The sequence below is a fragment of the Qipengyuania sp. JB2-7 genome (assembly GCF_055693485.1).
In genome coordinates, this window is record NZ_CM146335.1 from 1,401,595 (window position 1) to 1,459,265 (window position 57,671).

Here is a 57,671-nt window from a genome sequence, read left to right on the forward strand (position 1 = left end):
GCGTTATTCTTATGCAGCGCTATCGCAAACGCGGAGGCTAATGGCGCCACGCGAACACCTGAAAGTGTGCATGAGTGGGAGCTGACGGGCATTCAGACCCCGCTCGACGCAATCATTCGTGAAATGCCGTATGAGATTGTCCGTCGTCCCGGTGGCCAGATCGCGCATGTCGCGGTCGAGTGGGATGACACCATGCCTGACCGGATAGCCGCCTACTTCACCGATGAGGGGTGCTCCGGTATCCCAATTGGCGCGCTTGAAAATTGGAGCAGGCCAGAAAGGGAAGTAGAGCGCGCGTCAAACTCTGAAGAGCCAACGGACGAAGCCTTCCCAGGCGGTGGGCGGGTCCCTTATCGATTTAGCGAAGTCCTCGCGATTGCATTTTCCGGCGAGACCTACGGTACCGGCACGCGCTCCACAGCTGTGGTCGTAGTCAAGGATGGCAAGTTAATCGGGGAAAGGTACGCTCGCGGCTTCGATGCGACTACACCGCAACGGACCTGGTCGGTCGCCAAGAGCATCGCCGCGACATTGGTGGGGGCCGCCGTTTATCAGGAAGATGCTGCCGTCACTGACCGTATAGGCCTGGGTTACTGGCGCAGCGGCGGCACCGCCGACGCGCGTAATGCGCTGACGATTGATCACATGCTTAGAATGGCATCGGGGCGATACTCAGATACTCCGGGTAATCGCACAGATCCGCTCTATTGGGGTGGGGCGACCGTGGATGAGACAGCAACCAATTGGCCGATGGTCCATCCGCGCAGGCACCGTCTATCGTTATGCCAACAACGACACGTTGATGGCGATAAAGGCGATTGAGCCATGGCTGCAATATTACAAACCTTCGGTATTTTTTGAGAAGGTCGGCATGCTGCACACAGTTGCCGAGACTGATTGGCGGGGCGGCTATGTGTTGTCGAGCCAAGTTTGGTCTACTGCGCGGGACTTGGCAAAGCTTGGGCAGCTTTATCTCAATGATGGCGTTACCAAGAGCGGGGAGCGTGTCCTCCCGGAAGACTGGCGAGAATATGTGTCATCCGCCAGCGGCCCTCAACCAGAGGGGCGGACATTTGGCTATGGCGCGGGATTCTGGCTGTTGAACAACAGTGACGGCGTGCCTGCCGATACATTCGCAGCACTTGGTAATCGCGGGCAACACATCGTTATTGTGCCGAGCCGCAGCCTCGTGATCGTGCGACGCGGCGAAGATCCGGTGGGCAGCCGGTTCGATATTGCTGCATTTACCCGCGATGTGCTGGCGACGCTCGAAAAGTAGGCGAAAGCGACGCGATTTCGGAAACCAATTGGCGTCGCTCGGCATTCCATTTACAGAAACACAGAACAAAAGGTCGCTCTTCCGATGCTCCGCAAATCCCTCCTGACAGGTGCTGCTATCGCAATCATCGCTACTGCCGTGCAGGCCGAAACCGCCGCGCTTCCAGATTATCCAGAAACATACACTCAAGATTTGGTCGAAACGAAATTCGGCGAAGAGATCGCTGATCCGTATCGATGGCTGGAGGATGATGTCCGCAACAACCCAGAGGTTGCCAATTGGGTCGAGCAGCAAAATGCAGTCAGCGGCGCGTATCTGCAGCAGATGCCCGGCAATGACTGGTTTAAGGCCAAGATGGGTGAGCTGCTGAATTTCGAACGGTTTGGCATTCCGCGCCGCGCAGGTGAGCGTTATTTCTATTCGTACAATTCTGGGCTGATGAACCAGTCGCAATATTTCGTGCGCGACGGGCTTGATGCGGAAGGTCGACTGCTGCTTGATCCGAATGAATGGTCAGAAGACGACGCGACGGCGCTTGCTGGCACTGCGCCATCGATGAGTGGCAGCTATCTTGCCTATTCAATTCAGGACGGCGGCAGTGATTGGCGGATCATCCGGTTCCTCGACGTGAACACGGGTGATGAAGTGTCGGATGAGCTGCGCTGGGCGAAGTTTACGGGACTACAGTGGGTTGGCGACGAAGGGCTTCTTTATTCGCGTTTTCCTGAGCCGGAAGAAGGCCAGGACTTTCAGGCCCGCAATTACAATCAGGCGGTGTATTTTCACCGGATCGGTACGGATCAGAGCAAGGATGAGCTGGTCTATTCGACCCCTGATCGACCTGAACTGGGCCACACGGCCTGGACCACGGATGATGGCCGCTTTGCGGTATTGCTGAGCCGCACCGGCACGGAAGCAAAACAGGAAGTGCATATTATCGATCTGGCCAAGCGCAGCGAGCTTGGCTGGACACCGCGTGTTATGGTGGGCGGCCTTGAGCATGAATGGACCCCGATCGAGTCCGTCGATGGTACGCTCTATTTCATGACCAATGAGAGTGCGCCGAAATATCGAGATCATCAAAATCGATATGGATGCCGCGTCGCCGGTATGGGAAACGGTCATTGCAGAGACCGATCAGCCTATTTCAGGCGCGTCAATCATCGGCGGCAATCTGGTCGTCGAGTACCTTAAGGATGCCTCATCACGCGCGCTGATTTTCGATCTGGATGGCAATCCGAAAAGCGAAATCGCTCTGAATGGATTGGGCAGCGCTGGCGGCTTTGGCGGATCGCCCGACGCATCGGAAACGTTTTATAGCTTTACTACCTTCAACCGGCCTTCGACGATTTATCGGCTTGATCTCGACACTAACGAGACCAGCATCTTTGCGCAGCCGGAATTAACCTTTGATCCTGACGACTACGATGTTGATCAGGTTTTCTATCCTTCCAAGGATGGCACGCAGGTCCCCATGTTCATCGTGAAGCGCAAAGACGTGACCGGACCGGCACCGACGCTGCTTTATGGCTATGGCGGGTTCGACATCTCGCTCACGCCCGGTTTTTCCTCAAGCCGTATGGCGTGGATGGAGGCCGGCGGCGTCTTTGCTCTCGCCAATATTCGCGGTGGTGGTGAATATGGGAAAGAGTGGCATGATGGTGGTCGCCGCGCGAACAAGCAGAACACTTTCGATGATTTCATCGCTGCGGGTGAATATCTCAAAGCGAACGGTATCACGACAGAAAATGGCCTAGCGATACAGGGTGGTTCCAACGGAGGATTGCTGGTTGGTGCGGTGGTGAACCAGCGACCAGATCTTGTCGATGCCGCCAATGCTGCGGTTGGCGTGATGGACATGCTGCGCTTCGACCAGTGGACCGCCGGGCGATATTGGGTGGATGACTATGGCCATCCTGATCGTGAGGAGGATTTCAAAATCCTGCGCGCATACTCGCCGTATCATAACATCCGTTCGGGTGAGGAGTATCCGGCGATGCTGGTGACGACTGCCGATACTGACGATCGCGTGGTGCCCGGGCACAGTTTCAAATATGCGGCTGCTTTGCAGGCCGCCGACGTGGGTGAAGAGCCACAGATTATTCGCGTAGAAACGCGCGCAGGGCATGGTTCGGGTAAGCCTATCGACAAGGTGATCGAAGAGTATGGCGATATTCTGAGTTTTCTCGCCTTTCACACGGGTCTGGAAACACCCGCAAAATAGTTGTTCAGAAAAACATGCACTTTTCTGAACATTCGCTGCAAGGGCAATTCAGCGTGATCACACAACGGTTCAGCTAATCCACTTGTGAAGCCGGAGCAAACCTGCGCCGGTCGAGCAAGAGGATGAACCAATGAAGACCATTACCAAAGCACTGGTTGGTACCGCCACCGCTGGAGCGCTGGCGATGACTTCCGCAGCACCTGCGATGGCAGGTGAGTATCGCGACAAGCGCGGTATTGATGCTGGGGACATCGTCGCGGGCGCTGTAATCCTGGGTGGGATCGCTGCCGTAGCATCGTACCGTTGGGAAGAAGGATCGCTACCGAGATAATTATCGCGATGGGCGCTACAACAACCATCGCGGCGATTACTACCGAGGGGCCCGTTACAAAGACCGCCGCGGGTATCGCGCAGGAAATCCACGCCGTGCGGTTGAACGTTGCGTCCGCGCCGCAGAGCGTCAAGCACAACGCTTTGGTGGGTTCCGCTACGCCGATGTCACTGACATTCGTGACGTTGACCGGACTGGCTATGGTTTCCGTGTGAAAGGACGTATCTTGGTTGAGGGTGGTCGCGGCTATGGCCGAGGCTATTCGGATCGCGGCAGGTTCACCTGCTTCGTGCAGCCAGGCACGCGGCCACAAGTCAACTTCCGTAAAATCCGCGGCTTACGCTGAGTGATTGATCACAAACGCTAACCACCATGGGCGGTTCAGGCTGATGACAGCCTGGGCCGCCTAAACGTGCACACATTACCAATCCAGTTCGCAATGGTGGGGCGAGCTAACGGGGCTAAATTATGACAAACTTTACGAAATGGGCCAGCTTGCCCGCGCTTTTGGCAGCTGCGGCAATGACGGCGACACCTGCGGTGGCAGCAGAATTGCCAGTCCAAGCGGCGCCAGCGACTTACGCACCATCGCAAGCATGGGATTCTGTCTACCGAGACCGTGCAACACCACCGCTGGCGCGGGTATCGCGGCTATAGAGGCTATCGCGGATACCGTCACCGCAACCGGATTGGTGTGGGCGATGTGATCGCCGGGGCTGTTATTATCGGCGGGATCGCTGCAATCGCCAATGCGGCGAACAAGAATAACCGCCGTTATCGCGACCGCGACACTCGCTATCGGGATCGCGATTACCGCTATGACAATCGTCGTGGTGATAGGCGTTCCAACGCTGGGGGTGGTCTCGAAAACGCTGCGTCGATTTGTGTGAGCGAGATTGAGCGCGATGTGCGGGTCGAGAACGTCGATTCTGTCAATCGCACGGGTGCAGGCTGGCAGGTCGCAGGCACGCTTTACAATGGCGAGCCGTTTACCTGTCAGATTGGCAATGACGGACGCATTGACGGCGTCGACTACGGCGTTCGCGGCGCGAGTTACGCGCCCGCTCAAGATCGTCAACACAGCGACGCGCGCTATCAGTCTGCATGGGCGAACGTCGATACGCAGGGCGCAGACGCTACCCCCACTGGGCCGCAGCCTGCCTATCCGGGCGGGCCAATTGACGGCGATCTGGATCAGTGAAGCGATCTAGTTAGTCGGATGCAGTTTCAGCTTCCCTGTCTTTGTAAGAGGGCAGCGATAGCTTCCATCTGATTGCCGCGCTTCGCAAAGCAAACCCGGCACTTGTCGCGCCGATCCATACAAGGGGGAGCGGCAGTTGAGCCAGTTCGCCCGCAACGGCGAGTGATGCGGACAACGCCGCAGCGGTCACGTAAAGCTCTGGCCGCATAATGATCGACGGACGACCAGCGATAACGTCGCGGATGATGCCGCCAACAGTGCCGGTTACTATCCCCATGAGAATGGCCGGAATGGGCGGCACGCCATAGCTGAGCGCTTTCGCCGCGCCGAGCACCGCATATGCCGTAAGGCCCAAGCCATCGGCGAAGTCGAGCAAGCGCCCCTCCCACCAGCGGGTTGGCGTGAACCACGCGATCAACGCCGTGGCCAGACACGCCCCCGCTACCCATGGGTCCGTCATCCAGAATACCGGAGCGTCGATCAAGAGATCGCGGACTGTGCCGCCGCCTACACCTGTGACCAGCGCAAAAAACGCCATCGTGACAAATGTCTGCTTCTCGCGCGCCGCCACGAGCGCGCCAGTCAGTGCAAAGATTGCGATTCCGATGAAATCGAGCGCATCCAGCAAAGGGGTTAAAATGACTTCGTTCATAGTTTGGCCTTAGCCGTGCAAGATTGCACCGATGGCCGTCGCGGTTTCAATACAATCGAGGTCCGACCATTTCGGGCCCATGACCTGCATCCCGCAGGGTAGGCTATCCCTTCCATCACGTGGCACTTCGCCTATCGGCAGAACCGTTGCGGGCAGGTTCGGGAACGCTGCAAGGCCCGCCCAAGCGAGACCATCGGCCGTGCGATGACTTGCTCCGTTGATTGTGACATCGCCTTCAAAAACCGCTTCGTTACGATGTTCAAACGCAGTGATCGGCGCAGGTGGAGCGAGCACGAAATCGTATTCCTCAAAAAGAACAGCCCAGGCTGCTTCATTACGGGCCTGTTGGTCTAGGAGGTCAAACCAATCGGTTGCGGTGGCGCGTTGGCCATCAGGACCGGGTGCACCGCGTGCCATCGCAATGCCGAGCATGCGCATATAATCGCGGTGTTGACCCGCAAGATCGGGAAGGGTGGCGGCCTTCGTGTCGACCTGAACACCGGCTTTTTCCAGCTTGGCTCTCGCATCTTCCGTCAAAGTTCGGATGCCGTTGTCAATTTCGCTAATTGGGTGATCAAGCAGCAGCAGGACACGGCACTCTTTCAAAACTTTCCCGGAGCGTCGCAAAGGATGTGTCGCAGTCAGTTCAGTGAGAATAGCCAGATCCTCACCATTGCGTGCGAGCGGTCCGGCAATCGACAGCGCGCCATCATGCGCCCCTTTGCTCGCCATCAGCGGGTGGACGTGGCCTTCTTTGCTAACCAATCCCCACGTAGTTTTGTGACCCCAAACGCCGTTGAAATGCGCAGGCACGCGCACTGATCCGCCAATGTCGGTGCCGAATTCACAAGGGACCATACCGCTCGCCACAGCAGCCGCCGAGCCACCGGAAGAGCCACCCGCGCTCCTATTATGGTCGTGTGGATTGTTAGTTCGCCCGTAAACGGGGTTGAAGCTTTGCCAGTCGGTCAGATCGACCGGCACATTGCTTTTGCCGATGAACACCACCCCGGCGGCTTTAAGGGCCCGAACTACGGCGGCGTCATTCTGTGCGATGTTTTTCGCATGCGCCTGATGACCCCAGCACGTGGGCAGACCCGCAATGTCGAAGCTTTCTTTGATGGTCATCGGCACGCCAAACAGTGGCTGATCGGGGCGCGGTGTCGTGCCATCCATAGCCTTGGCAGTTTCGATCGCACGCTCGAAATCGCAAACGGCAATTGCGTTGACATGCGCGTCAAGTTTCTCCACCCGTGCGATCGCGTCTTCCACTGCCTCGTGTGGCGAAATGTCGCCCGCGCGAATGGCTGCTGCTGTCTCTAGCGCGCCGGGCTTATCTGTCAGCTTTGGATAGCTCATCGCGGTCTGCCGTGTCCTCTCTCATTCCAAGGGCAAGTGCATAACCGATAATCGGCGCAGCGCCATATCCGATGAAGATACTTGGGTAATTGCTCAACACTGCGGTGATCGAAAAGCCAGCCATGGAACCCGCCAGAGCATAGCGGATGGCAGGTGGCCGATTGAGCGAAAAGAGCATCAGGAAAAAGCTCGCCAGCAACGCACACAGAAGAGCGAGTGCGACGAAGCTGTTCTGCTCGAAAGCGGTCGCGATGACCCGCTCGACGAAGGGCTGTGGAGGCAGTTCACCGCGTATTGATGCGTAGATTCCTGCAAGAAACGCTGAGCCCGCGACGACACCTGGTTTCCAATCATGCCACGCGAAGTAAAGGCCCACCGCTGCTCCGAAGATCGCGAAGCACACTGCGGCATCGGGTTGAAGAACAGCGATAAGAACCGCCAGCATAAGAAGGATTGGTGAGTTTTCGCGCTGCGTGGCCGCGAAGCTAACCAATGCGGGGATGACGACCATTCCTGCGTGCAGTTGAAACGGACCGAGCGGCAACCATCGGCTCACTCCGTTGATGTGAGGACCGGTGAGTAAAGGTAGCGCTAGCACGCCAAGCAGCATGATCGGAGCGACCCACACAGTGCTGTGTGAAACAGACGAAGTCGACCATCGCCCAAACCAAATCCACGCCGCTGCCACTGCAAGCGTGACTGCGTTGATCAGAAGATAGCTTCGCGGAGCGCCGAAGGCGGCCATAAACGCAAGCCCAGCGAAGGTTGGGATGGCTATGCTTAGCAGAGCAAATCCGCGACCTTGGTCGATCATGCTCGCTCCGCCACGCAATCACATATGGATCGGTTTACCGGTCACCGCCATCGCGGCCTCTTTCATCGCTTCGGCATGGGTTGGGTGTGCGTGGCAGGTGTAGGCAATGTCTTCGCTCGTCGCGCCAAATTCCATCGCGATACCTGCCTCTGCGATCATCGTGCCCGCAACGCTGGCGATACACCACACTCCCAGCACGCGGTCAGTTTCTGCATCGGAGATAACTTTCACAAAACCATCGGGTTCGTGATTGGTTTTCGCGCGGCTGTTGGCCATCATCGGGAACTTGCCGACATTGATGGCCTTCTTGTCACCGCCTGCCTGCTCAATCGCTTGCTCTGTCGTAAGGCCTACGCCCGCGATCTCAGGCAGGGTGTAGACCACGCTCGGGATTACCGCATGGTTCACGATGCCGGTTTCGCCAGCGATGTTTTCAGCAACGGCGATGCCCTCATCCTCGGCCTTGTGGGCCAGCATCGGGCCGGGAATGCAGTCACCAATCGCCCACACATTGCTGACTTTGGTGCGGAAGTCGTGATCGGTCTCAATTTGCCCGCGCTGATTGGTTTCGAGGCCAATGGCATCGAGGCCCAGGCCATCGGTATTCGGACGTCGCCCGATCGAGACAAGCACGCAGTCTGCTTCCATCGTCTCGCTATCGCCGCCTGCGGCCGGCTCCAGAGTCAAAATAGCCTTCTTGCCTTTGACGGTCACGCCGGTAACCTTCGTCGACAGCTTGAACTCGATCCCCTGCTTCTTGAAGATCTTGCGCGATTCCTTGCGGATGTCGCCGTCCATGCCGGGCAGAATTTCATCAAGAAATTCGACGCAGAGTACTTCCGCGCCAAGCCTGTTCCAGACAGAGCCCAGTTCCAATCCGATCACACCGCCGCCAATGACGACCATTTTCTTTGGAACCTTGGGCAGTTCGAGCGCGCCTGTGGAATCGACCACCACGCCCTTGGCATTGTCGACTTCGACGCCGGGCAGTGGGGTGACAGAAGAGCCGGTCGCGATCACGATGTCTTTTGCGGTGACGGTATCCTTGCCGACCTTGACTGTGTTTGCGTCCTGAAAAGTGCCAATGCCTTTGAGCCAGGTAACCTTGTTCTTTTTAAACAGGAATTCGACGCCCTTGGTCAGCCCATCGACCGCGTCAACCCGTTGGCCATGCATCTTGCCGAGGTTTAGCTTGGGCTTTACCTCAATGCCCATGCTTTCCATCGCGCCATTGGCCGCTGCATCGAAATATTCGCTGGCATGCAGCATCGCCTTCGACGGAATGCAGCCAACATTGAGGCACGTACCGCCCAGCGTATCGCGGGATTCAACACAAGCGGTTTTCAGGCCAAGCTGCGCAGCACGAATGGCCGCGACATAGCCGCCGGGGCCAGCACCAATTACCAGAACATCGTAGTCGTAAGAGTGGTCACTCATTGATCAGCTCGCTTCATTGGGCTCAATTGCAATTTCGCCGTCACCGATAGTCTCATCGAGACAGGCGTCCATGATGGCATCGACCTTGCTCGTGTCGCTGCCCATTTTCTCGCTCATCGATAATTCCTCTTTGGTACGTTCCGCCGCGCAGGCGCACATGGCTGTGCTCACTTCGGCCGGAACGCCCAATTTGGTGCTTTCAGATTCGCAAGTTGCCGCGAATTCTTCTGCAAAACCGTTGTCAAAGCCGTCCGATATGGAATCGCATCCAAGTAGAGCGAGCGCTATTGGCGCGACCATGAGTTCACGTGTCATCACTCGTTTCCTCACAAATCAATCAGCATCCGGGTCGGGTCTTCGATCGCTTCCTTAATGATTTTCAGAGCCGTAACCGCCTCGCGACCATCGATCAGTCGGTGGTCATAGCTAAGCGCGATATACATCATCGGTTTGATCACGACTTCGCCATTTACCGCAACCGGGCGGTCTTCAATCCGGTGGAGGCCCAGGACGGCGCTTTGCGGCGGGTTGATGATCGGGGTCGACATGAGCGATCCGAACACCCCGCCATTGGAGATGGTGAAGGTGCCGCCCTTCATGTCTTCCATGGTCAGTGTGCCGTCGCGGGCGCGGCTGCCAAAGTCTGCGATGTCTTTCTCGATCTGCGCGAAGCCTTTCGCCTGACAATCGCGGATGACCGGGACGACCAGGCCGTTGGGCGCGCTGACCGCTACCGAAATATCGACATAGTCGTGATAGACGATCTCTTCGCCTTCAATATAGGCATTGACCGACGGTACATCTTTCAGCGCGAGGCAGGCAGCCTTCGCGAAGAAGCCCATAAAGCCGAGCTTGATGTCGTGTTTCTTAGCGAACAGGTCTTTATACTTTGTCCGCGCCTCGATCACCGCAGACATGTCGACATCGTTGAAGGTTGTCAGCAGCGCCGCTTCTTCCTGAGCACCTTTCAAACGCTTCGCAATTGTCTGCCGCATGCGGGTCATTTTGACGCGTTCTTCGCGGCGTTCTCCGGTCGCGGTTGGCGCTGACGCAGTTGCCTGTTCTGCAGGTGCAGGGGCGCCATCATCGCGTTTGTTCCGCGCTGCGGCCAGCACATCTTCCTTGGTCAGGCGGCCATCCTTTCCCGTGCCTTTGATTGTCGTGGGATCGACACCATGTTCGAGCACGGCGCGACGTACGGCAGGCGACATGGTCACCGAGGCGTCAGCCGGAGCGTCACTTGCAGCAGGAGCAGGAGAGGGAGTGGGTGAGGGCGCCGGTGCTGCATCAGCGGGCTTCGCTGATGCCGAAGCGCCTTCTTCAACCACCGCGATCAACGCGCCGACTTCGACCGTGTCGCCGACCTCGACCGAATGCGATTGCAAGACGCCAGCGACGGGTGAGGGCACCTCAACCGCAACCTTGTCTGTCTCCAGACTGGCGATGGGCTCATCGACCGCGACGGCGTCGCCGGGCTGTTTCAACCATTCGCCTACGGTCGCTTCGGTTACGGATTCACCCAGAGTGGGAACGGTAATTTCAGTAGCCATGCCTATTGTTCCTCAGGCTTTCGATTTCGTTTTGCGCGCAACGCGCTTTGCATTGGTTTTGCCACGCTCTGAAAGACCCAGCGCCACGGAGACGAGAGCCTCTTGCTGAGCCTGGTGACGAGATGCGAGACCGGTCGCGGGTGAAGCTGCATCTTCACGACCGGCATAGAGCGGACGCATGCCTTCATGCCCTGCATTGGTAAGCGATGTTTCGATCCGCTCATTCACGAAGAACCAAGAACCATTGTTCTTCGGCTCCTCCTGACACCAGACAACCTCTTCGAGATTGGTCATGCGTTTGAGGCGGATCGACAAAGGATCACCGGGGAAGGGGTACAGCTGCTCAATGCGTACAATTGATACATCATCAAGCCCTTCCTCCTCGCGCTTCTCGTAAAGGTCGTAGAAAACCTTGCCTGAGCACAGGACCAGACGTTTGATCTTAGCGTCTGCCTTAGTTTTGGTTTCCATGTCGGGATCGGACTTGATCCGCTTGAATTGAGACTCGCCCATGAACTCGTCCGCCGCGCTTTTGCACAGCGGGTGACGCAGCAGGCTCTTGGGTGTCATGATCACCAGCGGTTTGCGGAACGGGCGCAGCATCTGGCGGCGCAATACGTGGAAGTAATTGGCCGGGGTCGAGATGTTGCAGACCTGAATATTATCATTCGCGCATAGTTGAAGGAAGCGTTCAAGCCGTGCAGAACTATGCTCTGGGCCTTGCCCCTCATAACCGTGCGGCAACAGCATTACGAGGCCATTCGCGCGTAGCCATTTTGCCTCACCGCTCGCGATGAACTGATCAATCATGATCTGCGCGCCATTGGCAAAATCGCCAAACTGCGCCTCCCACATGACCAGTGTTTTCGGGTCGGCCATGGCAAAGCCATATTCAAACCCCAGCACGCCATACTCTGACAGGATGCTGTCATAGACCTCAAACTTGCCATGCGGCAGGTTGGCAAGCGGGATGTACTTGCTCTCGTCTTTCTGGTCGACCCAGATGGCATGCCGCTGGCTGAATGTGCCGCGTCCGGAATCTTGCCCTGACAGGCGCACACCATAGCCTTCGGTTACCAGGCTGCCGAAAGCGAGCGCCTCCGCAGTGGCCCAATCAAAGCCTTCCCCGCTATCAAACATCTTTTGTTTGGCGTTGATGACGCGGCCCAGGGTTTTGTGGATCGTTAGATCATCGGGCACGGTGGTGAGCGTGCGCCCAAGGCTTTCAAACAGTTTTTGCGGGATTGCAGTTTCGACATTGCGTCGCGCGGTTTCCGGGTCGGTACCGGCTTGTTCAGGCCTGCCCAGCGGCCACCGAACCAGTCAGCTTCGTTGGGTTTATAGCTTTTCGCCGCCTCGAACTCTTCATCGAGCAACGCGCTAAACTCATTACGCAAACCATCGACATACCCATCGTCAATCACGCCTTCACGAGTGAGGCGATCCGAATAAATGACGCTGACCTTGGGATGCTTGCCAATCCGCTCATACATCAGCGGTTGCGTGAACTTGGGCTCATCGCCCTCATTGTGACCAAACCGGCGATAGCACCACATGTCGATCACGATGTCGCGGCCAAAAGTCTGGCGATATTCGACCGCAAGCTTGCAAGCGAACGTCACCGCCTCTGGATCATCGCCATTCACGTGCAGGATAGGCGCCTGCACACCCTTCGATACATCGGTCGGGTAAGGCGAATTGCGCGCGAATTTTGGACTGGTGGTGAAGCCAATCTGGTTGTTGATGATGAAATGGATGCAGCCACCGGTGTTATAACCGGGCACGCCGGAAAGGCTGAGGCTTTCCCAGACGACTCCCTGACCAGCGAAAGCCGCATCGCCGTGAATCAGAACAGGCAATACTTGTTCGTGCTTGACCAGATCGTCGCGGATCGCCTGTTGCGCGCGGACTTTACCCAGCACAACCGGGTCAACCGCCTCAAGGTGTGAGGGGTTAGGGACCAGCGACATATGCACTTCGATATCGTCGAACGCGCGGTCCGTACTGGTGCCGAGGTGATATTTCACATCGCCAGAGCCGCCCACATCCTCTGGGTTGGCGCTACCACCGGAAAATTCGTGAAAGATCACCTTGTATGGCTTGCCCATCACATTGGCGAGGACGTTCAGTCGGCCACGGTGAGCCATGCCGTAAATGATCTCGCGCACGCCCATCTGGCCGCCATGTTTGATCACCGCTTCCAGCGCAGGGATCATGCTCTCGCCGCCATCTAGGCCAAAGCGCTTGGTGCCGACATATTTCTTGCCGAGATAGTTCTCATATTGCTCGCCGCGAACAACCGCTGCCAGAATCGCTTTCTTGCCCTCCGGAGTGAAGTGGATCGTATCACCGGGGCTTTCGAACTTGTCCTGCAGAAAGCGCCGTTCCTCGGTATCGGCGATATGCATGTATTCCAGGCCAACATTGCCGCAATAGACCTCTTGCAGCCGTTTGTGCAGCGCGCCAATCGTGGTCCATTCGAGGCCAAGGATGTCGCTGACATAAACCTCTTCAGCCTCAAGGCCTGCCAACCCGTGAAACTCCAACGTTAAGTCGGCTGGCATTTCCCGTTTTGAAGATAGGCCCAACGGGTCGAGATCAGCCGCGAGATGCCCTCGCACCCGGTACAGCCGGACCAGCGTCATCGCCTTGTTAGAGATGTCAGCTGCGTGCTGCAGCGCATCCTGATCAAGTGGCTTGCCCGCTTTCTTCGCGGCCTTTTCAATCGCGACCCGCATTTGCGTGGGGTCAAGCGCCTGCGTCAGGTCGGCCTGTTCCTCAGCAACCTGATCGAGCCAGCGCGGATTGCCCCAACTCGGGCCGGGCTGTGCGCCTTCCTGATCGGTCAATTCCGGGATGAATCTGTGGTCGTCTTTACCCATTGGGCGTCTCCGGGGAGGGGAGGTAAGGAAGAGCTCGCGGGTCAGGCGAGCTCTTTCAACATCGCATCAAGTGTGGTGCCAAGCTCGCTTGGGCTGGGGGAGACGCGGATGCCCGCGTCTTCCATCGCCGCGATCTTGTCGTCCGCGCCGCCTTTGCCGCCGGATACGATTGCGCCTGCGTGGCCCATCCGGCGACCGGGAGGTGCCGTGCGGCCCGCGATAAAGCCGACGGTCGGCTTCTTGCGGCCTTTCGCGGCTTCTTGCTTGAGGAATTCAGCTGCTTCTTCCTCCGCGCTGCCGCCAATCTCGCCAATCATGATGATTGACTTGGTTTCATCATCGTCAAGGAAGAGGTCGAGCACGTCGATAAAGTTGGTGCCGTTGACCGGGTCACCGCCAATGCCGACTGCTGTTGTTTGGCCGAGGCCAACCATGGTGGTTTGATGCACCGCTTCGTATGTGAGCGTGCCGGAGCGGCTAACAACGCCTACGCTGCCCTTCTTGAAGATCGAGCCCGGCATGATGCCGATCTTGCACTCTTCAGGCGTGAGAACGCCGGGGCAGTTTGGGCCGATGAGGCGCGATTTCGAGCCGGTGAGAGCAGCCTTGGCGCGCACCATGTCGAGCACGGGAATGCCCTCGGTGATGCAGATGATCAGCTCGATCTCGGCATCAATCGCCTCGCAAATTGCGTCGGCGGCGAAGGGCGGGGGCACGTAAATGCACGATGCGGTCGCGCCGGTGGCTTCCTTCGCCTCACGCACAGTGTTGAATTGAGGCAGGCCGATATGCTCGCTGCCGCCTTTGCCCGGCGTTACACCCGCCACCATCTGCGTCCCGTAGTCGAGCGCCTGCTGCGTGTGGAAAGTGCCGGTATTGCCGGTCATCCCTTGGGTGATGACCTTGGTGTCTTTGTTTACAAGGATGGACATGGATTGGTCTCCAAAAGAGAGGCTATGATTCGGTTTTTTGAGTGTCGATAACGAGTATCAGGCCTCGGCGTGGATTTTGTACGGAGATCAGAGCTTCTCGACCATCTTCTAGAACGAATACGACGCGTCCATTGTCAGAAAACATTTTGAGCTGATCACCAAACTTCTCGGAAGCCCAAGCGCTAATAGCAGAGATAAGATCGCGCGCGGACTGGATACTTTCCACTTTTCCAGAGCCTGTGCATTGCATGCCGAGCGTTCGGAGCGTGATCGAAACTTCAGGGTGGCCAAAAGGCTGGGATCCAATCGATCGATCGAATGAGCTTGCTTCAACTTCGCTCCAACCATGTTCGTGGAGTGCAGCAGCTCTGGGTAAACCGTTCTCGAGCGCTGACCAACACGAGCCAAGCAACGATGTAAAGTCACTTGAACTCGGCGCTTCGTCTTTCGCCGAAGCACCGGTGGCCAATCCCAAAACCGAGAAAAGCAAGAGTGATTGAGAAACAGCCTTAAGCAAGACTGCTATCCAGACCCTTACACGCTTCGAGCAGTTCCTCTACCGCGTCCGTGCTGACCTTGAGGTTGGCTTTCTCTTCGTCGCTGAGTTCAATCTCAACCACTTCCTCGGTGCCGCCTGCGCCGATCACGGTTGGGACGCCGACATAAAGGCCGTCGAGGCCGTATTTGCCTTCAACAAAGCTCGCACATGGCAGGATGCGCTTCTGGTCGCCGAGATACGCTTCGGCCATGCTGATCGCGCTGGTGGCGGGGGCATAATAGGCCGAGCCGTTGCCGAGCAGGCCAACAATCTCGCCGCCGCCCTTACGAGTGCGGTCTACGATTTCATCGAGACGCTCTGCAGGCACGCCCTTGATCTTGGCATAATCGTCAACAGGAATGCCGTTGATCGTGGTGTAGCTCTTGACCGGAACCATCGTGTCGCCATGGCCGCCGAGTACAAACGCGTTCACGTCCTTGACTGAGCAGTCGAATTCCCACGCGAGGAATGTTGCGAAGCGCGCGCTGTCGAGCACGCCCGCCATGCCCACCACCTTGTTGTGCGGCAGGCCGGAGAATTCGCGCAGCGCCCAGACCATCGCATCGAGCGGGTTGGTTATGCAGATTACGAACGCGTTGGGGCAGTTATTCTTGATGCCTTCGCCGACTGCCTTCATCACTTTCAGGTTGATGCCAAGCAAATCGTCGCGGCTCATGCCCGGCTTGCGCGGCACGCCAGCGGTCACGATTACGACGTCGGATCCGGCAATGTCCGCATAGTCGTTTGACCCGGTGATCTTTGCGTCAAATCCCTCAATCGGGCCGCATTGGCTGAGGTCCAGCGCCTTGCCCTGAGGCATGCCCTCGGCAATGTCGAACAGGACGATGTCGCCCATTTCTTTCTTCGCTGCGAGGTGAGCAAGTGTGCCGCCGATCATGCCGGAGCCAATAAGAGCGATTTTGTTGCGTCCTGCGTTGGCCATAAGTCTGGGACCATCCTTTAAACTGCAAGCGGGACCAGTCGGTTAGTCGCGAAAGCGCCCCTCGGTCCCACATAGGTAGGAAGCGCTCCGAAATGCGGGATTGGCCTAGGCGCGTGAAAAGGTGATTGCAACCGCAATTACCCCTAATACGGCCACTATCTTTGCAACTAGTTCGCAATAGCAGTAGGGGTGTCGATTACCTTGGATTGAGCGCTCTCATACCACGTATGGCCGTCTGATTGCGCTATCCGGCTGCGCGATGCCGAGCGGTGTCATCACCCTCACGCTCCTGCGCGAGCAGCATTGCGGCCAAGTGATCGGGCACCGCGCGACTGAAGTAATAGCCTTGCCCCAGCGCACACCCTGCCTTGCGAACCGCCTGAACCTGTTCGACGGTTTCCAGACCCTCTGCAACAATTGTCATGTCGAGCGTCTGCGCCATTTGCGACACCGCGCGGATGATCGCTTCGCTCTTCTTGCCTGCATTCGCGCCTGATACGAAACTGCGGTCGACCTTGATCTTAGAAAATGGCCATTTGTCGATATAGCTGAGTGACGAGTACCCAGTACCAAAATCATCAAGCGCAAAGCGTACGCCAGCCTTGTTCAACTCCGCGACAAAGGCCTCGGCTTGATCGGTCTTGTCCAGAAAAATGCTCTCTGTCACTTCCAACTCGAGCCGCGAGGGTTCGAGCCGAGCTTCTTTCAGCGCGCTCAGTATTCCCATTGCCGCGCCCGGTGCTTTGATTTGCAGTGGGGACAAGTTGACTGCCAGTGAGACTTCTCGTGGCCATTGTGCAGCTGCCTTCGCAGCCTGCGCAGTGATCCAATTGCCCAGCGTTACAATCGCTCCGGAATCCTCTGCGATCGGGATAAACTCGTCGGGTTTCAGCTCGCCGCGCTCAGGATGGAACCAGCGTACCAAAGCCTCAAAGGTGCGGATTTTGCCAGTCTGAAGATCAACAATAGGTTGGAAGAATATCGACAGTTCGTCGTGCTTGATCGCATGGCGTAGCTCTTCCTCGATTTGTCGGCGACGGGCCAGGCTTCGCGTCATGGACGGGGTGAAGAAACACGATTGGCCGCGCCCGTTCGCTTTCGCTTGATACAAAGCCAGATCAGACGCCTGCAGCAGTTCCGCCGCATCATTGCCATCTTCCGGCATGCTCGCAATCCCGATTGAAACCTGCATTTCAATGAGGTCGCCATTTGCGCGGAACGGGCGGCTGATCTCCGCTTGCACGCCTGCGGCCAGCTTTTCGCAGTCCGCCTTGCCATTAGCCCGGCAGAACATCACAAATTCGTCGCCGCCAAAGCGCGCGATTGTCGCATCGTCGGGCATGATGGCTGTCAGCCGATGCGCAATTTCGGCGAGCACCTGGTCGCCGACCTGGTGGCCCAGCATATCGTTGATCTGCTTGAAGCGGTCGAGATCGAGCCAGAATATGCCAAGCCCAGTATCCTTCGACGCATCTTTTAACTCGCGATCAAGCGCGAAGTTAAGACCCGCCCGATTGGCTAAGCCCGTCAGGGCGTCGCTACGTGCCAGTTCCTGCATTTGGTCGGCCAACATGCGGCTTTCCTCTGCGGTCGAGATCGCTTCCCTGAGCGTCTTCGCCAGATTTGTGACGATGCTGGCCATGGCGGGGAAGAGCAGCATTATCGTGATGGCGAGCACGTTCATGGCGGGGCCGCCAATGATGAGCGCAGCGGCAAAAATTGGTGCAGCGACAAGGAATAGCTGCCCCAAGGCAATCTGCGGTCGGCCCGCGTTTCTGGCACAGGTGCCTACACCGTAGCACAACGCGTTGGCAATCATCAGCACCTCCAATGGTGCAGGCAGCAGCATCAAAAGGACAAGGGCTGTGAAGGTGCCGAGTGTCAGAGAGTAACTGAAAGCACCAAGTTGATATGACAGCTCCAGTCTTCGTGTGCTCGCCTGGCTGCCATCTCTCGGCATGCTGGACGCAAGCATAATGCGCACAACGGCGATAATGCTGAGAAGCGAACACAAAACATACAGGAGTGTATTGTCAGCGAGATAAGCGGTTGTACCGCACGCGGCAACGCCAGTGATAGCACCAATCGCCAAGCTAAGTGGTTGCGTGTAAAGCGTTTTGGTGAGGCTGCGGTGCGCGCGATCACTCAGGGCATCGCCGCCGTCGATGCGGCGCAAAGCACTCATAAGCGGGAAATGTGAAGTCAGGCGCGCCATAACCGTACGAAGATCGCAGAATTCGGTCATTTTTTGGTTAATTCGGGTATCTGTCGTGCTGGCCTTGTCGCCGGGCCGGAAGTCATCCCGGTCGCGGTGTCTAGCCCGCGCGTTTCGTGCTTTCGAGTTGAGGCAGCTTTTGGACCATCTGCCGGTCGAGCTTTCCGCACACGCCGCGCCAGAAAACGTAGCTTTCTCGGTTGCCGGTCGATGCCGCTTTCCGAGCGTGAACAAACGCTTCATGCGCTGCACCAAGCCCATACTCAGCAAACAATTCCAGCGCCGTCCGCATCAATTTTTGCTCATCATCGCTTGGGGTGCGAAGGCTACTGACGTCAAAGATCGAGCAGTCATCATTGGCCGCCTTGAGAAGTACATCACCACGTGTGAGAGTCGCAATTGTATCCGTGCCGCAGATTGCGGCTGAATTGCGTAGCGTGATCATGTTTGCGAGCTCCAGCTAAGTGGGGTTTTCCCCGTTCCTGCTCAGCGTATGGTCACACCGTTCCTAAAGCCGGGTTCGGCAACAGAGTTACGACCGCATTAATGTTTGTGTACGTGTTAGGGCTAAGATGCTTCAGAACCTAGCAACTACTTGCCAGGTTCACGGATCCAGCGGCCGCTATTGCGGAATTCTTTTTTCACGTCACCGCTTTGCGGCAGCGGATCGGTTGTTACTGTGGACGACGGTTGCTGTGGGTCGGCCTGAGAGGCTGAATCACCGATTGCGGTTGTGCCATTCATCCCGGTTGTGTCGATAGAGGCAGTGCCAGCGTCGCCAATCGCAATATTTGCCTCAGCGGCCCTGCGATTGGGCGCAGCGAGTGGTTCATCGCCGCTATAAGCTATTGAAAAGGCGTCTGGCTTACCTGCCTTGCCTTTCCACCGATAAAATCGATGAAGCCCGATGGTGCGAATGTAATCGAGGCTGGGCGCCCAATATGGATCGACATAGGTGGCGTGATAATGTGTGGCGGTGCCGACCTGATCGAACACATCGCCAGCGAGCGCAGCCAAAGCGACAGATTGCGACTTGGCCCAGGTGCGCCGCGCGGGTTTGCGAGTAAGCGCACCATCGCAGGTGAATGAGAATTGGCAGCCCGTTCTGCGCTCAGAGCCCTGGAATACCACGCCGCAGACACTTGCTGGATAAGCGGGGTGGGCAACGCGGTTCAGAACCACCTGAGCAACCGCTTGCTGGCCTGCATGGCTTTCGTTCGCCGCCTCATAATAGATCGCCATCGATAGGCATTGCAGGGCGCGGGCTTTGTCCAAATTTGTCCCAGCGCTGGTGAAGGACGGCGCGGCAAGAACCGGGCTGATTGCCGGAATGAGCGCCGCGTCCTCTGATGTATCGACCCCATCGAGCGAGGCACCTGGCGTAAAATCGGTCTTACGCAACTCTTCTAAGTCGAACGCGAGCCGGGGAGCCTCTTCGAGGTAGTAGAACGCTGATCCGGGGAAATTTGTGTCTGCTTGCTCAAACGGCATAGCCGTCAGTTCAGCGGGTTCGCTATCATCACCGCCCAAGCCAATCATATCAAACACGCGCCACTCGCTGCCTTCGGCAAAGGCTGGCGCGGTCAGCGCAACAGCTATTGATCCGGTCAGCGCTACTAGGGCAAGTGAATGCGATCGGCGCGGGTTGCTGCGCGCTTTCGCCGTGGCGGTGCTTGCCTCTAGGTCGTGAGTTCGGCGTGGTTGCAAAAATGTCCTCTGGTCTCGGGTGGCTGTGCGCCCGTTTGCTCCATTTCGGAAGTAAAGTCGTGTTACCAGCTTTCGGTTAAGTTTCCGAGTAAAACCGCATTGCTATTCCCTCATAGGGACAGACCGACTTGCCACTCTTAAACGAGCGCACTATGGCGCGCGGCACGTCATGGGTTGGCTTGCGAAAGCAAGTCCTAAGAGGGAAGGGGGTTCAAATCCTCCGCTGCCCCCGCAACTGTGACCGGGGAGCAATCCTGCCAAATGCCACTGAGCGGTGCACTTGTGCGGCTTGGGAAGGCGGCAAGAGAGCAACGATCCGGGAGCCAGGAGACCTGCCTGTGCGTGTCGTTCGGCTGTGGGCGGGGTGTACCATCGGCAAACGGGTGAGAGCGCGTATCAAAGCGCTCGCCTCCGTCATGAGCGATATTCGCACATGATAGGAGGTTTAATGTATAAATATCTGTTTTTAATTGGTTCTGCTTTGGCATGCTCGCCTGCGTTGGCGCAGGATGATCCACTGACACCTGAGGTTGAGGGCGAGAATACAGGCGGTTTCCCCGAAGGTTGGGGCGGCGGTTGCTGCCAACTAGTTGGAACGCCAAAAGACGGATCCATCACCGTCACCGCCAACGGTATTTCGACCAACATCGCCAATACCGGGCAACCCATAACCATTATCGATGAAGACGAAATCGACAGCATTCAGGGCGCAGATATTGCGCGCATTTTGCGGCGTATCCCGAGCGTTTCGATAACCCGCAATGGTTCCATTGGTGCCGTTTCCAGCGTCAACGTGCGCGGAGCGAATGCTGAGCAACTGCTCGTGCTGATCGACGGCGTTCGCGTTGCTGATCCATCTTCGCCATCCAATGCCTATGACTTTGGCAATCTTCTCGCAGCTAACGCATCGAAAATCGACCTTTTACGCGGCTCGAACAGCACGATCTGGGGCGCAGACGCGGTTGGCGGGGTGATCGATATCTCCACACGCGGCGTCACAGGCCTTTCGAGCAGTCTGGAATATGGCGCGCGCGACACGATCACAAGCAGCATTGCAGGCGGGATCGACGGCGACGGCTTCTACGCTGGCCTCAATGCATCGGCCTTCCGCACTGACGGTTTTTCGTCGACCGCATCGGGCACGGAAAAGGATGGTTTCGAGCAATTCACCCTAGGCGGCAGCGCTTTCGTCGATGTTACCAATGAAATCGAGCTGTTCGTCAATGGCCGCTATGCTGAGGGTGATCTTGAGATTGACGGCTTTCCTGCGCCACTATTCGCGCTGGCTGACACGCTCGATACGCAGGAAACAGAGCAGTTTTCCGGCGCGGCGGGCTTCTCGTACTTCGGGCAGGATTTGACCCTGCGTGGGACATTCTCCGCCTCAGACACTGAACGCGTGAACCTCAATGAAACCGGCGCGGAGACCTTTACCAGCGATGGTTCTCAGGAGCGGGTAGAATTGCGCGGGGAGTATCGCCTGCTCGGCGGGCTCAGCGTTGCATTTGGCGGCGAGCATGAATGGAGCAGATACGAAACTCTGTTTGACACCGGTGCAGATACCGAGATTACCGGTGTTTACGGACAGCTTGGCTGGGTGCTTGGTAATCTGGCCATTCATGCAGGTGTGCGGCACGACGATCACCAACGCTTTGGTGGTGCGACCAGCTTTGGCGGTGACATCAGTTATGGCTTTGGCGACAATTGGCGGGTTCGCGCGAGCGTGGGCGAGGGCTTTAAGGCCCCGAGCCTGTTCCAGCTGTTCAGCGACTTTGGCAATGAAGCGCTACGCCCGGAGAACAGCACAAGCTACGACATCGGAATTGAGAAGGGCACGCGTGGCCGTGGCCTGCACCTCGCCGCGACACTGTTTCGCCGTGATAGCGAGGACTTGATCACCTTTGTCTCGTGCTTTGGCAGTACCGACCCGATTTGTAATAACCGCCCATTCGGCACCTATAACAACACCGACCGCGCGCGGGCGGAGGGTCTGGAGCTTGAGACGGGCTTTGACATTACCGATGGTTTGCGCCTGTCGGGGGTCTATTCGCTGATCGATGCAGAGGATCGCACCACGGGCAATGATCTCGCGCGTCGACCCGGTGATCTTGCGACAATATTCGTCGATTACGAAGCGTCTTTTGGGCTGAAGCTGGGCGCTGATCTGCGTATCGTGGGCAGCGCATTTGATAACGCCGCAAACACCGTCGAACTTGATGCATATCAGGTCGTCGACCTGCGTGCGGCCATGCCGATCTTGAACGGTGTCGAGGTCTTTGGCCGCATAGAGAATCTGTTTGACGAGGATTATCAAACGGCAGCCGGCTTTGCCTCACCGGGGCAGGGCGCGTTTGTGGGTGTGCGGGCGAGCATGTGAGAGGGCACAGAACTCCGTTAACCCCGCGAAGACGAGGGTCCAGTCTGGCCAAGACATCTCTTGCCCTCTGGATTCCCGCCCTCGTCGGAATGACGGTCGGGTGCACTAAACATCCTACAGTTCACAACCCTGTGAATGATCGCCCAACTATCGTCAGCCTCAATCCCTGTACCGACGCGATATTGGCAGAGGTGGTCGCGCCCGAACAACTTCTCGCCATATCGCATTACAGCCATGATGCGCGCGCAACATCGATGGACTTAACGCGCGCAAGGCAGTTCCGCACGACCGGCGGGACAGTGGAGGAAGTGCTGGCGCTAAATCCCGACATCGTGGTTGCGAGCACTTTTATTGCGCCCGCGACCCGCGCGGCGCTGGTGGATTTGGGCATCGAAGTCGCAACTTTCGGCGCCGCATCAACGGTTGAAGAAAGCATCGCGCAGGTGCGGGAATTGGCGGCACTTATTGGCGATCCAGGTGCCGGGGAAGGGTTGGTGCGTGAAATTGAGGTCGCGACGCAGCAATTTAGCGGCCAAGAGCTGTCTGCCGTCCTGTGGCAGCCCGGCGGGATCGTGCCGGGTGATGCGCAGTTGATCAGCGAGTTGATGCGACGCGCGGGCTTTTCCAATCATGCCGCTGCTCAAGGGCTGGGGCAGGCGGACTATTTGCCGTTGGAACAGGTCATCGCGAACCCGCCGGATGTATTGCTGGTCGCTGGCCGAGAGCGCGGGCATATCCATCCGGCGCTCGATCATCTATATTGGATGCATCATGCTGATTTACCTGCAAATATGCTGTTTTGCGGCGGGCCAACGATTGTCCGGGCGATGGAGCAACTCCGGGCGATCCACGAGGCGGCGATATGAACCGGGCGGCTGTCATATTCGCCATCCTATTGGTGGTTGCCTTTCCATTGTCACTGCTTGCCGGGCGCGTATGGATCGATCCCTCCAGCACGCCCAATGCGGTGGTCATCCTGGCCGAGCTGCGCTTGCCGCGCGGGCTGCTGGCGATGATCGTAGGAGCAGCGCTTGGCGCGGCAGGCGCAGCGATGCAGGGCTATCTGCGCAATCCACTGGCCGATCCGGGGCTGTTCGGCATCGCACCCGGCGCTGCGCTAGGGGCGGTCATCGCGCTGTGGTTTGGCTACACGGCAAGTCCTTACCTCTTGCCTCTCTTCGCGCTGATTGGCGCTGGCGGAGCGATGGGTTTGCTGGCGCTGATTGCTGGCCGCACCGGTGGGATTGCGTTGTTCACGCTCGCAGGCCTGATGGTCGCGAGCCTCGCGGGCGCATTGACTGCGCTGGCAATCAGCCTGGCCCCCAATGCCTTCGCCATGAGCGAGATTGTTCTGTGGCTCAATGGCGCGCTGACCGATCGCAGCTGGCGCGAGGTGTGGGTTGCCGCGCCGCTAGTCGGTCTCGGCATTGCAGTGCTTTTCGCGGCAGGCAAATCGCTTGACGCTCTTACTTTGGGCGAAGACGTTGCGCGCTCGCTTGGCGTGAACCCTTCCGGCCTGCTCTGGCTAATAATTATCGGGGTAGGACTGACCGTAGGCGCAAGCGTTGCAGTTGCCGGCATCATCGGCTTTGTCGGTCTGATCGTGCCGCATCTGGTGCGCCCTTTGACGGATCGCCGACCATCGCAACTGATGCTGCCCAGCGCACTTGCCGGGGCCTTGCTGGTGCTTGTTGCCGATAGCGTGGTGCGCATATTGCCATTGGTGACAGAGTTGCGATTGGGCATCGCCTTAAGTCTCTTGGGTGCCCCCTTCTTCCTTTGGCTGCTCTTGAGAATGCGGAGAGGGCTGTTGTGAACCTTGCCGCGAAAAACCTTTCTATCACCAATCGACTGAGCGATATTTCGGTCGAGCTGGCCCCAGGTCAGATCACCGCAATTTGCGGCCCCAACGGTGCCGGAAAATCAAGCATTTTGCAGGCTCTGACGGGATTGTTGGAACCAAACGCTGGTTCGGTGTTTCTGGACACAAGCCCGCTGGAAACCATTCCACCGAGTAAGCGGGCCAGATACTTAGGGTATTTACCACAACATGCTGAAATAGCATGGGATGTTCCTGTGCGGAGTTTGGTTCAGTTAGGCCGAATGCCGCACAGGGATAGCCGTATTGAGCCAGTGGATGCAGCGCTGAAATCGCTCGATCTTGAGCATCTGGCTCATCGCCGCGCACAATCACTATCGGGTGGTGAAACGGCGCGAGTCCTGCTCGCTCGCGTTCTCGCTGGGGAACCTAAATGGATACTCGCTGATGAGCCTTTGGCCGCACTCGATCTCTCACATCAGATCACTCTGCTGCGCCATCTGCGCGAAGCGAGCGAGGCAGGGGTGGGCGTCGTGCTAGTGGTTCATGATCTGGCGGTAGCGATGAACCATGCTGACCGAGTGATCGTCCTTGATCAGGGCAAGATGGCTACAGATGCTGAGCCAGATCGCGCGCTAGAGCGAGAGATAATCGAGCGCGTCTGGAAAGTAGAGGCGCGCTGGATAGGCGGACCCGGTCAACGCGCGCTACTGACCTCTTAGCTCTAGCCTTCGACCTTCGGTCAAGGGCTTGAAAACCGTACATTAACCACGCCTCAAACTCTTGGGTCTATGTGTCTGAGATGGGCAGATAAACAGGGGGCTAGAGGTGCTTTTCGAGCGTATTTCTCGTATAGGTCTGATCGTAAATTGGAAGACACTGGCAATTGCTATTTTGGCTGTCTTTGCGACGTGGTTTTCGTTGCAGGTCAATCTGGTAGCAGACTATCCGTTGACGATAATTTCGACTGCGGTGATTTTCCCAATCGTTTTCTCCATCGGACATGCCTACAAACGGCGTGAAGCATCGCTCGACGATTACGGTATTATCAAGGCCCATGGACGTGCTATTTACTTTGCCGCGCGCGACTGGTTGCCTGATGAAAACGAAGACAGGTTGCGTCATGTTGAGGCGGTACTTGTCCACCTGCTCAAGAGCTGTCGCGATTTGTTCAAGGCTGACCGGTCGGAAATGGCCGCGCACGAGCAGCAGGTCTATGCATCCTTTTCTGAGCTTTCCGAATTTGTGAAGCGTATGCGGGCAGAAGGGCTCGCATCAGGTGAGTGCTCGCGTTGCAACCAATATATCTCCAAGATGATCGTTGCGTTTGAAAGCGTGAAGCATGTCTATCAATATCGCACGCCGCGCACGTTGAAGGCTTTCAGCGATTTTTTCATCATCGTCCTGCCGATTATCTATGGCCCGTATTTCGCAAATCTCGCGCTGGAGTACGAGGCGTCAATCTTGACATATGTGATGCCGGTGCTGTTCGCGGTGATCCTGACCGGGCTTGATAACATTCAAAGCCACCTTGAGGATCCGTTTGATCAAATCGGGCCAGATGATGTTGCGATCAACGCCGAGAAGTTCGTCGAATTTCTGGCTTGCGGAGAGCCATGCGGACCATGCGGCGAGAGTGAGGTCTCTATAAAGCATCGTACCGGAGCTCAAGGCCCCAGCCGATGCATAAGTTATCGGCTTTGTTGCGGTGTTACTGGCCGCCCATTGTGGCAGGCGCGTCTGACGGCTCTGTGCCACTCGCCAGACCGCGGCTTTCGATCATATAGCGGACATCCGGCTTACGCCCTGCAAAAGTCTCATACATTTCGAAATAGTCCATGGTTCCGCCGCGGCTGAGCACCGTAGCGCGATAATGGTCGCCGTTTTTGCGGGTCAGACCGCCATTGTCGAGGAACCACTGGCGGCTGTCCTTATCGAGCATCTCGGTCCACAAATAGCTGTAATAGCCCGCAGAATAGCCTGCCGGTGAACTGAAGATGTGGTTGAAATAGGTTGTCCGGTAACGCGGCGGCACCAGCTCAATCTCAAGGCCCAGTTCTTTGAGCGATTTGCGTTCAAATTCAGAGACCTTCTCTGGCGTATCAAGCGCGGCAGCTTCTGCAGGTGACAGCGCACTCCACTTCATATCGAGCAATGCGGCCTCGACCACTTCGCCGAAATCATAGCCCTGGTTGAACTTGGATGCGGCATCGATCTTCTCGATCATCTCGGTCGGGATCGTCTCACCGGTCTTATAGTGCTTCGCATAGTTCGCGAGCACTTCCGGGTAGGTCGCCCACATCTCATGCACTTGGCTCGGATACTCGACAAAGTCGCGCGCCGTTGCGGTGCCAGACAGGCTCTCATACTTCTGATCCGCGAAGAAACCGTGCAGGGCATGGCCAAATTCGTGGAACGTGGTGTTGACCCAGTCATAGCTGACCAGCTGTACCTCGCCCTCCGGTGCCTTCGGGATGTTCAGCACGTTATAGATCACCGGCTTGGTGCCCCACAGATAGCTCTGATCAACGAAGTTGCTCATCCAGGCGCCGCCGCGCTTTGATGGCCGCTGGAACGGGTCAAAGTAGAACAGGCCAAGCTCGCTGCCATCGGCGTCAAACACGGTATAGACCCACACATCGGGGTGATAGGTCGGGATGTCGTTGCGCCGCTCAAATGTCAGGCCATAGAGTTTCTCGGCCATGTAAAACACGCCATCTTCCAGCACCTTATCAAGCTGGAAATACTCCATCATTGCATCTTCATCGAGCTCGTACTGCTCAGCCTTGATCTTGTTGGCGTAGCGATACCAATCCCATGGCTTGACGGTGTAGTCGCCGCCATCGGCCTTAATCGCGGCGTTCAGCATTTCCGCTTCGCGGCGTTGAGTCTCGGCGAGGGTAGGGACCATCTGTTCCATGAATGCAAGCGCGGTGGCGGGCTTCTGCGCCATCCGGTCATACATGGTGTAGCTTGCCCAATCTTCTTCACCGAACAGAGCGGCTTTTTGTGCGCGCAATGTCGCAATCTTGGCCGCCAGCATGCGTGTGTCATGCTCTGGATTGGTGCCATCGGCCCGATTGTGGCTAAGTTTGAACAGACGCTCTCGAACATCGCGATTGTCCAGCGTCGGGATCAGCGGCTGTTGCGTGGTGTTCTGCAGAGCGATCGCGAATTTGCCCGGCATGCCCTTGTCCGCCGCCATTTTTGCAGCTGCCTCTATGTCGGCGTCGGACAGTCCGGCGAGTTCTTCCCGAGTTTCAACGATCAGCGGCTGATCATTGGTTGCAGCGCGCACTGCCTGACTGAATTCTGTGGTCAGGGTTGAAAGCTCGGTATTGATCGCTTTCACCTGCTCACGCTGCTCTTCTGTCAGCAAAGCGCCCGCATGGACCATGCCCTTGTACGTTTCTTCGAGGAGCTTGGCGTCTTCGCGCGTCATCGTCATCGCCGCACGATTGTCATAGACGGCCTTCACGCGTTCGAACAAAGCAGGGTTCAAGGTGATACTGTCTGAGTGTGCAGATAGCTTTGGGCTGATTTCGGTGTTGATTTCGTCCAGACGATCGGTCGTGTTTGAACCGGTCAGCGCGAAGAAAACGCGTGCGACGCGGCCCAGCATCCGGCCTGACTTCTCCAATTCTACGATCGTGTTGTCGAAAGTGGCAGGGTCAAGGTTCTCGACAATCGCCTGCACTTCAGCCTTATGGATTTCGATGCTCTGCTCAAACGCTGGCATATAATCATCTTCCGAAATCTTGGTGAAATCGGGCGCGAGGAAAGGCAGTGTGCTGTCCGACGCAAAATAGCCGGAGCCGTTAGGTATGTTGATGATTTGCGCTATCTCCGATTCATTGACCCGCTTGCCCTCAGGCATTGTCGCGCAGCCAGCCACCAGCGCAGCGGCAGATGTGGTTGCAAGAATTTGGGCCAGTTTGGGGGCCGTCATATGTATCTCTCCGGTTGGTTGGGGCTTAGCAAGCGGAGTATGCCGCTCAGCCTTGGTGCGCCCCAAACGTAATGGCCGCGTTTGAACCGGAGATTGCCGCGATATGCAAGTTTATTTGATGAAGCGCGCCGCCGACAACCGACCCTTGGGAGGGGATCACGCCGCCATCGTCACCTGATTGCGGCCTTCCTCTTTCGAGCTGTACATTGCCAAGTCGGTCCTGCGCATGACTGCGGACAGGCTTTCACCAGGCATTTGCTGCGCACACCCGATCGAGGCGGACACAGACATGCGGCGATCAAGGTTAAAGCGATCGGGAATGCTCTTGATCCGCTTTCTCATGGCCTCTGCAATGCTTTCGGCTGTGCGGCGATCAATCTGATCAAGGACGATTGCGAACTCGTCTCCGCCCAGGCGTACGGCGCTATGTCGTCTGACGGGAAGGCCAGCCAGAATATCGCGCATTTCAAGCGCCACTGCACGCAGCACCTGATCACCATTTTCATGACCAAACTGGTCATTGACCGCCTTAAATTCATCCAGGTCGATCAATAAAAAGCAGCGTATATCGTCGGCTCGTAGCTCTACATCGTATTCGGCGAAAAAAGCGCGGCGATTGGCGAGACCGGTCAACGGGTCATGTTGTGCAAGGAACTGAGCCTTTTCCAACGCGATCATCAATTTCGCACTGAGCTGGCGATTGTTTATCGCCAGCTTTGCTTCTGTTTTGGCAGTGCGTGCCACGCCAAGGCTGTAAACCACCGGCCCAGCGACAAGTGGTAAGATTGCGACGAACATCAGCCACGGCATGGGTGAATTGGCGAGCCAGTTACCCAAGGCGGCAAAGCTGAAAAACGAGACCACAAAGGTGGCTAACGCTTCCGGAATGGATCCGAATGTGATGATGACCAAAGTCACGCCGATCAAGACCACCCCAGCAACAGCAATACGAGCGGCGGCTGGGTCTGCGTAGACATCAAGCGTCAGCAAGATCGCAGCCCAACTGGCGCCAGAGACCACCATCGCTCCGCATAGATAGCCGACGAACTTTCGCACCTGATCAGACCGCTTAAGTGCATCATGTAAATGAGACACGCACCAACTGGTTAGCATCAATGAGAGGATGCGGGCTTTGAGCGCCAATAACAGTAAGACCGGTTCAGAGACAAAGAAGACCGCAAGCAGGACCGTTCCGAGGGCCACAAAATGAGCCGGAAAAACCCTCTCTTCCCGGTCAATTAACGATTGGAGCACCTCACAGCGCCAATGGTTTAAGTCTTGGTCACAAACTCCAGAACTGATCCATCGATCCAACGAAGCAGCGTCGTTACCATTAAGCATGTGCGATCCCGTAAATTCCCATGTCCAATGAGAAATCGTTTAGGGACGCGATGCTCGATAGGGGTTTCCGAGCCTACCCGTATGATTACGTGCGTAAAAACACGCAGCGTGGGGTTGTTATGCAAAGTCGTGGTTTAGGCGGCTCAGCCCTTTTGTGCGATTTGCTCCACAAATTCGCTGGTCTCCTCCACCAATCCAGACAGGTTGTCGGCGGACGCATTTGTTGCGTGAGACAGGTCTCTCACCACATTTGAGACGGCGTCTGTATCGCGTTTGATGTTGGCGACAAGCTCACCAATGCTGGCCGCACCTTGCGCTGTTTCATCAACTGCATCGGTAATCTTCGAAAACTCATCGATCCGCTTTTGAAGTGACGCGTGGAGTGCATCACTTGTTTTGTGAAGTTGCGCGTTGGTTTCCACCATAGTCTGGCAGGATACGTTGCTTTGGCGAGCCGATTCCTGAATGGCCGCGACCTGTTTTGCGACCGTTTCGGTTGCTTTTGCAGTTTCGCCGGCGAGGTGTTTCACCTCTTGGGCGACGACTGCAAAGCCAGCGCCTGCATCTCCGGCCATTGCAGCTTCGATGGTGGCGTTGAGAGCCAGGATGTTGGTCTGATCGGCGATTTTGGTGATTGCTTTGAGTATTTGCCCGATAGAGTCGACTTCCGTGATCACTTGCGCATTATCGTTTGACGATTGTTGCGCCTGCGTAACTGCCGCTGACAACAGATTGCGCCCATCGCTGATACCCTGCGTCACAGACAAAAGGGTCTGCAAAAGTTCGCCGGTGGCTCGGGCTGCATCCTGCATGGATTGCGCGGACTGTTCGGATATCGCCGCTGCTTGTGTTGTGTCATGGCGAAGGTCGGAGATCTTGCCGTGTGCTTCTTCCGCGTACCGCATTTACAGAACGAGATTCTTCAAGCGAGCCGTCGATTTTTTCGCTCAGTGAAGTGATAAAGGCTTGGCCTTTCTGACCAATCTCTTCCTTTTTAAAACGAACTTCCAATTCAGTCCTGAATGCCGAAATGACCTCGAACTGCATCATCGATATGCGATGTATGAACAGGCTATCAGTGAAGGCATCTTCAATGTTATCAGCGCGCTCCGTCACGCGGCGCATTAAGCCCTCGCTGTAGCCTGTCATGTTGCCCAGCATCTGCTTCTTATCGTCAACCATCCAACTGGCCAGCGCGACCGTGGAAAGCGCCTTCATCCAACGAATTTCCGTGCTGTCCTTGAAGATCATCATGAACATATCAGCCGTAACTTTGGCTATTTCTTCAGTTGTGGTTTGCATGCCCTGCGATTTGGCAGCGGCCTCAGCATGGCCATCATGAACACGGGTTGGCCAGTATTCGTAAGCCCATTCTGCCGTGAGTTCACCGTGACGCGCCCAGAAACCGTCGATCTCAGCGCGCAGTGAATTGTTATGAAAAAAGACTTCGGCCAGCTCTTCAAACTGGTTTGAGCGAATTGACAGCCCTCGCACAAAATCGACTTTGGATTGTTCCATATGCCTCGTCCCTACCTAGATATGCGAATTAACGTGTTATGATTAACGACTGGTAAGTGACGTTACGCCTGGCTTTGCTTACGTGATTTTCTGCGGGGAGCAGAGGAGGGCGGAAAGTCGGGGAAAAGGCCAGATTGATCGCGCTTGACACAACGCTTGCGGGTGTGGAACATTTGCGGAACATAATAAGCGTCCCCGGCTCGTTTTCGAAAGGGCTGGATTCATCTCTCTTTAGTCCCCAATTGGACCGGCATGGCTCTCACAAAAATTAGCGTCAAAGGCGCCCGCGAACATAATCTTAAGGGCGTTGATATTGATCTGCCGCGCGATGCGCTGATCGTGATCACCGGCCTCTCGGGCTCGGGCAAATCGTCGCTCGCTTTCGATACTATCTATGCCGAGGGGCAGCGACGCTATGTCGAAAGCCTGAGCGCTTATGCGCGGCAATTTCTTGAGATGATGCAAAAGCCCGATGTCGAGCACATTGATGGGCTGTCACCTGCGATCAGCATCGAGCAGAAAACGACTTCGCGCAATCCGCGATCAACCGTGGCAACGGTTACCGAGATTTACGATTATATGCGCCTGTTATGGGCGCGGGTAGGGGTGCCGTATTCGCCTGCGACGGGGAAGCCGATCAGCGCGCAGACCGTCAGTCAGATGGTCGATCGGGTGATGGATTTGCCAGAGGGCACACGGCTTTATCTGCTCGCGCCGGTCGTGCGTGGGCGCAAAGGTGAATATCGCAAGGAACTGGCCGAGTGGCAGAAGGCGGGTTTTACCCGTGTGCGCATCGATGGCGAAATCTACCCGATTGAAGAAGCGCCCGTACTCGACAAGAAGTTCAAGCATGACATCGAGGTCGTGGTTGACCGGATCGCGGTGAAGGACGGCATTCAGACGCGGCTGGCGGATAGCTTCGAGACTGCACTGAAGCTGGCCGAAGGGCTGGCCTATGTCGATCTGGCCGATGGTGTGGTGCCGGGGCGCGAGGATGAAGCGGACAGCGGCGGCGCGATGAAAGGTGCCGGTATCCCCGCCAACCGCATTGTGTTCAGCGAGAAGTTTGCCTGCCCTGTCAGCGGCTTTACGATTGAGGAAATCGAGCCGCGCCTGTTTAGCTTTAACGCCCCGCAAGGTGCCTGTCCGACATGCGACGGAATCGGTGAGAAACAGCTGTTTGACGAACAGCTGGTGGTGCCGAACGAGGCGCTGACGCTGAAAAAAGGAGCGATTGCACCGTGGGCGAAGAGCAACCCGCCAAGCCCCTATTACATGCAGGTGCTGACCAGCCTTGGCCGGGCCTACGACTTTAACGTCAACACGGCGTGGACTGATCTGGAGCCGGATCAGCGCATGATTATCCTGCACGGCACGGGCGGCATGCCGGTCGAGCTGACGTTCAAGGATGGGCGCAAGGAATACACCGTGCGCAAGCCGTTTGAGGGTGTGATCGGCAACCTCAATCGCCGCATGCTGCAAACCGACAGCGCGTGGATGCGCGAGGAGCTGGGCAAGTTCCAGACGTCGCAGCCGTGTGAGGCGTGCGGCGGTAAGCGCCTGAATGAAAAAGCACTCGCGGTGAAGATCCCCAGCGCGAAAGGCCCGACAGACATCGCCGAACCGGTCAAGATGAGCGTCGCCGATGCGAAGGCGTGGTTCCTCGCGCTCGACGATCACCTGACCGATCAGCAGTCGCAGATTGCCAAGGCGATCCTGAAAGAGATCAACGAACGTTTGGGCTTCCTCGACAATGTCGGTCTCGATTACCTCAACCTCGACCGCACTTCAGGTACGCTGAGCGGCGGGGAGAGCCAGCGCATCCGCCTCGCCAGCCAGATCGGCAGCGGCCTCAGCGGCGTGCTTTATGTGCTCGACGAACCCAGCATCGGGCTGCACCAGCGGGACAATGACCGCCTGCTTGAAACATTGAAGCGCCTCCGCGATCTCGGCAACACCGTGATCGTGGTGGAGCATGACGAGGACGCGATCCGTCAGGCGGACCATGTCGTTGACCTTGGCCCCGGCGCGGGCGTGCGCGGGGGCGAGGTGGTCGCGCAGGGCACTCTCAAACAGATCATGAAGTCCAAGAAGTCGATGACCGCGGACTACCTGACGGGCAGACGGGAAATCGCCGTCCCCACCACCCGCCGAAAGGGCAACGGGCACCAGCTCACCGTCCATGGCGCTCAGGCGAATAACCTCGACAATGTCACCGCCTCCATCCCGCTCGGTACGTTCACCTGCATCACCGGCGTGTCCGGCTCGGGCAAGTCGAGCTTCACCATCGACACGCTCTATGCCTCCGCCGCCCGCACGCTCAATGGCGCGCGCATCATCGCGGGCAAGCATGACAAGGTCACCGGCCTCGAATATTGCGACAAGGTGATCGAGATTGACCAGTCGCCCATCGAGCCGCACCCCGCGCAGCAACCCGGCGACCTACACCGGCGCCTTCACCAATATCCGTGACTGGTTCGCGGGCCTGCCCGAAAGCCAGGCGCGCGGATACAAACCCGGTACGGTTCAGCTTCAATGTGAAGGGCGACCGCTGCGAACAATGCACGGGCGACGGCCTGATCAAGATCGAAATGCACTTCCTCCCCGATGTCTATGTCACCTGCGAGGAATGCGGCGGCAAACGCTATAACCGTGAAACGCTGGAGGTGAAGTTCAAGGGGATGAGCATTGCCGACGTGCTCGACATGACGATTGAGGATGCGGAGGAATTCTTCAAGGCGGTGCCACCGATCCGCGACAAGATGGCGATGCTGAACGAGGTGGGGCTGGGCTATGTCAAGGTCGGCCAGCAGGCGACGACCCTATCGGGGGGCGAGGCGCAGCGGGTGAAGCTGGCGAAGGAGCTGGCCAAACGCAGCACGGGGCAGACGCTGTATATTCTGGATGAGCCGACGACGGGCCTGCATTTTGAGGATGTTCGCAAACTGCTGGAGGTGCTGCACCAGCCTGGTGGAACAGGGGAACAGCGTGGTGGTGATTGAGCATAACCTCGATGTGATTAAGACCGCGGATCATATCCTGGACCTTGGCCCGGAAGGTGGGGTGAAAGGCGGTGAGATCGTAGCCCTTGGCACTCCCGAACAGGTCGCCAAGGAACCAAGGTCCTATACGGGGCAGTACCTTGCGAATATGCTCAAACGCTAGGGCTGCGAGGCCTGTCCTGAGCGAGCGCCGAGCTTGCCCAGGTGCGTAGTCGAAGGATGGCGGAGGGGACTCCTGAGGATGTCGCGTCCATCTCACGCTCCTATACCGGCGCATACCTCAAACCCATGTTCGAACGTGCCAATAAAGAAGCTGCCGAATAAACTTCGTCATTGCGAGGAGCCCCAAGCTCGCTTTTGGGGCGACGCGGCAATCCAGAGCTTATTGCGCGGGCTTCTGGATTGCTTCGCTTCGCTCGCAATGACAAGAAAGTAGGTGCTGAGTAAGCGACGGATGGCGTGCCCCGCGAAGGCGGGGTGCTAAGGTGGTGGAAGGGGAGACAAGTTCATGACAGAAATGGTGCCGCGTATTCTGAAAGACGGAACTGCATTTGATCTAACAAATCTGGTCGATTATCTCTCACGGAGAAAGCAGAGAGAATATCGAGCTGCACACGGAGCCATAATGCGCCTGTGGCATACTTGGTCGGCAATTTATGACCTGATCCACGCCACCCAACTTCTGCAGTTTCTAAATCACGATGCTGGTGGAATTAGGAATTGGCTAGTGCAACCATCTTCGGTTGTGAGCGCTTCGTTCAACCAAGCTATTTTGATGTATGCCCGTGCAACAAAGAATGATGGTCGAAGGTCGGGTCTTCAGGTTTCTAACAGATTGTCCGAGGATGAGAGGGAGTTTCACATACAGCTGAGTAACGTAAGTAACAAAGTTGTCGCACACATTGATAATGAAACAACTTTCTTCGGAAAGAATTTGCATGATGAGAAGCTAGTTCTGGTCCATAGGCATAACAAGGCTCATCAGATCAAACTGGCAAATATGAGGCTCAGCTCTGATCAAGAAATAATTGATCGCTTCCTTGGCTTGCTTCAGACTGTGATGAACCTCGCAAACCAAATCCAAGGTGAGCGACTTGCTGATGTTTCAAACCACTTGGGTGAATTGAGCAAAGTTGATACCCGGATCGGTCAATTGATTGAGTCCGAAGAGTTTGATGGGGTAAGGTTTTTCGGCGATGAGCATCATGCAAAGGACTTTGTCCTATCTGAAGGGTTTGGACCTGACTTCAAGATAACTGCGACTATGTATCCCGATCGTCCTGATTAGATAGCATAGAGATATTATCCCACGACCCTGAGGAAGGCTCAGACGCCGTAGCGCTTGTTGCCGCCTGAAGTGATACAGAACCGACCACCACGCGGTCCAATACAAACGTGATTTCCCCAGCAGGGGCACCGATCAGCGTAACCTCGCGGACGCGGCGTATATCTTGTCCTCGGAGCAGGTCTTGTCCGTGACATGTATGAGCTAGCAACCCAGACATCGCCAACCTTGGATGCGACGCGCATCCACGATCCGGATCGTTCAACCACCCTTACTTTTTCACCGTATGGAAGCTTTGTCACTACTCTACTGCTCTGATTCGGAGAGGATCGGCCATTGAGCGTGGTTGCAGTCACGTAAGCGTCATCACCGTTGTCGAACGTAACGCTGTTTCCAGTGGGTGGTTCGGTTTCAGCACCTCCGGCGTTTCCTTCGGATTGGATACGCTCGGGTGTTGAAAGGAGACTCGCTGTTGCAGCTGGTTCTTCCTCCGGCGAACCTGCGCATTTGCCTAGAAGGACAATTCCGACGGCAATTAGAATTGCATAAGCACAGCCATTCTTTGTTTTCTCGTCTGACAATATACCTACCCCCAATAGCAGTATTAAGTCAGAGTTCGCCCGATGTGAAGTTAGATTTTTATTTTCCTACAACGCTACGTATCTCTATTCTATATGATTTCATAGACAAAGGAGCCGCTAATGCCCACCTCACCAGACCCCAAATTCTCCATGCCCGTAATCCCCAAGGGATCGCGCGAGGAATATGAGTGCGCGCGCGAGTGGCTCCGGCTTCGTTGTTGGCCTACCGCTCCGCTACTTGAGGCCAATGTCGATGCTGGCCGTATCGCGACGGATTCCGGCCAAACCCCGCAGCAGCTGATGCGGCACTTTCGCAATGAGCAGCTGGTGCTGGGAGGTAAGGTTGGCGCGCGGCGGAGTGTGAGGGTGAAGTAGTTTTTGGTGTCGATGCCGTCATCATCCGTTCGTGCTGAGCCTGTCGAAGCACCGCTTTTTCTTCAAGCAGAGTGAGTACGTTAAGAGCGGCCCTTCGACAGGCTCAGGGCGAACGGTTTTCTCTTGCGGGGATGACGGGTGTGAGGGGGCGCTTTGTGTTTTGGATCAGGCCGACCGCTTGGCGCTTGGTACACAGAGAGTCTTTGTTTGGCCTCAAGCGCCGGGTTTTTTTGTTTAGACCCTCAAACGCCGGGCGCGACGCCTCCGCGTCGCTTGGCTTTCGCGGCATAAGCCGCGGCGCGCGGTCGCGCTTGCGGCTCGCTGGTCGCTCGCCGAACTATTCCAGGCCCGATGCCTCAGGCTTGGTCGCGGAGCACGGTCACCGACTAGGTGACCGCAAGGCCGGAAGCGAAGTCGAAGACGCAGCTGGCCACAGGCCACCTGCAAGGCCGCCCGCAGCGGCGCGGACTTGTCCGCAAGCCGCGAGGGAAGCGAAGCTGAACGACCGAAGGGAGGACAACTCGCAGCACGGAGGTGCTGCGGAAAACAAAGGATAACCCAATGACCCAACTCCTCCCCGTTCCCGTCACCCCCGAACAATCCATTCACTTCACCGTCCTCACACCCCGGCGGCAGAGCGTCTTTCTCGAAACGCTATCGACCCTCGGCAATGTCCGGCTTGCGTGCCGCAAGGCGGGGGTCTCGCCGCAAACCGCTTATCGCCTGCGCCGCAAGCAGCCGCACTTTGCGCAGCTATGGGACGCGGCGCTCGTCACCGCGCGCACGCATGCAGAGGAGGTGCTGGCCGACCGTGCGCTCAACGGGGTGGAGGAAACGGTGTTCTATCACGGGGAGGAGGTGGCGACGCGGCGCCGCTATGACAGCCGATTGTTGCTGGCGCATCTAGCGCGGCTCGACCGGTTGGAGGGGCGCGAAGAGGTGGCAGACACTCTGCCCGTGCTGGACGATGCGATTGCGGCGCTGGCCAAGGGAGAGGCGCTGGGCGAGGATTTTGATCTGGACTGTGTTCCAGGTGTTCCATCCGATAGGGTTGCGCCGTCGGACACCCCAACCGAGCCGGATGTACAGCCATGCCCCGATTGTGGCGGCGGCTGTATGGATCCCGATGCGCAGCTGACATCGGATGATTGCATGTGGCTGGGCAATCGGATTGATCGCATGCATGCGGCGCGGCCAATGGGGGCGAAGAAACCGTATCAGCTGGCGCAGGAGGCCGAGTTTGCCCTGGGCGAGGCGCAGCCGGAGCGGCTTGAGCTGAGTTGGCTGATCGAGCAGTTGCAGCTCGATGCGTTTGAGGCAGAGTTGCCCCAATGGTGGATGATCGACAGCGAGGCGGCGTTTGAGGCGGCTTGGCGCGCCGAATATGGCCCGGATGCTGCGGAGGGCGGAGACTGGGAAGAGCTGGAGGAGGAGGCGGGCGAGCGCGTGCCGGGTGGGGGTGTACCAGGTGGGGCTGGCTAGCGGATTAGCTCCAGATTCACCCGGGCATGTCCGCTGTTGATCATGCCGATGCGTCTTGCCGCTGCGCGCGAGAGGTCGATGGTGCGTCCACGAATGAATGGGCCGCGATCGTTGATCCGCACGATGACTGACTTGCCGTTGCGCGGGTTGGTGACGCGGACCCTGCTGCCAAAGGGCAGCGTCTTATGCGCCGCCGTCATGGCGTTCATATTGAACCGCTCACCATTCGCCGTGCGGCGACCGTGGAAGCGCTTGCCATAGAAGGATGCGACACCACGGCCCAGCGCGCTGGTTTCGACCTTTGGACGTGCCTCGATCGGTGGGGAGATTGTGGTGAGATCAACCGCATTGGCAGCGAGGTCGGTTTCTGCGGGAAGGGCGACATAAGGCGCGAAGCTGCTCTCGAAAGACCGAGATGGCATCGTCTCATCGCTGGATTGTGCCGCTGACGTGGTAGCGCCCGACGCGGCCAAGCTCAAAAACAGTGCAGCACACAACACGTTGCGCATGAAACCTCTCCTCCGTGTCGCAGATGTTGATAGCTCAAAATCGTGTGGAGATCATTTCAAGGAAGGGAAGTGACCGCGTCGGAGCCACGGTCCAACGCAATACGAGCGTGATATGAGATCGTTTTGGCGTTTCCTACTGGCCGCTGCGATGTCAGACGAAGCGTAAACGCAGCATGCTGCCATGCGGTTCTTTGACAGTGTTGAAATGGAGATCGTCACACTTGAGTTGGCACCACATGAAAAATGGCGAAAGTGCTCAAAACGGCAAATGGGGCCGGCATTGCTGCCGACCCCACTCTCACCAATGCGTGGGCATGTTACGAAAACGTGCACTTGGCATCCGGTGTTTCACCACATTTCTGCCGAAGCTTCCATCTGGCTATGTCACCGGCGCTCGCACCGGCATCCGAAGTTTCCCTCCAACTCGTTTCTACCAAGAGCTTCCAGCCTAAGCCTTCCATTCTCCGTATCCACGCGCCATCATCAGGCCACTCCGCAGCTTCGCTTTCCGCTTCTGTTTCATCTGGTTTCGCGTTGATTGACCTTGCGATCGCTCCCCGCGTTTCCATCCGCAAAAGCTTGTGTGCCAAGCTCGTATTGGAACTTCACCACCAACCCTTCAACGAGTACGTTCGTACCATGCCGAAGCATTTCCAACGCTCTCTCAAGATCAGCGTGGACAGGTTCCAAGCCGTCTTCCCGGTTTGTTATTCTACTTAAATATCAGATCGTTAGATCAATATTTCTGAAGAACTTCGCTCCGTTCCGATGAAGTGAAACTGCGCCTTCACATTCCATTTTTCAAGCTTTGCAAGAGCGACTTATCCACCTTTCCGCAGATTCCTTGTGGACGACGGTGGATAAGTACCCGTTTGGTCGCGAGGGGCGTGACAATGCCGCGCAAGGACGCTCTTTTGATCAGGAATTGCGTTTGGCGAGCAGCTTGAGTCGCAATGCGTTGAGCTTGATAAAGCCCTCTGCATCTTTCTGATCGTACGCACCTGCATCGTCTTCGAACGTGACCACATCCTCACTGTAGAGGTTGTAATTCACATCTGCGCGGCGCCCGACGACATTGGCGCCACCTTTGTAAAGCTTCATCCGCACATCGCCGGTGACTGATTGCTGACTGTGATCAATCGCTGCTTGCAGCATTTCGCGTTCAGGCGCGAACCAAAAGCCATTGTAAATCAGCTCTGCATAGCGCGGCATCAGCTCGTCTTTCAGGTGAGCCGCACCGCGATCCAAGGTCAGCTGCTCGATCCCGCGATGTGCGCGCGCGTAAATCTCTCCACCGGGTGTCTCATACATCCCGCGCGACTTCATCCCCACAAAGCGGTTCTCGACCAGATCGAGGCGACCAATGCCATGCTTGCGTCCATAACCGTTGAGGGTTGCGAGTAATGTAGCCGGGCTCATAGCTTCGCCATTGATCGCCACCGCATCGCCGCGTTCGAAAGCTATCGTGATGTACTCAGGCTCATTAGGCGCGTCCTCTGGATTAACTGTGCGAGAATAGACGTAGTCTGGTGTTTCCTCCCACGGATCCTCAAGGACTTTCCCCTCTGACGAGGTGTGGAGCAAGTTCGCATCGGTCGAGAACGGGCTTTCACCGCGCTTGTCCTTCGGCACATCAATCTGGTGCGCTTCGGCCCATGCGATCAACGCGGTGCGGCTGTTCAGATCCCACTCGCGCCAAGGGGCGATTACTTCGATATCGGGGTTCAGCGCGTACGCAGATAGCTCGAAACGGACCTGATCATTGCCTTTACCGGTTGCGCCATGAGCGATGGCGTCGGCGCCGGTTTCTTTCGCGATTTCGACCAAACGTTTCGAAATCAGAGGACGGGCAATCGATGTGCCGAGCAGATAGTCGCCCTCGTAACGTGCATTGGCCCGCATCATGGGAAAGACATAATCGCGCACAAATTCTTCGCGGACATCTTCGATAAAGATGTGCCTGTCAGGAATGCCCATCGCGCGCGCCTTGTCGCGGGCAGGCTCAATCTCTTCACCTTGGCCAAGATCAGCAGTGAACGTTACGACTTCGCAGCCGCGCTCAACCTCAAGCCATTTGGCAATTACGGAGGTGTCGAGGCCTCCAGAATAGGCGAGGACAACACGTTTGACGTCAGACATTGGGCACTCCAGCAAGAATTGCTGCGCCCGCTATCAGCAGCATGGATTAAGAGCAATCACGATCACCTACCGAGTAGTGTAGCCTCGCTATCGCGAATGTAATCGCGTGTGATCGGCAGGGCATTGCGGTCGCGGGTAAACTGGATTTGATAGTTGCCCATTCCACCGCTTTCGAATGCTGCGGTCGCACCGGCGAGATAGAACGTCCACATGCGATAGAAGCGCTCGTCAAACATTGAAATTATCGCGTCCTTATTGGCTTCACAACGTGCATACCATTCGCGCAATGTCTTGGCGTAATGGAGCCTGAGTGTTTCAATATCGGTATGGATCAGGCGGCTCTTTTCACTTGCCATCAAGGTCTCGCTAAGTGCGGGGATATAGCCACCTGGGAATATGTATTTCGACGTGAACGCATCGGTTTTGCCAGGACCGCCAAACCGGCCAATGGTGTGGAGCAGCATCACGCCATCATCTGTGAGCAGGTTGGCGCAAGAGCGGAAGAAAGTGTCGAACTGCGGGCGCCCTACATGTTCGAACATGCCAACGGAAACAACGCGATCAAAACGCTCTCCGCGATTTGGCAGTTCACGGTAATCGATGATCTCGAAAGATACTCGATCTGAAACGCCTGCTGCTTCTGCGCGTTCGACCGCCAGGGTGATCTGTTCCTCGCTCAGCGTGATGCCATGCACACGAACGTCAAAGTGCTGCGCTAGATAGATCGCCAGGCCGCCCCAACCACATCCGATATCCAGCACGCGCGCTCCAGAACGCAGCGCCAGCTTCGCTGCGATATGAGCGAGTTTGGCTTCCTGCGCCTGCGACAAGGTTTCCACCCCAACGCCCCAATAAGCGCAACTATATTGCATGTGTTCCGGGTCGAGCATCAGATGGTAGAGTTCATTTCCGATGTCATAATGATGCGCGACGTTTCGTTTTGATGAACGCGCCTCGTTGAAAGAGGCTGCCAGAAACTTCACTTTGTCTTTCACCGCTCGAAAGGGCGAGGGTGCCATGAGCTGGCCACCACGTTCCCACGGCTTGTTCGCGCGAATTAGCTGCACGAGCTGCATGACATCGCCTTGTTCGATGACAATCCGCCCATCCATGTAAGCTTCACCAGCGCCCAGTCGTGGATCCAAAAGGATGTCGCGCGCTACTGTGGTATCCGTCAAACGAATGGCGACGTTTGGAAACTCTGCAACCGGCTGACCCAGCGTGTGGACTGCGCCGGAAGGCATGGTTATCGTCAACTCGCCTCTTTGTATGAGATTGCCGAGGAATTTTTCGATTAGAGAGTTGCTCAAAACCTTACCTTTTGCCTGATCAATGCTCTCTATTCGAATAAACGCAAATCGACGTTACAACGATTACTCCGCCGCCTCTTTCAGGTTTGGATCAAAGCGCCAGCTTGGGATTTTGCCCTTTTCACGCAAGCGCGCAGACTCCTTTTCCATATACTCGCGGGTCATGGGGATGACTGCGCGATCTTTGACATACTGGATTTGCCAATTGACCATGGTGCCATTGCGGAAGCTCTGTTCTGCGCCAACGAGATAAAACAGCCACATGCGATAGAACTGCTCGTCATACATCTCTTCGATTTCCTTGCGATGCATGACGGTGCGGTTGTACCATTCCTCCAGCGTGTGCGAGTAATGGAAGCGCATTGCCTCCACATCCATGACTTGCCAGCCATGCTTCTCGCTTTCGGTCACCAGTTCGCTGAGCGCGGGAATGTAGCCGCCGGGGAAGATGTATTTACGGGTCCATGCATCGGTGTAGCCTGGAGGGCCCGCACGGCCACAACAGTGGCTGACCATTACGCCATCTGGCTTGAGCAAGCGGTGCGTGTGTTCGAAGAATTGCGGATAGTGAATGGTGCCGACATGTTCGAGCAGACCGACGCTGACGATCCGGTCGAACTCTCCCTGAACATCGCGATAATCCATGAGCGCGAACTGGACCTTGTCTTCAACGCCAGCCTCTTTCGCGCGCTCTTTACAGCAGGCAATCTGGTCAGGGGCGAGGGCGACGCCCACCACCTCGACGTCGTACATCTCGTGAAGGTAGAGCGCGAAGCCGCCCCAGCCACAGCCAACATCGAGAATGCGCATGCCAGGCTCGATCCGCATTTTGGAGGCGATGTGCGCTTTCTTATCCATTTGCGCCTGTTCGAGACTGGTTTTGGTGGGATCATCCTCACGATAATAGGCCATCGTGTACTGACGGTCCTCATCGAGGAAACGCTCATACAGCTCGCGGGTCAGGTCGTAATGATGCTCTGCATTCTTGCGGGCACTGCCGCGTAGGTTGATCCCGTCAAATGCGGCAATCGCCTTTTGAACCACGGTACGGACTGCCCCCTTCGCCTTAAGCGAAGCTTCACCCAGACGCTTTGCATTCATGGTCACCAACAGGATCATGTCACGAATGTCATGGGGTTCTTCGACAACCAGCCATTCCCACATAAACGCCTCGCCAGCGCCCATTTGCGGATAGCGGGCGATGTGGTTGGCAGCCTTCTTGTTTGTCAGGCGAATACGGATGGGGCCGGGCCTACCACCCTCGCGCTCGTCATAGTCTGTTTCACCACCGGGGCCATAGGTGTATTCTTTGCCATTATAGTCGGTGATGATCAGCTGACCGCGAACAATCGCCTGTTTCAAGAATTTGTCGAGTAGCCACATAGACGTTTCAGTCCCCACCTTGGTCTGTCACAAGCTCCTGAATGTGACAGGGCTTTGCATGAAGTCAATCCAGATGTAGCTTACATGCCCATGGCAGATGCAAAGACACAGATCACGAAAGTCGATCCGGCAGATTTCATTGGCGCGATTGACCATATTGGCAAACGCGAAGATGCAATGGTGCTGGACGCACTCTTTCGCAAGGTGACTGGCGAGGAACCCAAAATGTGGGGACCAACTATAATCGGTTATGGTTCGTACCAAACGACCTATGCCAGTGGCCGCGATGTGCATTGGATGCGGGCTGGATTCAGCCCACGCAAGGCCAAGCACTCGCTCTACCTAATGGGCGGCTATTGCGATGAGTTGTCGGGCAAGCGTCGCGATCAGCAGCTTGAGAAACTCGGCAAGCATTCAAGGGGCAAGAGTTGCCTCTACGTTAATAAACTCGCCGACGTGGATCTGGCTGTGCTGGAGGAAATGATCGCCGAGGATTGGGCTACGATGAACCGCATCTATCCAGAGGATTGATCAGATCCCGGCATACCATTGATACCCGGCGCGATCTTCCCAATAGCCGCCCTTTCCTTCGCCAATCTCATCTAGGCTTGCGACGGCCTCGATTGCGGTCAGATATTTGGGATGCTTATACCCCAGCTGACGCTCGATCCGCATTCGCAGGGGCGCGCCGTTTTTCACTGGCAGTGCCGCACCATTCAGCGTGTGCGCGATGATGGTCTGCGGGTGAAAGGCATCGATCATATCGACGCTTTCGTAATAATCATCTCCGTTGAGGTTATCAGCGCAGCGGAACACGATAAATTGAGCACCTTCTTGCAACCCAGCGGTCTCCAAAATTCCAGACAGTTGCGGACCGGTCCATTCGCCGATTGCGCTCCAGCCCTCAACACAGTCATGTCGTGTGATTTGCGTGCGAGCGGGTAGGGCGCGGATCTCTTCCATGCTCAGGCTCAGCGGATTGTCGACCATGCCCCGCACTTCGAGGCGCCAATCGGCGAAACCTGCGGCGACATGATCCTGATAATCGCCGTTTTGCGGATTGATCGAGCCATTGCCGCGAAAATCAGGTGAGATTGCGCTGCGCGGGTATTCGGGCGCGAGCGCTTCGCGATTGGTAAGCAGGCGATGCGCGCCCATATGCCAACGCTCGGCAGCATCGAGCAAACGTGCGCCAGCGTCGCTATCCGCCACCCTGTTGCAACCGGCGACAAATGCGGCACCAGCGGCAGCTAAAAATCCTCTGCGTTTCATAGCTTGCCTCCGGTGATCATATCTCTGATTTGCCGATACGGCCCCGCCAACAGCACCAGCCCGACATGCAATATGAAAAAGCCGAATAGCAGGAACGCGAAGATGAAATGCAGGCTGCGCGCTGACTGCCTGCCGCCCAGCAGGTCGACCATCCAACCAAATGTTGGTTCCATACCCGGACTGATCGAAATACCCGTGAAGACCATCATCGGTAGAAAGACGCCGAGCACGATCCCGTAAGTCAGCTTCTGAAGGAAATTGTACTTGGCTTCGCCATGATCAAAATTGAGCTTTAGATGCTCCACGATATCTTGCTTAATGGCTCCGGGTTTCCACTCTTCACGAGTTGTGACGAGATCACGTTTGAAGTGCTTGTTCACCAGCATTGCGACCCACATGAACAAGAGCATCAGCGCAAAGGGCCATGCAGCAAGGCTGTGCCAGTCACGCGCAACGGCGAGGCTGTAGTAACCGGGGATGGTCATCCAGTCGGGGAAGCGCGGAACGATCAGCCAGGCTTGCTCAGCGGCAAAACCCCAATCACCCCAGTAAAGGCGGCGGTGAGCGTTCGAAATTGTCAGACCTGACATGAACAGGATGACCAGAAAGAACAGGTTCGTCCAGTGCCAGATCCGCGTCGAAATTGCGTGCTTCTTCATTCCGCTCCCCTCGCTAAGCGGTTGCGCGAGCAAGATATATCACATCGCGATCCTGATCCAAAAGGTGTTGTCCACTATCAACGAAGATGGTCTGGCCGCTCGCGAGACTGCGACTAGCGAGGAAGAGAGCGGCCTGTGCAATTTCGTCCGCATCCGTTTTGCGTTTGAGCAGGTTGAGGCGGTGCGAAATGTCGATCTCATCTTCGCTTTGATCGTGGCTCGCCAGAATTGCGCCGGGCGCTAGCCCATAGATACGGTCGCTGGGGGCGCTGCGCCCTTTGCTGAGCATAGCAATTGTCGCGTTCAGCGCGTGCTTGCTCATCGTATAGCTGAAGAAGTCCGGATTTGAGTTTTCGAGCTTTTGATCGGTCACGTTGATCACACTGCGGCCCTCTTGTGAGGAAGCCTCGGCCAAATATGCCTGCGCCATGCGGGCGGGGGTGAGAGCATTGATGTGCATTGCTTGCCGGTTCGTCGCTGGGTTCAATGCGGTTACGTCGTCATACTCAAAAACGCTGGCGCAATTGATCAGGCATTGCCAATTTGTCAGCTTTGCCGCGAGATTTTCGATCATCACGACAGCCGCATCGTCATCTCGGAAGTCACAGCCAATGGTTTCGGCGCTCGGCAGCTTTGCGGCGAGGCTCTGTGCGGCATCAGCGGATCGGCCATAATGGATCACCACGTGCCAACCGGTATTTCCAAATGCTCTCGCGATAGCGGCACCAAGGCGCTTTGCTCCGCCGGTGACGAGTACAGCAGGGGGTGAAGCGCTCATTTCCCTTGTGAAGCAGATCGTTGGCGCAAGGGGAAGGGCTAAACCGCTAGCGGCGATCAATCAGGTAATGCAGCAGCGATTTTTTCGCGCCATGGAGTGCAGAGTTTTTCAAGAGAGGCAATCTCGCGCAATTCGTCGATGCTCGCCTTGTTTTTAGGATCATATAGCTTGGCGAAGAGCCGCGCGACGCTCCATTCAGCGTGGCCAGTCTCAACACGCTCTAGCGTATCGCCAGCTTGCGCCGCGCCTTCTTCGATGACGCGATAGTACCACCCGCAATTGTGATTCTGGATAATAGCCTTCACCATGCCCTTACGTTGAAACCGATGTTCGATTTTCCAGCAAGGTTGGCGTGGCTGGCTGACTTCCAAAAGTGTAGTTCCAAGTTTGAATCGTTCGCCAATATGAACATCGTGTTCGGTCAGACCCAATGCCACGATGTTTTCGCCAAAGGCTGCTGTCGTATGAAGCAGTTCATGCTCGCCGAGCCGATCTTGCCACCACGCATAATGATCCAGGGGATACTGATGTACGGCCATATCCGGCCCGCCATGGTTTTTGGTATCGGCGACCATGTCGCCTTCCAGACCGATGTCGTGGATGGGTGTAGAGCCTTCAACGGCATACTTGCCAATTGCGCTTAGCTCCGCGCCGTTAAAAGGTTGCGGTTGCCCGATACAGAGCGCCTGGACCTTGGTTTTCACTAGGCCGCAACCTCCGCGGCTTCTCTGTCACGTTGCGCACGGCTTTTCTTCTCAGCCGCGGTTTTGAGCTGGCCGCATGCCGCATCGATATCCCGCCCGCGCGGTGTGCGTACCGGCGCGCTAATGCCGCCAGCGAATACAATGTCGGAGAAGCTCTTGATCCGCTCCGGCGTCGAGCACTCGTAATCTGCGCCTGGCCATGGGTTGAATGGGATCAGATTGACTTTCGCCGGTAGATTGAACTGCTTGAGCAAGCGGACAAGCTCGTGTGCGTGCTCATCGCTATCATTCTTGTCTTTTAGCATGACATACTCGAACGTGATCCGACGGGCATTGGAAGCACCGGGATAATCGGCACAGGCTTGAAGCAAGTCCTCAATCCCATACTTCTTGTTCAGCGGAACGATTTCGTCGCGCACAGCTTTGGTCACTGCGTGCAGCGACACCGCGAGATTCACCCCGATCTCCTCGCCGCAGCGTTCCATCATCGGAATAACCCCGCTGGTCGACAGAGTGATACGCCGTTTTGACAAGGCGAGGCCATCACCATCCATCACGATCGATAGAGCATCGCGAACATTGTCGAAATTATAGAGCGGCTCACCCATCCCCATCATCACAATGTTGGTAAGCAAGCGTCCGTCGGAAGTGTATTCCGATGCGCTAGCATCGTCGGCGAAGTCCATTTTTCCTTTCGGCCATTCGCCCAGCGCGTCGCGAGCGAGCATGACCTGCCCAACAATCTCACCAGGAGTTAGATTTCGGACGAGACGCATTGTACCGGTGTGGCAGAACGTGCAGTTGAGTGTGCAACCCACTTGGCTGGAAACGCACAAAGTTCCGCGATCAGCGTCCGGAATGAAGACCATCTCATAGTCGTGCCCGTCTGGCGTTCGCAGCAGCCATTTGCGCGTTCCGTCGGTGGAATGCTGTGCCTCGACCACATCAGGTCGTGCAATGACAAAGCGCTCAATCAGCCATGGGCGCATTGTCTTGGCGATATCCGTCATCGCATCGAAGTCAGAAACGCCGCGATGATATATCCAATGAAAAACCTGTTTGGAGCGCAGCTTTGCCTGCCGAGCGTCCAACCCGGCATCAGCAAAAAGCTCGCGAATGCGCGCTTTCGACAGGCCCATCAAATCGATACGCCCATCGCTGCGCGGCGTGATGTCACGCGCGACAGGCACCGGATCAACTTGTCCGGGAATGGGCATCAGATCGGTATCAGCCATGGGAGCGGCGCATATAGGGCGCGCAATCCAATTTGGCCAGTATCGTCTAGCGTATCTTGGCGCAGGCGACGGTTGCGGCATCCATGGCCGAAGCAGCACCCGCCAGTTGATAGGTGTTTGAAAAACCGCGACCGTTGCTATCTGTGGCGCGAATAATCATCGACCGCGCGGAACGCATCGCAGCGACAATTGCGGCGTCCATCCGGCGATCCTCTGCCCATGCGCTTGCTCCGCTACCGGTCAGACGAAACCGCGTGCGGCCAACTTGAAGGCTGATGGGACGCCCGGCGGTCATATTGCGTGAGAGGCGGAAATGGACTTGCCCGCGAACCTGCCGCTTGGGCCATGTGCCTATCGTTGCATAGGGTTGGTAATCGCGCCGCAAGCGGCTCGACGCGGGCATGGCGATGGCATAGCATTGTGCGGCCTTGTCGTCGCGGAACGCAGCCCAGTCTGAGAACACGCCAACACTCTCTTTTGCCAAAACTGGTGTGGAGACCAGAGCAGTTAGCGCAGTGTAGAAGATGAGCGACCTAGTCATAACGAATAGCGACGACCTCCCATTCTTTCGATCCGCTGGGAAGCTTCACAACCCGCAAATCCCCGACTTGCGCACCTTTTAAGGCGCGGGCGAGGGGGCTGGACCAACCAATGCGATCCGCGCTCGCATCCTGCTCATCGTCGCCAATTAAGGTGACTGTGCGGTGCGCGTCTTCTTCATCGGCCAGGTCCACCGTCGCGCCGAAGAAAATACGGGATTTGTCAGGCTGATCTGCGGGTTCCAGAACGCGCGCGCGCTTCATGCGGCTAGACAAGTGCCGCAATTCTCTGTCAATCTCGCGCATCCGTTTGCGGCCATAGAGATAGTCGCCGTTCTCGCTGCGATCGCCATTGCCCGCCGCCCAGCTGACGATCTCAACGATCTCAGGTCGTTCGACCCCTAATAAATGGTCATACCGCTCTTTAAGCGCGGCATAGCCGACGGGTGTGATCGGGTTGCTTGGAGCGGTCATGCGCCCGCCGCTATATCACACATCAGCGCAGGAATTGATGCGCCATGCGCGGCTGACCATAAGTCGTTCGTTCCGGATAAAGATGCTCGTATACAGCAGCATTCTCAATCACTCTTTGCACGTAGTTTTTGGTCTCAAAGAAGGGGATCTTCTCAATCCATTCGACCCAAGAAATCGATCCGGTACGCGGATCACCGTTCGCGCGCAGCCATTTGTTCACATTCCCGGGCCCAGCGTTGTACGCTGCAAAGGCAAGTGGATAGCTGCCGTTGTAGCGTCGCATCAGCCGATCAATGTGATTGGAACCCAAACGCAAATTATACTGCGGATCATTGATGAGGCTCGCCGACATGTAGTTTACACCGGCGAAGCGGGCCTCTTCGCGTGCTGTGCCCGGCATTAACTGCATCAGACCGCGCGCGCCGGCGTGGCTGATCGCGTTTTGCGCGAACTGGCTTTCCTGACGTGCAATGGCATGAGTAAGGGTGAAGTTAGCCCCCGAAGGCAAGGGCAGGGTTGGGAAGCCTTGCGCGACAAACACCAGATCATGGCCATCGGCACCCGCAGCCTCTGTCACGTTGACGGACAAGTCGCGGCGTACCGGTCGCTTGGGCAAGTTCGGAAACGAGAATATGTTCTGCCGACGTATCAGCGGTTTGCGCAATGGTGCGGTAGAACTGAATGCCTGTACGCCATGGCGCTCCCTTCGCGACGTGACGAACCGCGGCGGTCAGAGGCTTTTGATTAAAGGCGGCGCGTTGCTGAGCGGTGGGTTCACCTGCTGCGGAAACCGCTTCAAAATTCGGCAGCGTTCCACCGATTTCTTTCATCGCCAACTGACCATAAAACCGGTCAGGATAGGCTGCCGCCATTGTCCAGTATCGTCCGGCCTCTGCGCGGTTACCTGCCCGTTGGCTTGCTAGACCGGCCCAATAAAAGCCTTTCGAACGTGTCTGCGGCGTCCGCGCAGCAGCACCATAGCGATAGAAGAGCGGGGCAGCGCGATTGCCATCGCCAAGGTTCCAAAGTGCCTTGGTCCCGCCAAGCCACATCAGTGACGTGTAGTCATCACGCAGGCGATAGGAGCCCTTGCTGACGTCGGTCCCGGGCGCGAACAGATCATCGATCTTTGATGCAATCTGTACTGCAGGCGACGATCCAGCCGAACGTGCGGCGCGCAGCATTTCCCCGACCAGCAGTTCTTCGTCATGCGGTAGGCGGTTGAACTCTGGCCGGTTCGCCAGCAGCGATACGGAGCGGCTGGTTTGGCGCGATGTGCGATAGTGGCGCGCGAGATTATAGACATAGCCGGGGTCCGACAGCGCACCATTCGGCACTGTCAATCCGGCTGCGCTGGGAGTTTCGCCCTGAACCAAAGCGAGGCGTGCCATCGCAATATCACGCATTGTCGGTGCGATATTGTTGATATGCCGTGCTGCGGCTTCTGCGTCGCGCTGCCATAACAGCGCGTCCATGCGTGCATTGTGATCTTCGGGCGCGAAGCGAGAGCCGTGTAGGCCGAGCAGATACGCCTCTGCCGGGCCGCTCATTGATCCGCCACGCCAGGCATCGCGGGCAACCTCAAATGCTTCCGCACGTTGAAGGTTGGCTAGCGCCAAGGCATAACGCGCTTTGGCGGAGTTTGTGACGGGCGGATTGGCGTCGAAAAACTCGACCAGTCGCGCGGGCGAGATAGCCTCTTTATCAAGCGCATTTTCCGCGAACCGTTGTATCCGACTTTCCTGAGGAAAATCAGGGTAGCTGGTGATAAAACCCGCGTAATCTTCGAACTTAAGATTCCCATTTTTGATGAGTACTTCCCAGCGATTGACCGCTTGGCCAATTTGCCCAGGCTGGATCGCGACCATGCTTGTTCGGGCACTGGTATTTTGATCCTGCGCCATTGCCGGGGCTGCCGTGAGAGTGGATAGGGCGCTGCCCATCAACAAAGCGAATGAAGAGAAAGATTTATCGGTCATGCTGGACATAATGCCTAGCAGCTCCTTATCAGGCGGTGAATGAAACACGTCTGGTACCCTATAGCGTGCAAGACATTGGCAATACATCCGGGAAATCCATAAATGTTCACAGGTTCGATTCCGGCATTGGTCACGCCATTTCAAAATGGCGTCTTTGACGAGGCTGCTTTCCGTCGGCTGGTCGATTGGCAGATTGAAAACGGTTCAACCGCGCTGGTTCCATGCGGGACAACGGGCGAGGCCTCGACACTCTCAAATGCAGAGCATCACCGCGTAATCGAGGTTTGTGTCGAGCAAGCGGCGGGGCGCGTTCCAATCATCGCCGGTTGCGGTTCGAATGACACACAAAACGCACTGCTGCATATGAATTTCTCGCGCAAGGCAGGCGCTGCGGCTGGTCTGTGTGTTGCGCCATATTACAATCGGCCAAGTCAGGCGGGCTTGATCGCGCATTTCAGCTATTTGGCTGACAACTGTGATCTGCCGATTGTGCTGTATAATGTGCCTGGTCGCACGGTGACGGATATTGCGCCCAAAACGACCATTCAGCTGGCGAACAAATATCCTGATCAGATTATCGCGATTAAGGATGCGAGCGAGGATCTGTCGCGGGTTGCCGATCATCGCATGGGCATAGGTAAGGAATTCTGTCAGCTTTCTGGAAATGACGAGTTGGCGCTACCTTTCAACGCTGCGGGCGGGAAGGGGTGTATATCCGTGACCGCCAACGTTGCCCCGGCGCTGTGCGCGCAGTTTCAAAGGGCGTGCGCGGACAATGATCTGGTCGAGGCGCGGCGGCTGAATGATCAGCTCTATCCGCTGCATTATGCGATGTTTGAGGATTCCTCCCCGGGCCCGGTCAAATATGCGCTGAGCAGGGTGATGAATGGTTTTTCCGACGAAGTGCGTTTGCCACTGACCGTCTGTTCAGATGCGGCGCGCCAGGCGGTAGATGCTGCGCTTGAGCATGCAGGGCTGGTCTGACGCGCGCAAGCGACTATCTAACGAACCATGGCTCGTCCCAAACCCGCTACCTTTGATAAACAGAAAACCGTCGCCGACAATCGGCGCGTGCGGTTTGATTACTCTATTGAGGACACGTTTGAAGCTGGGATTGCCCTTCAGGGCACCGAGGTGAAGGCGCTGCGCGCTGGACAGGCAAGCATCAGGGAAAGCTATGCCGAGGTTCGCGATGGCCAGGTATGGCTCGTCAATGCGAACATCCCGGAATACAGTCACGGCAACCGGCAAAACCACGAGGCGCGCAGGCCACGAAAATTGCTCCTACACGGTCGAGAGATCAACCGATTGTTTGGCGCGGTTGAGCGTAAGGGGATGACGCTTGTACCGCTCTCGGTTTACTTTAACTCGACCGGACGTGCGAAGGTGGAACTGGCGCTCGCCAAGGGTAAGCAAGCCCATGACAAGCGTGCAGCGGTTAAGGACAGAGACTGGAAGCGCGACAAGGCCCGGTTGATGCGAGAGCGCGGCTAAAGATCCGCTTTTCGGGCGCATTTTTAGGCTGGTGCCAGACGATTTCATCCAAGACAGTATTCGCGCTATCTTGAATGCGCACGGCGTTCATCCGATATTTGTGACTGTGGAGCTAAGAACGCTTTCACGACAACGGCAAAGGTGTATGGAACGCCCCAATGGCGACGCGCAGAAAAAACTGGTTTCAGAGGAACATGCCGACTCGTGAAGAGCTGGCCGACAACCGTTTTCTGGCGCCAATCGCACACCGTTTCCTCTCCCCGGAACTATGGCGCTTCACCCGTCGATCTGTCCCTCGCGGAGTAGCGCTCGGCCTATTTGCAGCCTTTATCGTACCCGTTGGTCAGATTTTCCTGGCAGCCTTTATGGCCTTGCCAGCACGCGCGAATGTTCCGCTTGCCGCGCTTGTTACGTTTGTCACCAACCCATTCACGTTTCCCTTTTGGGTCGTCGTGGCAAACCGTGTCGGTGCCTTGGTGCTGAATATCGACGCTGCGATGGGCGGCATGGCCAATGATGAATTAGCGAGCGGGCGCTGGGCATGGTTGATTGATCTGTTCCAGGCTGCCGGCATAACTGTGTTTGGGTTCGTTGTTTTGGCGGTTGTTGGCGCATCACTCGGCTGGGTTATCTCTGGCGTCGTCTGGCGCTTTGTTGTTTCGCGCAGACGCGCGCGGCGTTTGCGTGCCATGGAGGAGCGTTTGGACGCCCGGTTGGGATCAGCCCAACAGTGAGCGATAAGTCCCGGAGTAGTTTCGCATTTGAGAGCGGTGCAAATGAAATCCCGCCGCTGCCGCTCCTCGCCGGGCTTTTTATTGCCGCGCTGCTTTCTGTGGGTTTGGTTTGGTTGCTTGGCCAAACAGGGCTGGTCGCCGTGGCCTATGCGGGCGGCATTCTGACCATCGGTATTCTGATGATACTGGCCGCGCGCCTCAATGTGAATGACCAGGTTGAGGAACCGGGTCTTCCTGATTGGAGTGTGACAGTCGCAGCGATCGAGAACCGCAAACGGGCGGTTGTCATTACGGATCGTGCCAATCGTGTGACGTGTGCGAATGGCACCTATGAAGACTGGTTCGGGATGTTGGCTCCGCCAGTTGAGCTCGCGTTCGATGAGCAATCTCGCGAAGGTATTGTTGCTGCCACCCGCACTGCATGGCGGGATGGACAAACAGAAGTCGAATTGCTGTTTTGGCCGCAGGGGCAACGCCGTTTTCGTGTGCAGATAGAACGTTGCGGGCGCGCTGATGACTATCTCGTCTGGCGTTTTGCTGAGATTGTTCAAGAGCGGGGCTATGATGGCATGGAGCACCGGTTGTCCGGAGCTTTTGGTCTGCTGATGTCCAATGCTGGTGTCGAGATGGTACTGGTTGATCCAAACGGCATCATCATCGCGCATACGCCAGGCATGGCGGATCGAGCGCTTGGCAATACCGGAGAAGGCCTGGAGGGCCGCGAGTTCGTAGAGCTATTGCGCTCCGATGAGCGAGACCGAATTTTCTTCGCGAGGGAAGGACAGGAAGGTGCACCCCAGACGTTAGTGCAGATACCACTCGACGAGGTGGATCCGAGCGTCGAGAAATCCGCGGAGCCTGCTCCGTCACTCATGCTGTTGATTGACAGCGGTGTGGGCATTGGTGGAGGCTGGGAAGGTGGCGGCCGCACAGCCGTGCCGCAGTTGAATGCACTCTTGTCAGCGCTTCCTCTGGGTCTGGCGCTTACCGATCGCGATGGACGCTTTATGTTTGCCAACAAGGCATTTCTGCGCGCGGTTGAGCAGGAAAACAGCGGCTTGCCCCAATATCCATCAGATCTGGTGGTCCATGAAGATAAGGCGGCAATGTCTGATACGGTCCGCCGGTTTGCCAAGGGCCCTGCGTCCAGCAGCGATATGGCAGTGCGGTTGCGCGGAGATAAGGAAGAGCCGGTTAGCATCGGTCTGGCCGGTGTGCGCGGCCTCGGCGATGCTGCAGTTTTGCTGTCGATTTCAGATTCGAGTGAAGAAAAACGACTTCGCCGTCAGGTGGCGCAGGCCACCAAGATGCAAGCTGTCGGTCAACTGGCAGGCGGCGTAGCGCACGACTTTAACAACGTGCTGACCGCGATCATCGGCTATTGTGACTTAATGCTGCTGCGTCACACGCCGGGCGACAGCGACTATGATGATATTCAGCAGATCAAGGCGAACTCCAACCGTGCGGCCAGCCTGACCCGTCAATTGCTGGCATTCTCGCGCCAGCAAACCCTGCGCCCGGTTGTGTTGCAACTGCCCGATGTAGTCAGCGAGGTCAGCCAACTGCTCCGGCGGCTCATGGGCGAACGTATTGAATTCAATGTCCGACATGATCGCGAGCTGGGGCCTGTTCGGGCCGATCCTCAACAATTGGAACAGGTGATTATCAACCTGGCGGTCAATGCACGCGACGCGATGCAGGCTTACGCGAGCAAGGCGGGCAAAGGCTGGAAGGGCCGACTTACCCTTGCCACACGGCGCGTTTCTGCGCGGGATGTGCGTAAGATGGGCGTCGATATAATGCCTGCGGATGATTATACAGTTCTGATCGTTCAGGATACTGGCGGCGGCATTCCGCGCGACGTCATCAGCAAGATTTTTGAGCCGTTCTTCACGACCAAGGAACAAGGTAAGGGCACCGGCCTGGGGCTCTCCACTGTCTATGGGATCGTGAAGCAGTCGAACGGGTTTATCTTCGCCGACAACATCATTGGTCATGATGGCAATCCTGCAGGCGCCCGTTTCACCGTATATCTACCCGTATACAAAGGTGAACTGCCAACGGTTCAGCGCCGCGACGATAACGAAGATCAAAAGGCGACAGAATGGAGCGGTGGGGCGAAGCTGCTGTTAGTAGAGGATGAAGACATGGTGCGCGCCGTTGCGGAACGTGCCCTTGTCCGTGCCGGCTATACAGTGACAACAGCGAGCGATGGCGAGCAGGGCTTGGCTGCGTTGGCCAATGCTGACGAAGATTTCGACCTCGTCGTATCGGATGTGGTGATGCCCGTAATGGATGGACCAGCGATGGCGCGCGCGATTCGCAAGGTGAAGCCGGAAATACCGATCCTGTTTATGTCCGGCTATGCCGAAGAGCAGCTTCGCAATGAGATCGACATTGATGATATGTATTTCATTCCCAAGCCGTTCAGTGTCCAACAAATCAACGCGAAGGTAGCTGAGGTTCTCAGCACAAATGTGAAAGAAGACGCGTAAGGCGCTCTGACTCATTAGCGTAACAGTCTAATTTTCTTAAGAAATATTAGAATGCAAAATTTTCTTTGTTCCACTCTTGTTCTTTTAGAACAAAGGGCGTACATCATGTCTATCGTTGAAGAGTTCAAACCGGCTCTAGGCAAAGGATGGAGGCATGTGTCATGGCGGCTAATCTCAAGCTCGTGGAAGGCAAGGAACGTAAAGTGGACCGTCAAAAAGCACTCGATGCTGCGCTCGCGCAGATAGACCGCGCATTCGGAAAAGGCTCAGCAATGAAGCTGGGCTCCAAAGAGGCGATGGAGGTTGAATCAATTTCAACCGGCTCGCTTGGTTTGGATATCGCGCTGGGTATTGGCGGACTGCCAAAAGGGCGCGTGATTGAGGTTTATGGTCCTGAAAGCTCAGGCAAGACGACGCTCGCACTCCACGTGATTGCTGAGGCGCAAAAGAATGGCGGAACCGCAGCATTTGTGGATGCTGAGCATGCGCTTGATCCTGTCTATGCCCGTAAATTGGGCGTTGATGTTGATGAGCTGATTGTTTCACAGCCCGATACTGGTGAGCAGGCGCTCGAAATTACGGACACGTTGGTTCGCTCAAATGCGGTTGATGTTCTGGTTGTCGACTCAGTGGCGGCACTTGTTCCTCGCGCTGAGATCGAAGGGGAGATGGGTGATAGCCATGTCGGCTTGCAGGCCCGTTTGATGAGCCAGTCTCTGCGCAAGCTGACCGGTTCAATAAACCGTTCCAAATGCATGGTTATCTTCATCAACCAACTTCGTATGAAGATTGGTGTGATGTACGGCAATCCTGAGACAACAACGGGCGGCAACGCGCTTAAATTCTACGCTTCCGTGCGGCTTGATATTCGCCGGACCGGCCAGATTAAAGATCGCGATGAAGTGATTGGAAACTCGACCCGCGTTAAAGTGGTCAAGAACAAGGTGGCACCGCCTTTCAAACAGGTTGAGTTTGACATCATGTATGGTGAAGGCATTTCGAAGATCGGCGAGATTCTCGATCTAGGTGTAAAGGCGGGTCAGGTTGAGAAATCCGGTTCCTGGTTCAGCTATGATAGCATTCGGATTGGCCAGGGCCGTGAGAATGCGAAGACATATCTGAAGGAAAATCCTGAAGTTTGCGCCAAGTTGGAAGCCGCCATACGCGGTACGAACCGATGAGGTTGCCGAGGAGATGATGACTGGTCCTGACGCGGAGGACTGACGCACTTCTCAAGCGGGAGCATTCGATCACTGTCCGGTCGATGTAATTTGCTCTCGATAACATGGATAGCCGGCGCATTCTGGGGTAACCGCAATCACCTCATGTGCGCCGGCTTTTCCGTTTTTGCGCCAGTGATCTGCGCTCCGATTGCAGGCTGAAATGATGTATGGCCTTGCCGCTCTTCACACCCTAACACATGGTTCAGTTTCAATCGGAGCCGTATCATGACCATGACTGTTCATCACCTCAATAACAGCCGATCACAGCGCATTTTGTGGCTTTTGGAAGAGCTGGGTGCTGAGTACGAAATTGTCCATTATCAGCGTGATGCGGAATCCAACCTCGCTCCGCCTGAGTTGAAATCGGCTCACCCGCTCGGAAAATCACCGGTGATTGAGGATGACGGTCGCACTATCTCAGAAAGTGGGGCGATCATTCAGTATCTATGTGAACGTCATGGTGGCTCTGCCTGGTTGCCGGATGCGGACACGGACGAACACATCGACCATCTCGAATGGCTGCAATTTGGCGAAAGCTCGTTTTTTGTTCCGGTGATGCTGAAGATCATGGCTGGCCGCTTAGGCGCTGCTGCGGAACCAATGATGCCACGCATTGAGGAGCAGTTTGCAGCGCACGTTGCTTATGCGGAGGAACGCGTCGGAGACAATTTGAGGTTCGTTGGCAATGATTGGTCCGCGAGCGACATCATGATGAGTTTTCCGGCGGAGATTGCGGTCATGCAGGGTTACGCTGGGAAGGCGCCAAAGCTCACGCAGTTTGTGGCAGCCATTCATGATAGGCCTGCCTGGCAAAAGGCGCGTGAACGCGGCGGCGCCTATTTCATTTGGTAGAATTTGACGGCTACCCCGGGTCGACGCGACTGCACATTTTGAGTTGCGTGCCGTAGGAATACTGAGCCAATCTGCTACAATAGGCATACTCGATAACTG

The 57,671-nt window shown here is 56.5% G+C and carries 49 protein-coding genes, 4 pseudogenes and 1 riboswitch (1 of these 54 running past the window's edge); of the genes and pseudogenes, 22 read left to right on the forward strand and 31 right to left on the reverse strand.

The genetic code is table 11. From position 1 onward, the window contains the following. From ACZ1GM_RS07060 to ACZ1GM_RS07085, 6 genes and pseudogenes are all read left to right on the forward strand, one after another. Positions 1-822, forward strand: partial view of a serine hydrolase gene (locus ACZ1GM_RS07060; RefSeq protein WP_472678409.1) — the 3' portion only. 120 nt of this gene lie to the left of the window's left edge; 822 of the gene's 942 nt are visible here — the last part of the coding sequence; its start codon lies off the left edge, out of view; it ends in the stop codon at positions 820-822. Continuing rightward, the gene (locus ACZ1GM_RS07065) at positions 803-1,279 is read left to right on the forward strand and encodes a serine hydrolase (RefSeq protein WP_472678410.1); all 477 of its coding nucleotides are present in this window, start codon (positions 803-805) and stop codon (positions 1,277-1,279) included. The genes ACZ1GM_RS07060 and ACZ1GM_RS07065 overlap by 20 nt, the downstream gene beginning before the upstream one ends. A gap of 84 nt (positions 1,280-1,363) precedes the next feature. Then, positions 1,364-3,503, forward strand: a pseudogene (locus tag ACZ1GM_RS07070) (prolyl oligopeptidase family serine peptidase). 130 nt (positions 3,504-3,633) lie between these two features. Further along, on the forward strand, positions 3,634-3,834 hold the full coding sequence (locus tag ACZ1GM_RS07075; RefSeq protein ID WP_472678411.1) for a hypothetical protein: 201 nt from the start codon (positions 3,634-3,636) through the stop codon (positions 3,832-3,834). Between the two features lie 8 nt (positions 3,835-3,842). Next, positions 3,843-4,049 (forward strand): hypothetical protein, encoded by a 207-nt coding sequence (locus ACZ1GM_RS07080; RefSeq protein ID WP_472678412.1) that lies wholly within the window; start codon positions 3,843-3,845, stop codon positions 4,047-4,049. 404 nt (positions 4,050-4,453) lie between these two features. Further along, positions 4,454-5,035, forward strand: a complete 582-nt coding sequence (locus ACZ1GM_RS07085; RefSeq protein ID WP_472678413.1) for a hypothetical protein — start codon at positions 4,454-4,456, stop codon at positions 5,033-5,035. 10 nt (positions 5,036-5,045) lie between these two features. On the opposite strand, the gene ACZ1GM_RS07090 is transcribed toward ACZ1GM_RS07085, so the two are convergent. The 13 genes and pseudogenes from ACZ1GM_RS07090 to ACZ1GM_RS07150 form a co-directional block, all read right to left on the reverse strand. After that, on the reverse strand, positions 5,046-5,687 hold the full coding sequence (locus ACZ1GM_RS07090; RefSeq protein WP_472678414.1) for a trimeric intracellular cation channel family protein: 642 nt from the start codon (positions 5,685-5,687) through the stop codon (positions 5,046-5,048). Positions 5,688-5,696: 9 nt separating this feature from the next. Further along, complete coding sequence (locus ACZ1GM_RS07095) at positions 5,697-7,046, reverse strand: amidase family protein (protein ID WP_472678415.1); 1,350 nt, start codon at positions 7,044-7,046, stop codon at positions 5,697-5,699. Next, positions 7,021-7,860 carry a hypothetical protein gene (locus ACZ1GM_RS07100; protein ID WP_472678416.1) on the reverse strand — a complete coding sequence of 280 codons (840 nt, stop codon included), beginning with the start codon at positions 7,858-7,860 and terminating at the stop codon, positions 7,021-7,023. Before ACZ1GM_RS07100 ends, ACZ1GM_RS07095 begins: the two co-directional genes overlap by 26 nt. Positions 7,861-7,878: 18 nt before the next feature. Continuing rightward, entirely contained in the window at positions 7,879-9,297 is a 1,419-nt protein-coding gene (lpdA, locus tag ACZ1GM_RS07105; RefSeq protein ID WP_472678417.1) for a dihydrolipoyl dehydrogenase, read from the reverse strand. Between the two features lie 3 nt (positions 9,298-9,300). Next, positions 9,301-9,612, reverse strand: a complete 312-nt coding sequence (locus ACZ1GM_RS07110) for a hypothetical protein (protein ID WP_472678418.1) — start codon at positions 9,610-9,612, stop codon at positions 9,301-9,303. Between the two features lie 11 nt (positions 9,613-9,623). Further along, positions 9,624-10,847, reverse strand: a complete 1,224-nt coding sequence (odhB, locus tag ACZ1GM_RS07115) for a 2-oxoglutarate dehydrogenase complex dihydrolipoyllysine-residue succinyltransferase (protein ID WP_472678419.1) — start codon at positions 10,845-10,847, stop codon at positions 9,624-9,626. A 12-nt stretch (positions 10,848-10,859) separates the two neighbouring features. After that, a pseudogene (locus tag ACZ1GM_RS07120) lies at positions 10,860-13,729 on the reverse strand (2-oxoglutarate dehydrogenase E1 component). Positions 13,730-13,770: 41 nt separating this feature from the next. After that, entirely contained in the window at positions 13,771-14,661 is an 891-nt protein-coding gene (gene sucD / locus ACZ1GM_RS07125; RefSeq protein WP_472678420.1) for a succinate--CoA ligase subunit alpha, read from the reverse strand. A gap of 22 nt (positions 14,662-14,683) precedes the next feature. After that, positions 14,684-15,178 carry a hypothetical protein gene (locus ACZ1GM_RS07130; RefSeq protein WP_472678421.1) on the reverse strand — a complete coding sequence of 165 codons (495 nt, stop codon included), beginning with the start codon at positions 15,176-15,178 and terminating at the stop codon, positions 14,684-14,686. Further along, positions 15,171-16,142 (reverse strand): malate dehydrogenase, encoded by a 972-nt coding sequence (gene mdh, locus ACZ1GM_RS07135; RefSeq protein WP_472678422.1) that lies wholly within the window; start codon positions 16,140-16,142, stop codon positions 15,171-15,173. Before mdh ends, ACZ1GM_RS07130 begins: the two co-directional genes overlap by 8 nt. Positions 16,143-16,386: 244 nt before the next feature. Then, entirely contained in the window at positions 16,387-18,387 is a 2,001-nt protein-coding gene (locus ACZ1GM_RS07140) for a putative bifunctional diguanylate cyclase/phosphodiesterase (protein WP_472678423.1), read from the reverse strand. A 70-nt stretch (positions 18,388-18,457) separates the two neighbouring features. Continuing rightward, complete coding sequence (locus ACZ1GM_RS07145; RefSeq protein ID WP_472678424.1) at positions 18,458-18,802, reverse strand: hypothetical protein; 345 nt, start codon at positions 18,800-18,802, stop codon at positions 18,458-18,460. 146 nt (positions 18,803-18,948) lie between these two features. After that, the gene (locus ACZ1GM_RS07150; RefSeq protein ID WP_472678425.1) at positions 18,949-20,064 is read right to left on the reverse strand and encodes a cell wall hydrolase; all 1,116 of its coding nucleotides are present in this window, start codon (positions 20,062-20,064) and stop codon (positions 18,949-18,951) included. A gap of 154 nt (positions 20,065-20,218) precedes the next feature. Beyond that, positions 20,219-20,418, forward strand: a riboswitch (cobalamin riboswitch). Positions 20,419-20,512: 94 nt separating this feature from the next. Here ACZ1GM_RS07150 and ACZ1GM_RS07155 point away from each other — a divergent pair. The 4 genes from ACZ1GM_RS07155 to ACZ1GM_RS07170 all read left to right on the forward strand — a co-directional run bounded on the left by ACZ1GM_RS07155 (position 20,513) and on the right by ACZ1GM_RS07170 (position 24,982). Beyond that, complete coding sequence (locus ACZ1GM_RS07155; protein ID WP_472678426.1) at positions 20,513-22,441, forward strand: TonB-dependent receptor plug domain-containing protein; 1,929 nt, start codon at positions 20,513-20,515, stop codon at positions 22,439-22,441. 131 nt (positions 22,442-22,572) lie between these two features. Beyond that, positions 22,573-23,307, forward strand: coding sequence for an ABC transporter substrate-binding protein (locus ACZ1GM_RS07160; RefSeq protein WP_472678427.1), 735 nt, complete (start codon positions 22,573-22,575; stop codon positions 23,305-23,307). Continuing rightward, the gene (locus tag ACZ1GM_RS07165; RefSeq protein ID WP_472678428.1) at positions 23,304-24,257 is read left to right on the forward strand and encodes a FecCD family ABC transporter permease; all 954 of its coding nucleotides are present in this window, start codon (positions 23,304-23,306) and stop codon (positions 24,255-24,257) included. The genes ACZ1GM_RS07160 and ACZ1GM_RS07165 overlap by 4 nt, the downstream gene beginning before the upstream one ends. After that, the gene (locus ACZ1GM_RS07170; RefSeq protein ID WP_472678429.1) at positions 24,221-24,982 is read left to right on the forward strand and encodes an ABC transporter ATP-binding protein; all 762 of its coding nucleotides are present in this window, start codon (positions 24,221-24,223) and stop codon (positions 24,980-24,982) included. The genes ACZ1GM_RS07165 and ACZ1GM_RS07170 overlap by 37 nt, the downstream gene beginning before the upstream one ends. A 989-nt stretch (positions 24,983-25,971) precedes the next feature. Here the strand turns inward: ACZ1GM_RS07170 and ACZ1GM_RS07175 are convergent. From ACZ1GM_RS07175 to ACZ1GM_RS07190, 4 genes are all read right to left on the reverse strand, one after another. Beyond that, positions 25,972-28,209, reverse strand: coding sequence for a M3 family metallopeptidase (locus ACZ1GM_RS07175; RefSeq protein ID WP_472678430.1), 2,238 nt, complete (start codon positions 28,207-28,209; stop codon positions 25,972-25,974). A gap of 156 nt (positions 28,210-28,365) precedes the next feature. Continuing rightward, on the reverse strand, positions 28,366-29,304 hold the full coding sequence (locus ACZ1GM_RS07180) for a GGDEF domain-containing protein (protein ID WP_472678431.1): 939 nt from the start codon (positions 29,302-29,304) through the stop codon (positions 28,366-28,368). Between the two features lie 389 nt (positions 29,305-29,693). Next, positions 29,694-30,455: a methyl-accepting chemotaxis protein gene (locus ACZ1GM_RS07185; protein ID WP_472678432.1), complete on the reverse strand. Its 762-nt coding sequence runs from the start codon at positions 30,453-30,455 to the stop codon at positions 29,694-29,696. Then, complete coding sequence (locus tag ACZ1GM_RS07190; RefSeq protein ID WP_472678433.1) at positions 30,406-31,068, reverse strand: hypothetical protein; 663 nt, start codon at positions 31,066-31,068, stop codon at positions 30,406-30,408. The genes ACZ1GM_RS07185 and ACZ1GM_RS07190 overlap by 50 nt, the downstream gene beginning before the upstream one ends. A 252-nt stretch (positions 31,069-31,320) precedes the next feature. On the opposite strand from ACZ1GM_RS07190, the pseudogene uvrA reads away from it, so the two are divergent. After that, positions 31,321-34,233: pseudogene (uvrA, locus tag ACZ1GM_RS07195) on the forward strand (excinuclease ABC subunit UvrA). A gap of 345 nt (positions 34,234-34,578) precedes the next feature. After that, positions 34,579-35,358 (forward strand): hypothetical protein, encoded by a 780-nt coding sequence (locus ACZ1GM_RS07200; RefSeq protein WP_472678434.1) that lies wholly within the window; start codon positions 34,579-34,581, stop codon positions 35,356-35,358. A 38-nt stretch (positions 35,359-35,396) separates the two neighbouring features. On the opposite strand, the gene ACZ1GM_RS07205 is transcribed toward ACZ1GM_RS07200, so the two are convergent. Further along, positions 35,397-35,711: an SH3 domain-containing protein gene (locus ACZ1GM_RS07205; RefSeq protein ID WP_472678518.1), complete on the reverse strand. Its 315-nt coding sequence runs from the start codon at positions 35,709-35,711 to the stop codon at positions 35,397-35,399. Positions 35,712-36,056: 345 nt separating this feature from the next. Here ACZ1GM_RS07205 and ACZ1GM_RS07210 point away from each other — a divergent pair, with 345 nt between their 5' ends. Then, positions 36,057-36,311: a hypothetical protein gene (locus tag ACZ1GM_RS07210; protein ID WP_472678435.1), complete on the forward strand. Its 255-nt coding sequence runs from the start codon at positions 36,057-36,059 to the stop codon at positions 36,309-36,311. Positions 36,312-36,872: 561 nt separating this feature from the next. After that, complete coding sequence (locus tag ACZ1GM_RS07215; RefSeq protein ID WP_472678436.1) at positions 36,873-37,793, forward strand: hypothetical protein; 921 nt, start codon at positions 36,873-36,875, stop codon at positions 37,791-37,793. Here the strand turns inward: ACZ1GM_RS07215 and ACZ1GM_RS07220 are convergent. Beyond that, positions 37,790-38,302 (reverse strand): septal ring lytic transglycosylase RlpA family protein, encoded by a 513-nt coding sequence (locus ACZ1GM_RS07220; protein ID WP_472678437.1) that lies wholly within the window; start codon positions 38,300-38,302, stop codon positions 37,790-37,792. The genes ACZ1GM_RS07215 and ACZ1GM_RS07220 overlap by 4 nt on opposite strands. 243 nt (positions 38,303-38,545) lie before the next feature. Here ACZ1GM_RS07220 and ACZ1GM_RS07225 point away from each other — a divergent pair, with 243 nt between their 5' ends. Next, on the forward strand, positions 38,546-39,022 hold the full coding sequence (locus tag ACZ1GM_RS07225; protein WP_472678438.1) for a hypothetical protein: 477 nt from the start codon (positions 38,546-38,548) through the stop codon (positions 39,020-39,022). Between the two features lie 198 nt (positions 39,023-39,220). Here the strand turns inward: ACZ1GM_RS07225 and ACZ1GM_RS07230 are convergent, their stop codons facing one another. From ACZ1GM_RS07230 to ACZ1GM_RS07240, 3 genes are all read right to left on the reverse strand, one after another. After that, a complete protein-coding gene (locus ACZ1GM_RS07230; RefSeq protein ID WP_472678439.1) occupies positions 39,221-40,441 on the reverse strand; it encodes an argininosuccinate synthase in 1,221 nt (406 codons plus the stop codon). Positions 40,442-40,503: 62 nt separating this feature from the next. After that, complete coding sequence (locus ACZ1GM_RS07235; protein WP_472678440.1) at positions 40,504-41,751, reverse strand: class I SAM-dependent methyltransferase; 1,248 nt, start codon at positions 41,749-41,751, stop codon at positions 40,504-40,506. A gap of 63 nt (positions 41,752-41,814) precedes the next feature. After that, positions 41,815-43,134, reverse strand: a complete 1,320-nt coding sequence (locus ACZ1GM_RS07240) for a class I SAM-dependent methyltransferase (protein WP_472678441.1) — start codon at positions 43,132-43,134, stop codon at positions 41,815-41,817. Positions 43,135-43,224: 90 nt separating this feature from the next. Between ACZ1GM_RS07240 and ACZ1GM_RS07245 the strand changes: the two genes are divergently transcribed. Next, on the forward strand, positions 43,225-43,665 hold the full coding sequence (locus ACZ1GM_RS07245) for a DUF1801 domain-containing protein (protein WP_472678442.1): 441 nt from the start codon (positions 43,225-43,227) through the stop codon (positions 43,663-43,665). Here ACZ1GM_RS07245 and ACZ1GM_RS07250 read toward each other — a convergent pair whose 3' ends face one another. From ACZ1GM_RS07250 to ACZ1GM_RS07290, 9 genes are read right to left on the reverse strand one after another with little or no spacing between them, the layout of a single operon-like run. Continuing rightward, positions 43,666-44,406, reverse strand: a complete 741-nt coding sequence (locus tag ACZ1GM_RS07250) for a molybdopterin-dependent oxidoreductase (RefSeq protein ID WP_472678443.1) — start codon at positions 44,404-44,406, stop codon at positions 43,666-43,668. Beyond that, positions 44,403-45,065 carry a cytochrome b/b6 domain-containing protein gene (locus tag ACZ1GM_RS07255; protein WP_472678444.1) on the reverse strand — a complete coding sequence of 221 codons (663 nt, stop codon included), beginning with the start codon at positions 45,063-45,065 and terminating at the stop codon, positions 44,403-44,405. Before ACZ1GM_RS07255 ends, ACZ1GM_RS07250 begins: the two co-directional genes overlap by 4 nt. A gap of 13 nt (positions 45,066-45,078) precedes the next feature. Then, positions 45,079-45,843: an SDR family oxidoreductase gene (locus ACZ1GM_RS07260; RefSeq protein ID WP_472678445.1), complete on the reverse strand. Its 765-nt coding sequence runs from the start codon at positions 45,841-45,843 to the stop codon at positions 45,079-45,081. Positions 45,844-45,899: 56 nt separating this feature from the next. Beyond that, the gene (locus tag ACZ1GM_RS07265) at positions 45,900-46,547 is read right to left on the reverse strand and encodes an MOSC domain-containing protein (protein WP_472678446.1); all 648 of its coding nucleotides are present in this window, start codon (positions 46,545-46,547) and stop codon (positions 45,900-45,902) included. Further along, positions 46,547-47,782 (reverse strand): dual-specificity RNA methyltransferase RlmN, encoded by a 1,236-nt coding sequence (gene rlmN, locus ACZ1GM_RS07270; protein ID WP_472678447.1) that lies wholly within the window; start codon positions 47,780-47,782, stop codon positions 46,547-46,549. Before rlmN ends, ACZ1GM_RS07265 begins: the two co-directional genes overlap by 1 nt. Positions 47,783-47,828: 46 nt before the next feature. After that, positions 47,829-48,323: an invasion associated locus B family protein gene (locus tag ACZ1GM_RS07275; protein ID WP_472678448.1), complete on the reverse strand. Its 495-nt coding sequence runs from the start codon at positions 48,321-48,323 to the stop codon at positions 47,829-47,831. Next, on the reverse strand, positions 48,316-48,795 hold the full coding sequence (greB, locus tag ACZ1GM_RS07280; RefSeq protein ID WP_472678449.1) for a transcription elongation factor GreB: 480 nt from the start codon (positions 48,793-48,795) through the stop codon (positions 48,316-48,318). The genes ACZ1GM_RS07275 and greB overlap by 8 nt, the downstream gene beginning before the upstream one ends. Positions 48,796-48,817: 22 nt before the next feature. Beyond that, positions 48,818-49,372, reverse strand: coding sequence for a lytic transglycosylase domain-containing protein (locus ACZ1GM_RS07285; protein ID WP_472678450.1), 555 nt, complete (start codon positions 49,370-49,372; stop codon positions 48,818-48,820). Continuing rightward, the gene (locus ACZ1GM_RS07290) at positions 49,341-50,774 is read right to left on the reverse strand and encodes a lytic transglycosylase domain-containing protein (RefSeq protein ID WP_472678451.1); all 1,434 of its coding nucleotides are present in this window, start codon (positions 50,772-50,774) and stop codon (positions 49,341-49,343) included. Before ACZ1GM_RS07290 ends, ACZ1GM_RS07285 begins: the two co-directional genes overlap by 32 nt. 102 nt (positions 50,775-50,876) lie before the next feature. On the opposite strand from ACZ1GM_RS07290, the gene dapA reads away from it, so the two are divergent. The 6 genes and pseudogenes from dapA (at position 50,877) to ACZ1GM_RS07320 (ending at position 57,572) form a co-directional block, all read left to right on the forward strand. Further along, the gene (gene dapA / locus ACZ1GM_RS07295; protein ID WP_472678452.1) at positions 50,877-51,758 is read left to right on the forward strand and encodes a 4-hydroxy-tetrahydrodipicolinate synthase; all 882 of its coding nucleotides are present in this window, start codon (positions 50,877-50,879) and stop codon (positions 51,756-51,758) included. Positions 51,759-51,785: 27 nt separating this feature from the next. After that, positions 51,786-52,268 (forward strand): SsrA-binding protein SmpB, encoded by a 483-nt coding sequence (gene smpB / locus ACZ1GM_RS07300; RefSeq protein ID WP_472678453.1) that lies wholly within the window; start codon positions 51,786-51,788, stop codon positions 52,266-52,268. Between the two features lie 158 nt (positions 52,269-52,426). Next, positions 52,427-53,002 (forward strand): DUF2062 domain-containing protein, encoded by a 576-nt coding sequence (locus tag ACZ1GM_RS07305; protein WP_472678454.1) that lies wholly within the window; start codon positions 52,427-52,429, stop codon positions 53,000-53,002. Beyond that, positions 52,999-55,497 carry a hybrid sensor histidine kinase/response regulator gene (locus ACZ1GM_RS07310; protein ID WP_472678455.1) on the forward strand — a complete coding sequence of 833 codons (2,499 nt, stop codon included), beginning with the start codon at positions 52,999-53,001 and terminating at the stop codon, positions 55,495-55,497. The genes ACZ1GM_RS07305 and ACZ1GM_RS07310 overlap by 4 nt, the downstream gene beginning before the upstream one ends. A gap of 161 nt (positions 55,498-55,658) precedes the next feature. Next, positions 55,659-56,721 (forward strand): annotated as a pseudogene (recA, locus tag ACZ1GM_RS07315) (recombinase RecA). Positions 56,722-56,945: 224 nt separating this feature from the next. Next, on the forward strand, positions 56,946-57,572 hold the full coding sequence (locus tag ACZ1GM_RS07320) for a glutathione S-transferase family protein (protein ID WP_472678456.1): 627 nt from the start codon (positions 56,946-56,948) through the stop codon (positions 57,570-57,572). The last annotated feature ends 99 nt before the right edge of the window (positions 57,573-57,671 follow it).

Bases quoted from the DNA above. Each gene is read 5' to 3' on its own strand.
- ACZ1GM_RS07090 (WP_472678414.1), bottom strand. From the start codon at position 5,687: ATGAACGAAGTCATTTTAACCCCTTTGCTGGATGCGCTCGATTTCATC.
- ACZ1GM_RS07275 (WP_472678448.1), bottom strand. From the start codon at position 48,323: ATGACTAGGTCGCTCATCTTCTACACTGCGCTAACTGCTCTGGTCTCC.
- greB (WP_472678449.1), bottom strand. From the start codon at position 48,795: ATGACCGCTCCAAGCAACCCGATCACACCCGTCGGCTATGCCGCGCTT.
- ACZ1GM_RS07225 (WP_472678438.1), top strand. From the start codon at position 38,546: ATGGCGAAAGTGCTCAAAACGGCAAATGGGGCCGGCATTGCTGCCGAC.
- sucD (WP_472678420.1), bottom strand. From the start codon at position 14,661: ATGTCCATCCTTGTAAACAAAGACACCAAGGTCATCACCCAAGGGATG.
- ACZ1GM_RS07290 (WP_472678451.1), bottom strand. From the start codon at position 50,774: ATGACCGATAAATCTTTCTCTTCATTCGCTTTGTTGATGGGCAGCGCC.
- ACZ1GM_RS07175 (WP_472678430.1), bottom strand. From the start codon at position 28,209: ATGACGGCCCCCAAACTGGCCCAAATTCTTGCAACCACATCTGCCGCT.
- smpB (WP_472678453.1), top strand. From the start codon at position 51,786: ATGGCTCGTCCCAAACCCGCTACCTTTGATAAACAGAAAACCGTCGCC.
- ACZ1GM_RS07140 (WP_472678423.1), bottom strand. From the start codon at position 18,387: ATGACCGAATTCTGCGATCTTCGTACGGTTATGGCGCGCCTGACTTCA.
- ACZ1GM_RS07095 (WP_472678415.1), bottom strand. From the start codon at position 7,046: ATGAGCTATCCAAAGCTGACAGATAAGCCCGGCGCGCTAGAGACAGCA.
- ACZ1GM_RS07240 (WP_472678441.1), bottom strand. From the start codon at position 43,134: ATGTGGCTACTCGACAAATTCTTGAAACAGGCGATTGTTCGCGGTCAG.
- ACZ1GM_RS07260 (WP_472678445.1), bottom strand. From the start codon at position 45,843: ATGAGCGCTTCACCCCCTGCTGTACTCGTCACCGGCGGAGCAAAGCGC.
- odhB (WP_472678419.1), bottom strand. From the start codon at position 10,847: ATGGCTACTGAAATTACCGTTCCCACTCTGGGTGAATCCGTAACCGAA.
- ACZ1GM_RS07250 (WP_472678443.1), bottom strand. From the start codon at position 44,406: ATGAAACGCAGAGGATTTTTAGCTGCCGCTGGTGCCGCATTTGTCGCC.
- rlmN (WP_472678447.1), bottom strand. From the start codon at position 47,782: ATGGCTGATACCGATCTGATGCCCATTCCCGGACAAGTTGATCCGGTG.
- ACZ1GM_RS07190 (WP_472678433.1), bottom strand. From the start codon at position 31,068: ATGGAACAATCCAAAGTCGATTTTGTGCGAGGGCTGTCAATTCGCTCA.
- ACZ1GM_RS07200 (WP_472678434.1), top strand. From the start codon at position 34,579: ATGACAGAAATGGTGCCGCGTATTCTGAAAGACGGAACTGCATTTGAT.
- ACZ1GM_RS07110 (WP_472678418.1), bottom strand. From the start codon at position 9,612: ATGACACGTGAACTCATGGTCGCGCCAATAGCGCTCGCTCTACTTGGA.
- ACZ1GM_RS07155 (WP_472678426.1), top strand. From the start codon at position 20,513: ATGTATAAATATCTGTTTTTAATTGGTTCTGCTTTGGCATGCTCGCCT.
- ACZ1GM_RS07075 (WP_472678411.1), top strand. From the start codon at position 3,634: ATGAAGACCATTACCAAAGCACTGGTTGGTACCGCCACCGCTGGAGCG.
- ACZ1GM_RS07320 (WP_472678456.1), top strand. From the start codon at position 56,946: ATGACCATGACTGTTCATCACCTCAATAACAGCCGATCACAGCGCATT.
- ACZ1GM_RS07080 (WP_472678412.1), top strand. From the start codon at position 3,843: ATGGGCGCTACAACAACCATCGCGGCGATTACTACCGAGGGGCCCGTT.
- ACZ1GM_RS07065 (WP_472678410.1), top strand. From the start codon at position 803: ATGGCGATAAAGGCGATTGAGCCATGGCTGCAATATTACAAACCTTCG.
- ACZ1GM_RS07100 (WP_472678416.1), bottom strand. From the start codon at position 7,860: ATGATCGACCAAGGTCGCGGATTTGCTCTGCTAAGCATAGCCATCCCA.
- ACZ1GM_RS07165 (WP_472678428.1), top strand. From the start codon at position 23,304: ATGAACCGGGCGGCTGTCATATTCGCCATCCTATTGGTGGTTGCCTTT.
- ACZ1GM_RS07215 (WP_472678436.1), top strand. From the start codon at position 36,873: ATGACCCAACTCCTCCCCGTTCCCGTCACCCCCGAACAATCCATTCAC.
- ACZ1GM_RS07255 (WP_472678444.1), bottom strand. From the start codon at position 45,065: ATGAAGAAGCACGCAATTTCGACGCGGATCTGGCACTGGACGAACCTG.
- ACZ1GM_RS07210 (WP_472678435.1), top strand. From the start codon at position 36,057: ATGCCCACCTCACCAGACCCCAAATTCTCCATGCCCGTAATCCCCAAG.
- lpdA (WP_472678417.1), bottom strand. From the start codon at position 9,297: ATGAGTGACCACTCTTACGACTACGATGTTCTGGTAATTGGTGCTGGC.
- ACZ1GM_RS07220 (WP_472678437.1), bottom strand. From the start codon at position 38,302: ATGCGCAACGTGTTGTGTGCTGCACTGTTTTTGAGCTTGGCCGCGTCG.
- ACZ1GM_RS07230 (WP_472678439.1), bottom strand. From the start codon at position 40,441: ATGTCTGACGTCAAACGTGTTGTCCTCGCCTATTCTGGAGGCCTCGAC.
- ACZ1GM_RS07185 (WP_472678432.1), bottom strand. From the start codon at position 30,455: ATGCGGTACGCGGAAGAAGCACACGGCAAGATCTCCGACCTTCGCCAT.
- ACZ1GM_RS07145 (WP_472678424.1), bottom strand. From the start codon at position 18,802: ATGATCACGCTACGCAATTCAGCCGCAATCTGCGGCACGGATACAATT.
- dapA (WP_472678452.1), top strand. From the start codon at position 50,877: ATGTTCACAGGTTCGATTCCGGCATTGGTCACGCCATTTCAAAATGGC.
- mdh (WP_472678422.1), bottom strand. From the start codon at position 16,142: ATGGCCAACGCAGGACGCAACAAAATCGCTCTTATTGGCTCCGGCATG.
- ACZ1GM_RS07305 (WP_472678454.1), top strand. From the start codon at position 52,427: ATGGCGACGCGCAGAAAAAACTGGTTTCAGAGGAACATGCCGACTCGT.
- ACZ1GM_RS07245 (WP_472678442.1), top strand. From the start codon at position 43,225: ATGGCAGATGCAAAGACACAGATCACGAAAGTCGATCCGGCAGATTTC.